The organism is Shewanella algicola (assembly GCF_014648035.1).
Lineage (GTDB): Bacteria > Pseudomonadota > Gammaproteobacteria > Enterobacterales > Shewanellaceae > Shewanella > Shewanella algicola.
On sequence record NZ_BMQI01000012.1, the window covers coordinates 57,672 to 103,055 of the forward strand.

At 42.6% G+C, this 45,384-nt stretch carries 45 protein-coding genes and 2 pseudogenes (1 of these 47 cut by a window edge); 23 read left to right on the top strand and 24 right to left on the bottom strand.

From position 1 onward, the window contains the following. Positions 1-54, bottom strand: partial view of a DUF3016 domain-containing protein gene (locus IEY42_RS07030; RefSeq protein WP_188924596.1) — the 5' portion only. The gene continues 471 nt to the left of window position 1, outside the view; 54 of the gene's 525 nt are visible here — the first part of the coding sequence; it begins with the start codon at positions 52-54; its stop codon lies beyond the left edge, outside the window. A gap of 208 nt (positions 55-262) precedes the next feature. Then, positions 263-772, bottom strand: coding sequence for a DUF4240 domain-containing protein (locus IEY42_RS07035; RefSeq protein WP_188924597.1), 510 nt, complete (start codon positions 770-772; stop codon positions 263-265). A 66-nt stretch (positions 773-838) separates the two neighbouring features. Here IEY42_RS07035 and IEY42_RS07040 point away from each other — a divergent pair, with 66 nt between their 5' ends. The 5 genes and pseudogenes from IEY42_RS07040 (at position 839) to IEY42_RS07060 (ending at position 3,950) form a co-directional block, all read left to right on the top strand. Beyond that, positions 839-1,243: a hypothetical protein gene (locus IEY42_RS07040; RefSeq protein ID WP_229779955.1), complete on the top strand. Its 405-nt coding sequence runs from the start codon at positions 839-841 to the stop codon at positions 1,241-1,243. Between the two features lie 43 nt (positions 1,244-1,286). Continuing rightward, positions 1,287-2,073, top strand: a pseudogene (locus IEY42_RS07045) (response regulator). 155 nt (positions 2,074-2,228) lie between these two features. Then, positions 2,229-2,501 carry a non-specific DNA-binding protein Hbs gene (hbs, locus tag IEY42_RS07050; RefSeq protein WP_011638950.1) on the top strand — a complete coding sequence of 91 codons (273 nt, stop codon included), beginning with the start codon at positions 2,229-2,231 and terminating at the stop codon, positions 2,499-2,501. A gap of 325 nt (positions 2,502-2,826) precedes the next feature. Further along, positions 2,827-3,513: a TorF family putative porin gene (locus IEY42_RS07055; protein WP_188924598.1), complete on the top strand. Its 687-nt coding sequence runs from the start codon at positions 2,827-2,829 to the stop codon at positions 3,511-3,513. Positions 3,514-3,773: 260 nt separating this feature from the next. Next, positions 3,774-3,950, top strand: a complete 177-nt coding sequence (locus IEY42_RS07060) for a PA3496 family putative envelope integrity protein (protein ID WP_188918281.1) — start codon at positions 3,774-3,776, stop codon at positions 3,948-3,950. A 50-nt stretch (positions 3,951-4,000) separates the two neighbouring features. Here IEY42_RS07060 and IEY42_RS07065 read toward each other — a convergent pair whose 3' ends face one another. Further along, complete coding sequence (locus tag IEY42_RS07065) at positions 4,001-4,978, bottom strand: PDC sensor domain-containing protein (RefSeq protein ID WP_188924599.1); 978 nt, start codon at positions 4,976-4,978, stop codon at positions 4,001-4,003. Between the two features lie 225 nt (positions 4,979-5,203). Here IEY42_RS07065 and IEY42_RS07070 point away from each other — a divergent pair, with 225 nt between their 5' ends. The 4 genes from IEY42_RS07070 to IEY42_RS07085 all read left to right on the top strand — a co-directional run bounded on the left by IEY42_RS07070 (position 5,204) and on the right by IEY42_RS07085 (position 9,686). Then, complete coding sequence (locus tag IEY42_RS07070; RefSeq protein ID WP_188924600.1) at positions 5,204-6,556, top strand: flavohemoglobin expression-modulating QEGLA motif protein; 1,353 nt, start codon at positions 5,204-5,206, stop codon at positions 6,554-6,556. Positions 6,557-6,641: 85 nt separating this feature from the next. Beyond that, positions 6,642-7,601, top strand: a complete 960-nt coding sequence (locus IEY42_RS07075) for an HlyD family secretion protein (RefSeq protein ID WP_188924601.1) — start codon at positions 6,642-6,644, stop codon at positions 7,599-7,601. Next, complete coding sequence (locus IEY42_RS07080; protein ID WP_188924602.1) at positions 7,598-8,572, top strand: ABC transporter ATP-binding protein; 975 nt, start codon at positions 7,598-7,600, stop codon at positions 8,570-8,572. Before IEY42_RS07075 ends, IEY42_RS07080 begins: the two co-directional genes overlap by 4 nt. Positions 8,573-8,576: 4 nt before the next feature. Then, positions 8,577-9,686: an ABC transporter permease gene (locus tag IEY42_RS07085; RefSeq protein ID WP_188924603.1), complete on the top strand. Its 1,110-nt coding sequence runs from the start codon at positions 8,577-8,579 to the stop codon at positions 9,684-9,686. A 68-nt stretch (positions 9,687-9,754) separates the two neighbouring features. Here IEY42_RS07085 and IEY42_RS07090 read toward each other — a convergent pair whose 3' ends face one another. The 11 genes from IEY42_RS07090 to metB form a co-directional block, all read right to left on the bottom strand. Continuing rightward, positions 9,755-10,153, bottom strand: a complete 399-nt coding sequence (locus tag IEY42_RS07090) for a hypothetical protein (RefSeq protein ID WP_188924604.1) — start codon at positions 10,151-10,153, stop codon at positions 9,755-9,757. 66 nt (positions 10,154-10,219) lie between these two features. Further along, a complete protein-coding gene (locus tag IEY42_RS07095; RefSeq protein ID WP_188924605.1) occupies positions 10,220-11,584 on the bottom strand; it encodes an alanine/glycine:cation symporter family protein in 1,365 nt (454 codons plus the stop codon). 219 nt (positions 11,585-11,803) lie between these two features. Continuing rightward, on the bottom strand, positions 11,804-12,340 hold the full coding sequence (locus IEY42_RS07100; protein ID WP_188924606.1) for an SRPBCC family protein: 537 nt from the start codon (positions 12,338-12,340) through the stop codon (positions 11,804-11,806). A 149-nt stretch (positions 12,341-12,489) separates the two neighbouring features. Further along, entirely contained in the window at positions 12,490-12,750 is a 261-nt protein-coding gene (locus IEY42_RS07105; RefSeq protein ID WP_188924607.1) for a cysteine-rich CWC family protein, read from the bottom strand. 222 nt (positions 12,751-12,972) lie between these two features. Beyond that, on the bottom strand, positions 12,973-14,094 hold the full coding sequence (locus IEY42_RS07110; RefSeq protein ID WP_188924608.1) for a c-type cytochrome: 1,122 nt from the start codon (positions 14,092-14,094) through the stop codon (positions 12,973-12,975). Between the two features lie 10 nt (positions 14,095-14,104). Beyond that, the gene (locus IEY42_RS07115) at positions 14,105-14,689 is read right to left on the bottom strand and encodes a c-type cytochrome (RefSeq protein ID WP_373292801.1); all 585 of its coding nucleotides are present in this window, start codon (positions 14,687-14,689) and stop codon (positions 14,105-14,107) included. Between the two features lie 285 nt (positions 14,690-14,974). Then, the gene (metF, locus tag IEY42_RS07120; protein WP_188924609.1) at positions 14,975-15,859 is read right to left on the bottom strand and encodes a methylenetetrahydrofolate reductase; all 885 of its coding nucleotides are present in this window, start codon (positions 15,857-15,859) and stop codon (positions 14,975-14,977) included. A gap of 303 nt (positions 15,860-16,162) precedes the next feature. Then, entirely contained in the window at positions 16,163-16,648 is a 486-nt protein-coding gene (locus IEY42_RS07125; RefSeq protein ID WP_188924610.1) for a VOC family protein, read from the bottom strand. A 129-nt stretch (positions 16,649-16,777) separates the two neighbouring features. Next, positions 16,778-17,368, bottom strand: coding sequence for a 3'-5' exonuclease (locus IEY42_RS07130; RefSeq protein ID WP_188924611.1), 591 nt, complete (start codon positions 17,366-17,368; stop codon positions 16,778-16,780). Between the two features lie 82 nt (positions 17,369-17,450). Continuing rightward, entirely contained in the window at positions 17,451-19,844 is a 2,394-nt protein-coding gene (locus IEY42_RS07135) for a bifunctional aspartate kinase/homoserine dehydrogenase II (RefSeq protein ID WP_188924612.1), read from the bottom strand. A gap of 103 nt (positions 19,845-19,947) precedes the next feature. Continuing rightward, on the bottom strand, positions 19,948-21,117 hold the full coding sequence (gene metB, locus IEY42_RS07140) for a cystathionine gamma-synthase (protein ID WP_188924613.1): 1,170 nt from the start codon (positions 21,115-21,117) through the stop codon (positions 19,948-19,950). A gap of 211 nt (positions 21,118-21,328) precedes the next feature. Here metB and metJ point away from each other — a divergent pair, with 211 nt between their 5' ends. The 5 genes from metJ to IEY42_RS07165 all read left to right on the top strand — a co-directional run bounded on the left by metJ (position 21,329) and on the right by IEY42_RS07165 (position 26,339). Beyond that, on the top strand, positions 21,329-21,643 hold the full coding sequence (metJ, locus tag IEY42_RS07145) for a met regulon transcriptional regulator MetJ (RefSeq protein WP_188918310.1): 315 nt from the start codon (positions 21,329-21,331) through the stop codon (positions 21,641-21,643). A 69-nt stretch (positions 21,644-21,712) separates the two neighbouring features. After that, positions 21,713-22,453 carry a sulfite exporter TauE/SafE family protein gene (locus IEY42_RS07150; RefSeq protein ID WP_188924614.1) on the top strand — a complete coding sequence of 247 codons (741 nt, stop codon included), beginning with the start codon at positions 21,713-21,715 and terminating at the stop codon, positions 22,451-22,453. 256 nt (positions 22,454-22,709) lie between these two features. Continuing rightward, a complete protein-coding gene (locus IEY42_RS07155; protein ID WP_188924615.1) occupies positions 22,710-23,039 on the top strand; it encodes a c-type cytochrome in 330 nt (109 codons plus the stop codon). A 148-nt stretch (positions 23,040-23,187) separates the two neighbouring features. Beyond that, positions 23,188-24,900 carry a DUF3373 domain-containing protein gene (locus tag IEY42_RS07160; RefSeq protein WP_188924616.1) on the top strand — a complete coding sequence of 571 codons (1,713 nt, stop codon included), beginning with the start codon at positions 23,188-23,190 and terminating at the stop codon, positions 24,898-24,900. A gap of 44 nt (positions 24,901-24,944) precedes the next feature. After that, complete coding sequence (locus tag IEY42_RS07165) at positions 24,945-26,339, top strand: tetrathionate reductase family octaheme c-type cytochrome (protein WP_188924617.1); 1,395 nt, start codon at positions 24,945-24,947, stop codon at positions 26,337-26,339. Between the two features lie 75 nt (positions 26,340-26,414). Here IEY42_RS07165 and IEY42_RS07170 read toward each other — a convergent pair whose 3' ends face one another. From IEY42_RS07170 to IEY42_RS07180, 3 genes are all read right to left on the bottom strand, one after another. Next, positions 26,415-27,389: a pseudouridine synthase gene (locus IEY42_RS07170; protein WP_188924618.1), complete on the bottom strand. Its 975-nt coding sequence runs from the start codon at positions 27,387-27,389 to the stop codon at positions 26,415-26,417. A 75-nt stretch (positions 27,390-27,464) separates the two neighbouring features. Then, positions 27,465-28,043 carry an LON peptidase substrate-binding domain-containing protein gene (locus IEY42_RS07175; protein ID WP_188918323.1) on the bottom strand — a complete coding sequence of 193 codons (579 nt, stop codon included), beginning with the start codon at positions 28,041-28,043 and terminating at the stop codon, positions 27,465-27,467. 217 nt (positions 28,044-28,260) lie between these two features. Then, positions 28,261-29,316 carry an alpha/beta hydrolase gene (locus IEY42_RS07180; RefSeq protein WP_188924619.1) on the bottom strand — a complete coding sequence of 352 codons (1,056 nt, stop codon included), beginning with the start codon at positions 29,314-29,316 and terminating at the stop codon, positions 28,261-28,263. A gap of 104 nt (positions 29,317-29,420) precedes the next feature. Here IEY42_RS07180 and IEY42_RS07185 point away from each other — a divergent pair, with 104 nt between their 5' ends. Together IEY42_RS07185 and IEY42_RS07190 are read left to right on the top strand one after the other, a co-directional pair. Next, positions 29,421-29,882: a NanQ anomerase/TabA/YiaL family protein gene (locus IEY42_RS07185; protein ID WP_188924620.1), complete on the top strand. Its 462-nt coding sequence runs from the start codon at positions 29,421-29,423 to the stop codon at positions 29,880-29,882. A gap of 332 nt (positions 29,883-30,214) precedes the next feature. Next, entirely contained in the window at positions 30,215-31,138 is a 924-nt protein-coding gene (locus tag IEY42_RS07190) for a manganese-dependent inorganic pyrophosphatase (protein WP_188924621.1), read from the top strand. Between the two features lie 147 nt (positions 31,139-31,285). Here IEY42_RS07190 and IEY42_RS07195 read toward each other — a convergent pair whose 3' ends face one another. Continuing rightward, complete coding sequence (locus IEY42_RS07195) at positions 31,286-32,563, bottom strand: glycerophosphodiester phosphodiesterase family protein (protein WP_188924622.1); 1,278 nt, start codon at positions 32,561-32,563, stop codon at positions 31,286-31,288. Between the two features lie 143 nt (positions 32,564-32,706). Between IEY42_RS07195 and IEY42_RS07200 the strand changes: the two genes are divergently transcribed. The 3 genes from IEY42_RS07200 (at position 32,707) to IEY42_RS07210 (ending at position 36,317) form a co-directional block, all read left to right on the top strand. Further along, a complete protein-coding gene (locus IEY42_RS07200; RefSeq protein ID WP_308424983.1) occupies positions 32,707-33,366 on the top strand; it encodes a DsbA family protein in 660 nt (219 codons plus the stop codon). A gap of 112 nt (positions 33,367-33,478) precedes the next feature. Next, positions 33,479-34,156: a monofunctional biosynthetic peptidoglycan transglycosylase gene (gene mtgA / locus IEY42_RS07205; RefSeq protein ID WP_188924623.1), complete on the top strand. Its 678-nt coding sequence runs from the start codon at positions 33,479-33,481 to the stop codon at positions 34,154-34,156. A 226-nt stretch (positions 34,157-34,382) separates the two neighbouring features. Continuing rightward, positions 34,383-36,317, top strand: coding sequence for a B12-binding domain-containing radical SAM protein (locus tag IEY42_RS07210; RefSeq protein ID WP_188924624.1), 1,935 nt, complete (start codon positions 34,383-34,385; stop codon positions 36,315-36,317). A 464-nt stretch (positions 36,318-36,781) separates the two neighbouring features. Here the strand turns inward: IEY42_RS07210 and IEY42_RS07215 are convergent, their stop codons facing one another. Next, entirely contained in the window at positions 36,782-36,985 is a 204-nt protein-coding gene (locus IEY42_RS07215) for a hypothetical protein (protein ID WP_188924625.1), read from the bottom strand. A 255-nt stretch (positions 36,986-37,240) separates the two neighbouring features. Here IEY42_RS07215 and IEY42_RS07220 point away from each other — a divergent pair, with 255 nt between their 5' ends. Beyond that, positions 37,241-38,164 carry an Abi family protein gene (locus IEY42_RS07220; protein ID WP_229779958.1) on the top strand — a complete coding sequence of 308 codons (924 nt, stop codon included), beginning with the start codon at positions 37,241-37,243 and terminating at the stop codon, positions 38,162-38,164. Positions 38,165-38,396: 232 nt separating this feature from the next. On the opposite strand, the gene IEY42_RS07225 is transcribed toward IEY42_RS07220, so the two are convergent. Further along, complete coding sequence (locus tag IEY42_RS07225; protein WP_188924640.1) at positions 38,397-39,155, bottom strand: DUF4437 domain-containing protein; 759 nt, start codon at positions 39,153-39,155, stop codon at positions 38,397-38,399. Between the two features lie 331 nt (positions 39,156-39,486). On the opposite strand from IEY42_RS07225, the gene IEY42_RS07230 reads away from it, so the two are divergent. Next, positions 39,487-40,440 (top strand): LysR family transcriptional regulator, encoded by a 954-nt coding sequence (locus IEY42_RS07230; RefSeq protein ID WP_188924626.1) that lies wholly within the window; start codon positions 39,487-39,489, stop codon positions 40,438-40,440. A 109-nt stretch (positions 40,441-40,549) separates the two neighbouring features. Beyond that, positions 40,550-40,984, top strand: coding sequence for a dCMP deaminase family protein (locus IEY42_RS07235; RefSeq protein ID WP_188924627.1), 435 nt, complete (start codon positions 40,550-40,552; stop codon positions 40,982-40,984). 258 nt (positions 40,985-41,242) lie between these two features. Here the strand turns inward: IEY42_RS07235 and IEY42_RS07240 are convergent, their stop codons facing one another. Continuing rightward, the gene (locus IEY42_RS07240; protein ID WP_188924628.1) at positions 41,243-42,118 is read right to left on the bottom strand and encodes a LysR family transcriptional regulator; all 876 of its coding nucleotides are present in this window, start codon (positions 42,116-42,118) and stop codon (positions 41,243-41,245) included. A gap of 115 nt (positions 42,119-42,233) precedes the next feature. Between IEY42_RS07240 and IEY42_RS07245 the strand changes: the two genes are divergently transcribed. Next, a complete protein-coding gene (locus IEY42_RS07245) occupies positions 42,234-42,620 on the top strand; it encodes a nuclear transport factor 2 family protein (protein ID WP_188924629.1) in 387 nt (128 codons plus the stop codon). 117 nt (positions 42,621-42,737) lie between these two features. On the opposite strand, the pseudogene IEY42_RS07250 reads toward IEY42_RS07245, so the two are convergent. The 3 genes and pseudogenes from IEY42_RS07250 to cydB all read right to left on the bottom strand — a co-directional run bounded on the left by IEY42_RS07250 (position 42,738) and on the right by cydB (position 45,172). Next, positions 42,738-43,899 (bottom strand): annotated as a pseudogene (locus IEY42_RS07250) (IS256 family transposase). A 115-nt stretch (positions 43,900-44,014) separates the two neighbouring features. Next, positions 44,015-44,143: a DUF2474 domain-containing protein gene (locus IEY42_RS07255; RefSeq protein ID WP_188924630.1), complete on the bottom strand. Its 129-nt coding sequence runs from the start codon at positions 44,141-44,143 to the stop codon at positions 44,015-44,017. A gap of 21 nt (positions 44,144-44,164) precedes the next feature. Beyond that, a complete protein-coding gene (gene cydB / locus IEY42_RS07260) occupies positions 44,165-45,172 on the bottom strand; it encodes a cytochrome d ubiquinol oxidase subunit II (RefSeq protein WP_188924631.1) in 1,008 nt (335 codons plus the stop codon). Positions 45,173-45,384: the final 212 nt, after the last annotated feature.

Sequence of the window (45,384 nt, forward strand, 5' to 3'; positions counted from 1 at the left end):
CAACGCCACCTGACAGGTTAATGCCGAAGCAAGCAATAAGTATTTTACGTTCATAATAAACCTCCAAAGGCCCATCAGTCATACACCATTAACAGGCTACACTCTCTGCTAACGCTGTTAATCAATGAGATTAGACAATATTGTGGGTGAGCTATCAGCAATCATTAATGCCTAATCCCCCACTTTTGCATCTTGATGTATTGACTTTAGCGCGACCAAGCTGAACCACGGCTTAACAACTCAATACTAATAAACGCTGTTCTTAAAAAGGAAAGCGTGCACTCAGTAATGGATAGGTTTGGCGCATCAATTTTGGCTTAGTACTGAACTTTTTACCCACGGGGGTATTTTGCCCAGACGGTACAAAGGGTAATTCATGACCGGTGCGATCTTCGTAAATTTGCCCGGCGATAAGATCATAATCTTCAACAAAGGGATAAGCGTAGTCATCTACTAACGGCCAATGCGCCAACTCACCTAAACAGTCAGGGTTAGCCACCACTTTGTCGTACCATTGTTGGCCTAACGACAATAAAAAACATCTAAACTCAGCAAAGCCATAATCCGAATCGCACCCAGTAATAATGTAGGCTGCGCCCCAAACCGACCACAAATAGCTACGACGTAATTGTTGCCCCATCATTTTATCAAACGCTTTAAGTGACTCATCATCTAAAGGTTGTAATTTTTTGCGTAATTGCTGCGCCATGTCATCAGAAGATAAGCCTGGTTGTTCGCGTGTTACCAGTGCCCAAAAATCGGTTTCTGTCATCAAAATATACCCACCTAGCGTGTTTGTGCGATATTCTACCTGAAATTTTCTACCCAGATGATCAATATGAACCAGATTGCACAGTCCACTATGCCATTACGAGTAAAAGCCTTGGTATGCTTGTACATGTTACTCACTCTTATCGCCTTGTGGCGCATGACCACCTTTTACGCCTTTGACTTGCTCACGTTAGGCGTATTGCCGCTGTTATTTGGTATTCTTACCCGCGCAGCTTGGACCAAAGTAGTGCTTTTTGTTTATCTTGGTTTGCAAACTATTGGCCTCGCCGCCGTGAGCACTGCCGCTATTATTGCTTATCAAATTACACCTGATGACGTCAATTTAGTGTTCCAAGGTTACAACATTCCGTTAATTCCACTATGGTTAGTATTGGCCTCATTAATTGGCTTTCAATGGTGGGTGGGGCTGTCTAAGGTCATGACGCAATATTTAAGCTCAAGATCAGCTTAAGTAACCAAAATAACAATCAAAATGTCAAAACGGAAAACAATCTATGTCAAGTTTGTCACTTAATGATCTGTCGATATTATTGCTAGAACCGTCTGATACACAAAGAAAAATCATTATGTCCCACTTGCAAAAAGAAGGAGTAAGCAGCATCCAAACTGCAACAAGTATCGATGAAGCAAAAGCGATAATTTTACGCCATAAACCGGACTTGATAGCCAGCGCACTCCACTTTGCCGATGGCGAAGCGTTTGATTTATTGCAATATATCAATAGCACTCCAGCACTCAATGACATTCAATTTATGTTGGTATCAAGCGAATGCCGCCGTGAACAATTAGAGATTTATAGGCAATCTGGTGTCGTGGCTATTTTACCGAAACCCTTTAATGCAGAGCATTTAGTCACCGCGCTTCATTCAACCATTGATTTGTTGAGTCACGACGAGCTCGATTTAAGCCATTTTGATGTGCACAATATTAGAGTACTGGTGGTAGACGACAGTCGCATGGCGCGTAACATCATTAAACGAACCATTGCGAATTTAGGCATGCAATTGATTACCGAAGCAGAAGACGGTGCCCAAGCCATTAAACTGATGCAAGACACAATGTTTGATTTGGTACAACATGCCCTCTGTTGATGGTTTAGCGCTGACCCAATATATTCGCAACCAAAGCCAGCAATCACACATACCTATCCTGATGGTGTCATCAGAAGCGAACGACACACACTTAAGTAATGTGTTTAGTGCTGGCGTCAATGCCCTTTGCGATAAGCCATTTGAGCCACAATTGGTCAAGAAAATCCTTTACCAATTGCTCGAAGAGTAAATACGCTTACTTTTACGGCATTATTTAGGCTTATTTTGGCCTAAAACCACTACAGATACTGAATTTATAGGATAAAGTGCTTTTAAACCGCCATAGCTTGTGGCATGTTAATGATGTTTTAAAAAACACTTCTATGGAAAGCAGAGAATATCAATATGAACAAAAGTGAATTAATTGCAAAAATCGCTGAAAATGCTGAACTAACTAAAGCTGAAGCTGGCCGCGCACTAAAATCTTTCGAAGAAGCGGTAACTGAAGCCATGAAAAATGGTGATAAAATTTCTATCGTTGGTTTTGGTTCATTTGAAACCACTCAACGTGCAGCTCGTACTGGCCGTAACCCACAAACTGGCAAAGAAATTCAAATCGCAGCAGCGACAGTGCCTAAGTTTAAAGCCGGTAAAACATTAAAAGACAGCGTTAATTAATTTTCGCTTATGTTCTTTGACGAAAACCTCCTTCTGGAGGTTTTTTTATGCGTAAAATTTAACGAATACCAAAAACTATTTAAGTTTATGGCTTAATGTTTAGTCATAAGCACAGATCCATAATTGCACAAAAAAAGTGCAGCAGTGCATCATTAAGCCGCAAGCAGTTTGCAACAAAATGTAGCATCCAACACTAAGCCGCTGATTAGTATGAAATAACAAAAGTGGCATGCGATTCGCTAATTTATCTTCAGACAAACCGACATTGAGTATGTTTAAACCATAAATAAATGACTCAGTGACAATAAAACATTAAGGGATGAAGATGAAAAAATCACTATATCAAGCAATTGCATTATCAACAGGTTTACTATTGAGCGGCAGCGCCCTTGCTGAAGTCACTGGCAATATTGGCGCTTCGTCAAACTACTTATGGCGCGGTACCACTCAAACCAGTAACGAAGCGGCAATTCAAGGTGGTCTTGACTACGCACACGATTCAGGTTTTTATGCAGGTACTTGGGCGTCTAATGTCGATTTTGGTGATGAAACAAGCTACGAGCTAGACTTCTATGGTGGTTACGGTGGTAACTTCACTGAAGATTTAACTTACGATGTAAGCTACCTTTACTACGCTTACCCAGATGCAGAAGCCAGCATTGATTTTGGTGAAATTGCAATTGTACTTGGTTGGAAATGGTTAGACGTAGGTTACTCTCAAGTGGTTAATGCCGACTCAGATGTGTCTGGCGCATCTGACGAAAAAGATTGGAGTTACCTCCAAGCTAACGCAAGCTTCCCATTAACAGAAAAGCTTAGCCTTGCTTTACACTACGGTTATTCACAAGGTGATGTAGTAGAAGATTTATTTGGTGACACTTACGCTGACTACAACGTCACATTAAGCGCAGAAACAGACATGGGTACCGTGTCGTTTATGGCTTCAGATACTGACTTACCAGACAGCGATGTTAAAATTGTACTAGGCTACTCTTACGGCTTTACGCTTTAAGGCTATCGCACTCTTTTTAGTACAAAAAATGCCACAGCTTAACTCTGTGGCATTTTTGTATCTGTAGGAAAATTAGATCCATAACACAATTTTTGTTTAACTCTGTAGCAAGAAAAATATTTGCTGCTAAGCTCAAATTGAAAGGTAAAAATAGCTGTCCATATCAGACAAAAAATTTTACTTTTCTATTGGTATTTTTTTAGTTAGAAAGTGCTCATTGAATTTGTTTTCGTTTTCCCATTCAACTTGAGGGTTTCGTTATGGCTAATCTTACAGATCGAGTGCCAGATGATACAGAAATTGACGCGATGACAACGCCTAGAGGTGCTAAGTCAGCGGAGTCATTACAGCATAAGCGTCAAATCAAACGCAGATTAGAGGATTTCCTCGAACAAGCGCAATTACGCAAAGCAATAGGTGATGACGACTTTTTCTAATACAAAGGGATAAACAATTGTTTATCCCTTTTTAATTTATCTTAATACCGTTACAGGATATTTTTTTCTGCTTTTCCGCCGTGCTTGTTTGCCTGAGTTTGCGTTAATAGCAATTCAGCTTTTGCGCCAAGGTAAACATAAATGCCCAACCCTACCAACAATCCCACAACGGCAAGCATCATTAATATGGCGGGCTCAATATATTGTTTTTCACCTAATGATGCCTTAAACATGGTCAGCAGCGCCTCAATCGAAATCGCAATCAAAATCGTCGAGATAAAACGAGTGATCGTCCTGCGAGTCGAGCGATGTCTAAAAATATCTTTATGCATTAGCACTTCTTCTTCCAAAATGGTCTTACCCAAGTCAAAAATAGCCAGCGCCAAGGTTAAAAAAATGATAATCCCAAAAGGCTGCAAAGGATCATGACGAGCAGATGCCTGACTAAAAAGATCATAAATATCCAAGGTCACCGTCCACATCAGTACACTCACCAACACAAACAAACATAAAACAATGGCGGCATAGATGCCCTTAAAAAAAGGCGACATTTTGCGTCTTGTACTATCGCCCATCATAAATTCAATTAACCGAGTCAGGTTAACATCAATCACCACAATGCCGGTTTCCCCCTCCGATGACTTAAGAATTTGAGACGCCGACAAACACAAACCGCCACCCGCATTAGACAAATATGGCCGCGTAATGTGTGCCGTATTCGCTTCAGAAAGCTGAGTAAAATACGGCCGTTGACTCCGATCGGCCTGCTTGCCGTTATTTAACAGCTTAACTTGTTGGTTAACGACACTGATATTGGGACTAACTTGAATACCTTGCTCATCGAGCAAATAAATAAGTTCAACAAACGGATAGCTTACCGCCATATCTTCAAATACTTTGGCTGATACCGGTTTATCAAATAAATTAACGTCACCCACACCCACTAAAATCGACTCCAATAGTTCGTGCACTAGGTTTTCATATTCATGATAGCGTTCTATCACGCTCAAATAGCTCATTGCTGCCATATGCTTTCCTTTTAATCGACACGACAATTAAACAAAGCAGTTTTAGTGCCAAAATAATAAATATTTATTTTCAGTAACTTAACTTAAATTTATAGCCATTTTTACGCCCCAAATATCCAACTTGCACCAAACTGGGGCTAAGTGGCATGCGTTTATTTCATTGCTGTTTTGTGAGTAACCTCTGCTAATATAAGTAAAACATCATGGTTCAGGTTTTCTAAGACAATGTCTGATTCTTTATTGCGTTATCAGCAAGATATTCGTCGTTTTTCTGATGAATTAATTCGCATCCAAGCACCGATTAAAATTTTAGATTCGATAAAATGGCCTAAGCAAATCGAAGATGATTTTCTAGCAAAACAAACTAAACAACTGCCTAATATCAGTAATGATTTTTATCAAACTATTCCTTTATCATTCAACGCTGCACAAACTCAAACCGACTTACAGGGGTTAAAAAGTGCCATTGAACGTGGTCTAGGTAAACGTGACAAGCTCGGTAAGATTTTATTAGCCAATATCGATCAGTATCGAATCGTGATCGACATGCTGCACAACCGTGGCAACCCTACTTTTGGCAAACTGAGCCAAGAGCTATACGGCAGTGCCAGCCATAAATTGCATGGCGATCGTCATACGCTTCGCCAGTTGGGCGATCGTTTAAGCCATATTTTTTCATTACCCGCAGCGCGTCATATGAGCCAACGCCACCCTAAAATTGTCAGCGCACCAGAAGCGGTAGAGATATTAAGCGAACGCTTGATTAAGTATTTTCATCACGATGAAATCCACGTTAAATTAAGCGACGGTATTGCCTCAGACGCTGCTGTAGGTGGCGATACCGTTAAACTCAACACCCGAGCCATGTTCAGTGAGTCTGATTTAAATGTCTATGAAGTCCACGAAGGTTGGGTGCATGTGGGCACAACGCTCAATGGTCGCGCTCAACCTCACGCCACATGGTTAAGTGTGGGCTCACCAAGGGTAACCGCATCGCAAGAAGGCTTAGCGGTATTAATGGAAATGCTCACGTTAAGCTCTAATCCAGGGCGTGCTCGTCGTATTAGCGATAGGGTTTCTGCGGTTGATATGGCCGAACAAGGTGCCGACTTTATTGAAGTCTATCGCTACTTTAGAAACCTTAATTTAAGTTCAAAAGACAGTTATCGAGTCACTCAACGTGTATTTCGTGGTGGCATGGTTGGCGGCGGCAGCTTTTTTACTAAAGATATCTCCTATGTGCGCGGTTATGTTGAAAACATTAACTTTATCCGCAGTGCTATCAGCAGCGGCTTGCCTGAACTCATCCCTATGTTATTTTTAGGTAAATTGGCCATTGAAGACATTCCTGTGTTGTACCAGGCCTATCAAGAAGGGGTGATTGCTCAACCAAAGTATTTACCCCCCATGTTTGCCGATATTAGTGGTCTTTATGCCTGGTTTGGCTTTGCTTCTGGCATAGGTAACATTGACCTAAAAGGAGTTCAACGTTATTTTGCCAACCAATTTAAGCATGTGACCCCAACCTCTGCTGTCGACTTATTTGAAGACTCAGAATTTGATAACAACTTCGAATAACTGACATTGCTAAGTGTGGCATTGGTCACACTTAGCATAGTAAACAAGTGCAATAGTGTTTGTACGTCTATGTTTGAGACCCACCATGAAGCATTTAATCCGTTCCGCATTTCTCTGCAGTTTTATCCTCATGAGTGGTTGCACACCCGCGACCCCAGACCAAGCGTTGGGCACCTTAGAGCGCGACCGGGTTTTATTACGCTCAACTGCGGCTGAAATCATTACCGCTCAACCCATTAGAAAAGGCATGCAAGTCAATGCAGGTGATTTACTTGTACAATTTGATACCCATAAACAAGCGGCGCGCCTTGCGGTAATGCAAGCTGATGTCGTTAAAGCCGAAGCTTACCTGCTTAAACTCACCAATGGTGAACGCCCAGAAGATATTGCCAGTGCCAACTCGGCGCTAAAAAGTGCTAACGCAGCAAAAATTGAAGCGCAAAAGTCGTATCAACGTAGTGCCAGTTTGCTTACTAAACGTTTAGTGAGTGAAGCAGAACTCGACCGCGCGTTAGCGCTTCGCGATCAAGCCAATGCCGAATATGACGCCGCCAACGATTTACTCACAAAAATGGTGAAAGGCGTTCGCCAAGAAGATATTTTTCAAGCTCAAGCCGCACTAGATGCCGCTAATGCTAATTTACGTTATGAGCAACAGGTGTATAGCGACCTTAGCATCCGTGCAACCCGTGCTGGCAAGCTAGATAACTTACCTTATAACGTTGGGGAACGCGTACCACTTAGTGCTGTGGTTGCGGTGATCCAGGCTGACGAAACGCCTTATGCCAGAGTGTATATTCCCGAGCCTTATGCCGCAAAATTACAAATAGGCCAAACGCTTAAGGTGAGTGTTGATGGTATCGACACTCTCTTTGACGGCACATTACGCTGGTTCAGCAGTGAACCTGCTTTTACGCCCTACTATGCACTTAACCAAGCTGATCGCTCAAGGTTAGCCTTTTTAGCCGAGTTCACACTAGACAGTTCGGCCAATATGTTACCGACTGGCATACCTGCTCAAGTGATATTACCGGAGCAACAATGAGCGCGTTAAGCGACCCGCAATGGGTTATTCAAGCACAAAGAATTAGCAAACAATTTGGCGATTTTACGGCGGTAAACCAAATCGACCTTAATGTCCCTAAAGGCCATATATACGGTTTTTTAGGCCCAAATGGTTGTGGTAAATCCACCACAATACGAATGTTAACAGGGCTGCTTACCCCAACAACCGGCGACATTAATGTGTTGGGATTAACTATCCCTAAACAAGCTGAAGCATTGCGTCAGCACATTGGTTATATGACTCAAAAGTTTTCGTTGTATGACGACTTAACCGTTAAAGAAAACCTGCAATTTATTGCGCGCATTTACGGCATGAAACGCGACCTATCACGTGCCCGAATCGATCAACTGCAAAGTACCTATAAACTCAGCCAATACCAACATCAACTCACCGCCACCCTCAGTGGCGGACAACGCCAACGGCTTGCCCTTGCCTGTGCCTGTTTAAACCAGCCCAAATTATTGTTTTTAGACGAACCCACCTCAGCCGTTGATCCACAAAATCGCCGCGACTTTTGGGAACAATTATTCGACTTATCAGAACAAGGTACCAGCATTTTAGTGTCTACCCATTATATGGATGAAGCCGAGCGTTGCCATAAAATCGCCATTATGGAAAAAGGCACAATCAAAGCAGATGACACACCTAAAGCATTAATGGATAACATCAATGCTCATGTTATTGAAATTAACGCATCAGAGTTAAGGCCGCTAAAACAGGCATTAATTACCCACGCTGAAGTGAGTTCAGCAGCGCAATTAGGCCATCGTTTACGGGTGTTAATTGATAAACAAATTGCCGATCCTATTGCCTGGGTGTTACAACAGTGTCAGCAATATCAACGCGAAATCAATCCGCAAGATATTGCGATTGTGAGTGCCAATCTTGAAGATGTGTTTGTAAGCCATACCGGCAAAATGAGCACACCGCCCGCGACCTCTAAGGCGTAACGCTATGATGCACTCAATTAGTAACAGTTTAATGCGCGTATACGCCATCACCACCAAAGAAATCAAACAGCTCAGCCGCGACCGAATTACCTTTGCGATGGTGATTATGATCCCGTTGATCCAACTACTGCTATTTGGTTATGCCATTAATACCGATGTACGCCAAATACCCGTGGCCATTGTGGACCAAAGCGACTCAGCCGCAGGCCGCTGGATAGTTGAAGCGGTAAAAGTCACTCAGGTTGTCGATGTTACAATGCACTTAACCACTGCCAAACAAGCCCAGGAGGCAATTCGACGCGGCGACATAAAAGCGGCCTTAATTTTACCGCCTACATTAACGCAAAAAATTGCCCATAATGAACCAATTGGTCAATGGGTTGTTGATGGTTCAGACACCATGATTGCAGGGGCAATCAAACAACTGCAAAACCTGTCGCTTAATGATGTACTGCCAGAGCCAACCAGCAGCCAGTCATTATTTGAAGTCAGCTTGTTTTATAATCCAGAGCAGCGATCGGCAGTGAATATTGTGCCGGGACTCATCGCCGTAATCCTTACCATGACAATGGTGTTATTTACTTCGTCCGCCATTGTGCGAGAACGCGAGCGCGGCAACCTTGAATTACTCATTACTACGCCGATTAAATCCCTAGAACTGATGATCGGTAAAATTCTGCCGTACATCGTTATCGGTTTAGTGCAAATGGTCATTATTTTGGGTTTGGGTCATGTTATTTTTGCTGTGCCCATTGATGGCACCATTAGTCATTTGCTCATAGCAACTTTACTGTTTATTACCGCGAGTCTCACCTTAGGTTTAATTATTTCGACCATTGCCCAAACCCAACTTCAAGCCATGCAAATGACCATTTTTATCTTACTGCCTACGATATTACTGTCAGGATTTATCACTCCTTTAGAAGCCATGCCAAACGCCGCGCAGTGGATAGCAGAAATGTTACCCGGCACTCACTTTATGCGAGTCATTAGAGCCATTGTGTTGAAAGGTGCGACCTTAATGGAGCTTATTGACGATATTATCTGGCTTATTGGATTTACGTTGATAGGACTTGGGGTGGCCGCCAAACGCTTTAATAAACGCTTAGATTAACCTCCTAATATGTTGATGTGTAGGAGGTTAACAAAGTAAAACGATGAGTGGATTTAGGAAGGGACTAATTAAAAATCTCTATTAATAGAATAAGCTTCGCCGTTACATTCTATATAAATGTTACAAGATAAATCTGAAAGGCGGCCGCATTGCTTCACCACAATGCCATTACCGCCACGCTGCAAAACTTTTAATTTGAGCGTTTTAACCATCGATGACAAACTGGGTAAATAATCTAACTTCGCTGGGTCTAATGAGTTTTCACAATAAGATGTTGTCACATCACCTAAAAATTGAGCTCTCAATCGTGACAACTCTTCTAAAGTATATGTGTCCACTTTACCCGCTTTAACACTGTCTAATGCCACTTCGCCGGCATTGGTTTTTATAGATAAATTGGCGCAACCAGATACCAGTAAAATCGCTAAAACGGATGTGCCTAGCGCGGTTAAAAATCCTTTATTCATGTTAAATCCTTTTAAAAAAAAGCATGCTCATCACCATAATGAACATGCTTAAACTGAGTGCTTACATTAGCTTTGTGCTTTTAATGTCCGCTGCTTAATAAAGTACTCACGGGTTAAACCAAATACCACAGGGCTAAGTAATACCAGCGCGATTAAGTTTGGAATAGCCATCATTGCATTCAAGGTATCGGCCAATAACCAAATAAACTCTAACGAACTCACTGCGCCAATAGGCACAACTAAGGTAAACACAAGACGAAATGGTTTAATGGCTTTATCGCCAAATAGATACTGAATACATTTTTCACTGTAAAAGCTCCAACCTAATATCGTGGTAAACGCAAATACAGCCAAAGCGATAGCAACAATGTAGTTACCCATGGGCAGTGCATGCGAAAAGGCAAACGATGTTAATGCCGCGCCGTTTTCGCCTGAGGTCCAAGAGCCGGTAACCACAATGGCTAAACCGGTAATAGAACATACAATTAAAGTATCAATGAATGTACCTAGCATTGCCACCAGGCCCTGCTTAACTGGGTTATTAGTTTGCGCTGCCGCGTGAGCAATAGGTGCACTGCCTAAACCCGCTTCATTTGAAAACACACCACGTGCCACACCAAAACGAATTGCAGCCCATACAGCAGCCCCCGCAAAACCACCTTGAGCAGCAACAGGGTTAAAGGCACTTTCAACAATTAACATAAACGCTGCTGGCACATCAGCGGCATATACCACTAATACCGATATACCGGCAGTGATATAAAATACCGTCATTAATGGCACCAGTTTGCCAGCAACTTCAGCAATACGCTTAATGCCGCCCATCAATACCGCGCCCACAAGCACCATTAACACCACGCCAGTGACCCAACTCGGTATATCAAAATTGCTGCTCATAGCATCGGCTACAGAGTTAGCCTGTACCGTATTACCAATACCAAAACCGGCAATTGATCCAAAAATCGCAAAGGCAGTACCTAACCAGGCCCACTTGCTGCCTAAGCCATTTTTAATGTAATACATTGGTCCGCCAACATGGTTACCATTGGCATCAGTTTCACGATATTTTACTGCTAATACCGCCTCTGAAAACTTGGTCGCCATACCTACAAGAGCGGTACACCACATCCAAAAAAGTGCACCAGGGCCACCAATAAAGATAGCCGTTGCAACCCCGGCAATATTACCCGTACCAATGGTGGCTGATAACGATGTCATCAATGCATTGAAGGGGCTCACATCGCCTTTTTCATTATCGTCATCGACCTGACGGCCCGACCATAATAATTTAAACCCTCTACCTAATTTTAAAATCGGCATTAATTTGAGGCCAATAGATAGGAATAACCCTACGCCTAAAATCATCACCAGCATGGGGACACCCCAAACAATGCTGTTGACTGTATTAATAAAACTTGTGATTGCTTCCATGTAAAACCTCATAATGAGTAAAGACGTCAGTCGAAAGTTATTTTTTATTAGTATTATTGTTTTATTAGCTATTGTTTTATTAGCTATTGTTTTTATGGTTTCAACGGCCCAAACCCGTCACCATTATGATGTAATTTTTTAGGTTACCCCGATTACGTCAACCAAGGCAACCCAAGACAAGATACGATGAATCATCTTCATAATAAATTGCGTTTTCAGTTATTCTTTTTCGAGTATCACTTTTAAGGTGTCTAACCCTTGCTGTAAATCAGCTCCAATCATGGTTTCAAAATCAACAAATAAAAACATGAGGTTCATTGGGTAATTTAAATGGCCTGTAAATCCCCAATCCACTTTGGTTTGATTAGTCTGTAATGCCTCGGTTGTCATAAAAGCAGGCTCTGTTGCTTCAAATGGCGCAATAAAACGTAATTCAAAATCGACACGCTTACCTTCATCAATGGCAATAATCTCTTGCTCACCAACGCCCACATCAGGGTTTTCACTGGCCCAAGCAGACACAAAACCAACAGTAGCGTCGGTACCACGATAGGTTTTAACCATATCTGGGTCCATTTGTGCCCATTTACTGAAATTATCCTGGTTTTTAAGCTGTTTCACATAGTCAAACACCTCAGAGACAGGTTTATTGATGGTGACAGAACGAGTGACCGAATAATCAGATTGAATAAAGAGCGCGGCAACAAATGGGATTGCGATGATAACAGCAAGTCCTAGGAGAATTTTTTTTAACATTATTATTATCCTCAGCGATACAAAGCGTTACCTAAGTATACTAACTAACAGCACGCTAACAATAAAAATTAACATTGTACTAACAAAAATACCATTATGCCGAGCGAGCTACTCGCCCCTAACGTAAATACCGTGTCACTAACGGTTAATCAATGGTCACCAGGCCGGTATTGTTGCACGGCATTAATGGTCATTGCAGCCAAGATTTTTTCAATGCATTGTTGGCAGATGCATTGGTTATCAGGCAAATCAGCCATAAGATTTGCTGTATTGAGTTGTCTAATGACAGATGGCTTGTCCAACGTTTGTTTGGCACACCAACACGCATTGATGTCTAACCCTTGCGAAATGGCACAAGCATTAGGGTGTTGGCACAATGGACATTGTTGTGCTGAGGTGAGTAATGTCATAGGTCGGCCTTATAGAAATGTCGTAAATATGAGTCAATATCGTCAAGATTTATACGCTCATGAAGAGATGAGGGAACAAAGATAAGATTCACATTTAGTGCATATGGAGTTTTTATCATATTGATTAAGCAAAATATTGTTAAATCAAAATAACGTTAAAAAATGCCCATCAAGCTTAAACTTAATGGGCAACATTTATCGTTTATTTTTATGGAGAAAATATCACTGCTTAACACTCTTTTTCAGTGGAAAAACCGGATAAGACTCAGAACCTAAAATAGGGTTCCCCGCAACGGACTGGCCATAATAGCCTTGATGTTGATGATAAGTAGCTTGTGTTTTGCTGACATCACCTTTAAAACGAGGATCTTGCGGACGATCAAACGAATTAACATAAGCCGCTACATCCCAAGCTTGTTGAACTGTTAGCTGGATACTTTTACCCAAAGGCATATTTTCATAGATAAAGTCAGTCGCTGTATTCACTCTGTGCATTCCTGCCCCCCAATTAAAGCTTTGTGGCCCCCATAGTGGGGGGAGTGCAGCAATACCGGCAATCATTTGTCCTTGGCCATCTTCACCATGACACACTTGGCAATGCGCTTGATACACTGTCATACCGCGAACGGGTGAATAGGCTAATTCTGGTTGTGGGGTTTTAGGAAAACCACGCCCAGGTAGCTGGCTTAGTGCTGTGACATCTAAATGCTCACTGATAGCCTTAGGCATAGGGAAATCGTCCCGCTTAGCACCTTTAACTAACTCAACATCAGACAATTCAGGCACTGGACCTGCAACATTATATTTCGCCATTAATCCACTCATCCCCAACCAGTATGAATAAGCAGATATTGCCACTAATTCAGGTGAACCAGATGCGGGTGCTTTGCCGTTCATCGAATAGCTAAAGCAGCCTTGAATCCTCTCTTGGAAAGAATTAACTTTATCGTTTTTCTTGCGATAAGCAGGATAAGCAAAATAAGCGGCCCAAAGTGGCGATGCATTGGCTTTTATTCCGGCATTCATATGGCAATTAACACAGTTAAGCTCATTACCAACATACTTATCCCTAAGTTGTTGAGTATTTACAAACAGTTTATACCCCAAACGCACCTTGTCGCCAAACGCCCCTGTAGGAATATCGGCTAATGGTGCCGGTTGTAAATATTCATCAGTCGCTTTTTTCTCAACCGCAGGTAATGCAGCTTGACGATCTGGTAATGTCGTTAAAGGATCTGATGATGTTGCAGTCGAAGCATTAGGCGCAAGTTCAGTTAATAATTCATTGGCTTGCAAAGGCAAACTCAATAGGACACCCATGCACAATATCGATAATAATTTCATAGCGATGTCCTTATTTTATATTGGCAAAAAATTCAGATAAACCGTCAATTTCTGCAGCCGTTAATTTCACCGCGATATTGCCCATCATATTATCTACGTCACCTTTACGAGTCCCGTTTTGCCATGATAGTAATTGCGTTTTAAGATAACTGACCTCTTGACCAGCTAAACGAGGAAACTGACCGCCGCCCACTCCGGATGGACCATGGCAACTCGTACAGGCAGGAATGACTCGCGACCAATCACCTTGAAAAGCGAGTGCTTCAAAAGGATCACTAATGGCAACCTTATCGCCACGGAATTGTAGCGGAATATCAGCAACAGCTTGTTGACTAAAATATTCTGATACCAGGGCAATATTATCTCCTTGCACCGTAGCTGCCATCGCTAACATCGTTGGGTTTTGGCGTTTACCCGTCTGGAATAACGTGAGTTGATTGTTAATATACTCGGCTGATAATCCTGCTAAACGCGGACCAACAACTCCCATTCCCTGGCCTTGAGCACCATGGCAAGATGTACACAGTTGCGCAGCCGCTGGAATAACCTGTTGTGAAGAAGTCTCTGAAGCATTGACATGCATAACATTGCACATTGGTAGGCTAAGCAAAATGCCGAACAGATAAAAGGATGTTTTCATCATCACACCTCTTTATTGAATAATTATTGTTCAGCCACCATAAACCTAAAATGTAAAAAAAAGAATACTATAAAGGTCGAATATTAAAACAAAAACACCATTAATAATGCATTAATGGTGTTAGGGACAATGACTTATTTGAGTTGTTTATAACAACTCAGTCGCCAATTTAATTTGAGATGTCTGTATAAAAATAAAATGTAAATATCCAGTGCGAGGCCATTGGCATTAAACCATTTTTTACTTTGGGCGCACACCTAGCGTGTGGCAAATGGCATAAGTTAATTCGGCGCGGTTAAGGGTGTAAAAGTGGAAATCTTTAACGCCTTCACGTGCCAATACTTTCACCATATCAATGGCCACGTTAGCACCCACTAATTGGCGGGTGCCTGGGTCATCATCTAAGCCATCAAACTGACGGTGTAACCAATTTGGAATCGCCACATTGGTCATGTCTGCAAAACGTTTAGTCTGCTTAAAGTTGGTCACAGGTAAGATACCTGGGATAATCTCAACATCAATACCAGCGGTAACGCAGCGATCGCGAAAACGTAAATATGATTCAACATCAAAGAAAAACTGCGTAATGGCGCGGTTAGCACCAGCATCAATTTTTTTCTTTAGATTTATCAGGTCAGCTTGAGCATTACGCGCATCAGGGTGCACTTCTGGATATGCCGCAACTGAAATATCAAAGTCAGCAACAGAGCGAAGCAAACTCACTAAATCATTAGCAAAACGCGCAGGTTTTGGGCTGCCATCAGGTAAGTCACCACGCAGTGCAACAATGTCTCTAATGCCTGAATTCCAATATTGTTTTGCTAGCTCAATTAACTCTTCATCGCTGGCATCAACTAAAGTTAAATGCGGCGCAGCAAGCAAGTTAGTTTCCTTTTGAATACGCTCAATCACACCATGAGTACGATCTCGCACTCCTGAATTGGCACCATAAGTTACCGAGACAAATTTAGGATTTAACGGCTCCAAACGACGAATAGAGTTCCACAAAATCTCTTCCATTGCAGGGGTTGAAGGCGGAAAAAACTCAAAAGACACATTAATATCATTCAGCTCAGACAAGCTCTGATTTAACGACTGGGCATGTTGCGCATGATGAAAAGCCATAATGTATTCCTTCAACTTCTGTAAAACTTCGGAGTCTATACCAAACGGTTAACTTCATTATATTAACCCATTCATTTAGCCGTTTGGACGTCTATATGTCCATATACTAGTTTAACTGCATCTTAAGTCAAGCTAAAAAAACAGCAATAGAGCAAATTAACTTAGCGCAGAGTGTTACGGCTAAAAGGTCTTTTAAAAATGGCAACAGTATTTAAGGTTATCGATCGGCCAATCGAATGTTGCAACACAAACAAAAAAGCGACCCTGAGATCGCTTATCAATGATGCTGTTAACGTATTTCGATTATTCGTAATCACTCGCGTAGGTTTCTTCATAAGTATGCGAGTAAAGTTCAAACAAATTACCAAAAGGGTCTTCTAAATAAACCATTTTTGCTGGCTTACTATCATCTTCTGGGTGATAACGCATAATATCCATACGCATTTTACCGCCATATTGCTCTGTTCGCGCAATAGCCCCTTCAAAGTCATCGGTTTGCAAACAAAAATGGAATATACCCAGACGAGTAAAATCTACCTCGTGACGCTCTTGACGATCGACCATTTCAAACATCTCAACACCAATACCGTCAGTTGTCACTAAGTGTGCAATATTAAAACCTTTAACACCTTCACCAAATACCGCAACACACATTCTACCAATGGCAGTCTTACGCTCTTCTTGCACCTTAGTGTTACCCATTACCACTCGCAAACCCAATGCTTTGGTATAAAACTCAACCGCTTTATCCATCTCGCCAACCATCAAACCTACGTGATTCATTTTCATAACTTACTCCAAAAAAACTATTAATTGATACGTCATTTGTTTCGATGGAGTTATATTACGGCGAACGAAACATAAAATATTAAGGAGGATAAAACCTTTCGAGTAGTAGCAGGAGCTATGTTTGTAAAGTTATTGTTGGCTCTGTCTTTCTATTTCGAGCTCGATGAGTAATGCAGTATGAGCATCATTTGCCGCATATTTTTTCTGATGGTCATGAAGAGGAAATATTGACCAATTGGATTGTTGTGCACTCTTAGATAGTCGTTGATTAAACAACATTGCAACTGCCACTCGAGCGCCAACACGTTGCTTAACACGGGCAAAACGCATCACTTTCGACGAAAGCTCTTCGGTATTGGCTAACCTAATACCAAATTTTCTCAAGAGTATTTTTCTGTCTTCTTTTAATCCAAAGCCCACCTTTTTTATCGTAGGGTCCGACAAGACTTCACTAATGTCAGTGAAGTATTCATAAAACTGAGTTGGAAATAAAAACACTTTGGACAGTGTAGCGATTTGAATTAAATGAGGTCCATCACTGACCTCACCTTTTATAAAACAGGGTTTGCTCTCGGTATCAAAGCCTAAACAGGAATGCTTTTTTAACTCTGCGATGGCACTAATAGCATCTGCTTTGTTTGTAACAACAATAATATTCTCAAGCGCAATGCCGTCATAAATAGGTAATTCTCGAATTTGCTCCTTTGTTGGCCTTTCCATTCAATATCCTTTTAATACAACGCAGCACTATGTAATAGAAGACGAAAAAAAAGACCATTCAACATGGTCTTTTTAATCAATATTATTCTTGCAGTAAGTCTTTACAAATATGTACTAGGTCCGACTGAACCGCTGCTGCGGTGACCTCACGTCCAGCGCCTGGTCCGCGGATAATCAACGGGTTACCTTGATAAAACGCACTGCGAATGACAAACACATTATCGCCTGGCGTTAAATTGGCATAAGGATGATTATTATCAACCCATTGTAAGCCGACTTCGGCTTGCAGTTTACCCTCAACTTTGTCTAACGAGGCAACGTAACGCAGCACTTTGTCTTGCTCTGCTGCGGCAGTAAATTGCTGCAATAAATCCTCATCTAATTCACTGATACGCGCTAAAAAGTCATTTAACGGCAATTCTGCTAACGCTTTAGGCACCAATGAATTAAGCGTAATGTCGTCTAACTCAACGGCGAGGCCAATTTCACGGGCTAAAATAAGCAACTTACGTTGCATGTCACGTCCAGATAAATCATCACGAGGATCGGGTTCTGTAATCCCTAAACCACGTGCCTCAAGCACTAATTCAGAAAACGGTTTATTGCCATCGTAGTTTTCAAATAACCAACATAAGGTGCCAGAAAAAATCCCGCCCACAGCTTCAATGGTGTCGCCGCTGTTACGTAAATCGTTTAATGCATGTTGAATTGGCAAGCCTGCACCGCAACTGGCGTTATAGCGCCAAAATAATCGACGGTTACTGAGCTGTTGCTTTAATTCTCGGTAAAATGGCAATGGGCCAGAGCCTGCTAATTTATTGGCGCTCACCACATGAATACCGCGGGCAAATAACTCAGGGTACTGCAAGGTTAAGCTGGCACTGGCACTAATATCTAAAGCCACTATTTCATCGCAAGCTAACTGGGCTAATTGTTCAAATAACTGATCGTAATCCCAAGTAGTGGCTTGTGATTGATAATCTTGCTGCCAGTTATTGAGGTCAATACCCTCGTTGGCAATCAAGGCTTTTTGCGAGCCGACCACCCCAATAAGCTCAACTGATGCTTCTAATTCACGGTCAAGTGTTAGGCTTGCACGTTTAAATAAATCTATCCATGCTTCGCCAATATTACCCGCCCCTAATAACAACACGCCAATGCGCATTCTTGGACCAGCACAACGACGATGCACTTTTTGCGTTAACAAACTGACTTGAGCTTGTGGCACTAATGTCACTAAGCTAAGTGAGTCTTGATAAACCGGTTTAGCATCGCGGCTTAATAACCGTGCAAAACTGCGTCTAAAATGATGCGCATCAGCACTGACTAACGCGACTAAACCCAAATCAGATTGTATGGTTAACTCTTCGATTGCCCATTCTTCTCGATATTGATTTAACACCGCTTGAACCTGCTTTTGGCTTTCCAGGGTAAAGGCTAACTCAACTTTATGCTGAGCAAGCTCCCAAAATGCCAATGGGGTTAAACCTGCCGCGTGTAATACCTCAAGTAAAGGCGCAATGTTGCTGTTCATTTTAAAGCTAAATAGCAGCACTTCATTTAAGTTGGTCACTACCGGTGCACTGGCAGATGAGCTCAAAGGCGCAATTAACGTAAAGTCGGTGTGTGATGCATAACTTGAACGCACCGCTAAACTGACCTCGGTATTAAACAAAGGCTGTAAAGTACGAGAGTGCAAAACAGGTGAGCCTAAGCGAGCGAGGCGATCTGCTTCAGCTAAAGACATGCTTTTAAGTAACTTGGCGTCATTGATTTTATTAGGGTCGGCGTTAAATACACCTTCAACATCGGTCCAAATCGTCACGCGTTCAATGTTGGCTAAGCTAGCAATTAAGGTTGCACTAAAGTCAGAACCATTGCGGCCTAATAATAAGGTATCACCATGGCGGTTAGCGCAAATAAACCCTGTTATCACTAAACGCTCTTGTGGATGCAACGTCAGTAAAGCTTGCACTTTATCGCGTGACTGTTGCACTAAAATATTCGGTACTGCGCCTTCATCGGCAACTAAAATTGAGCAAGCATCAACATGAGATGCTGCTACGCCCGTTTCACGCAATAGCGCCGCCATTAAGCGTGCAGACCAACGCTCGCCAAAACTCACAACTTGGTTTAATTGATATTCGTTGTGGTGTTCTAACGACAACAAACTGACTAATTGCGCGCGGTCAGTAGACAAACGCTCACGTAAATCACGCGCTTGCTCGTTTGACAATAATTGCTCAATCAGGGTTTGCTGGTAACTAATCAATACTTGCAGATCTTCCTGCCAAAGTTGGCCGCTGTCACGCAGACTAAGTAATTTATATAAGAAGTTAGTGGTTTTACCGGCAGCCGACACCACCACAAGATCATCACTGTTACCGTGGGTCAATAAAATATGGGCAACACGGCGATAGCAATCAGCATCCGCTAAACTAGAACCACCAAACTTATGTAAATGACCTCGCGCCATTACGCACTCCTTAAACAACTACGACTTTTTGCGGCTGCTATTTTACTTTATTTAACGAAAACTACAGCTAACATAAACGTAAATTAAGCTAATTAAACCCAGATTAAGATGATTTAATGGCTGCTACTGCGGCTAAACCTGCTTTAATATCAGTAACTAAATCTTCAGCATCTTCAATACCGACAGATAATCTCAATAAAGTGTCTTTAATACCAGCCTCTTGGCGTGCTTTAGCATCCATTGCTCTGTGGGTCATGGTGGCCGGAACGGCGACTAAACTTTCCACTCCGCCTAAACTTTCAGCAACACTGAATAAAGACAAGGCTTGTAAAAATGCCACAACTTCAGCCTCGCCGCCTTTTAACTCAAAACTTAACATAGCGCCAAAGCCTTGTTGTTGTTTTGCCGCGATTTCGTGACCTGGATGGTCTTTTAAACCTGGGTAATAGACTTTGGCCACTAGGTCGCTAGTGTTAAGTAATTCAACGATTTTTTGTGCATTGCGTTGATGCTCACGGATGCGTACAGCCAGGGTGCGTAAACCACGCAAGGTTAAATAGCTGTCAAATGCCGAGCCCGTTAGCCCGAGGGTGTTAGACCACCAATGTAATAGTTCGCCTAATTCTGGGTCTTTAGCCACCACCGCACCACCTACCACATCACTATGGCCGTTAATGTATTTGGTGGTTGAATGAATCACGATATCAGCACCTAACAATAAAGGTTGCTGTAAAATTGGCGATAAAAAGGTGTTATCAACCGCCACTAACGCACCGACAGCACGACAAGCACGGCTCACGGCTTCAATATCAACCACGCGCAATAACGGATTAGAGGGTGTCTCTAACCAAACCATTTTGGGCTTTTGCGCAATGGCTTTTTCAAATGCCTCTGTATCAGTTTGATCGACAACCAATAATTTAAATTGGCCTTTTTTGGCTAAATTGGTAAATAAACGATAACTGCCGCCATAACAATCATGCGGTACAACCAATAAATCATCTGGCCCAAGTAAGCTGGTCGCCAATGTAATGGCTGCCATACCCGTGCATGTCACCACACCCGTTGCACCTTGTTCTAGCTGAGCCAGCGCGTCACCTAAAATGTTACGTGTAGGATTACCCGAGCGGCTATAGTCAAATTCACGCGGGTTTTTATGGCCGTCAAATGAATAGTTGGTCGATAAATAAATCGGTGGTACCACTGCCCCGTGTTGTGTGTCTGATTCAATACCTTGGCGAACGGCCAATGTGGCGCTTTGATGCTTAGTCATAATGACTCCTAAAAAATTTCACAAACACACAAAGAGATGTCTAGACGTCCAAATTTACCTAAGACACTGGCATTCGTCAACCAATATCAGCCGTTTAGACGTCTACACATAAAGAAATCTATTTGCATTCATCACTAAATAGTAGCAATAATTTGACTAGAGATTGTAAGGGGTTAAAATCTGCCCCGTATTTATCGTTAAGGGTAAGTTAATGACTGAGTGGAATGGCGAATATATTAGCCCATATGCCGAGCATGGCAAAAAAAATGAACAAGTAAAAAAGATTACGGTTTCTATCCCTTTAAAAGTATTAAAAGTATTAACCGATGAGCGAACTCGTCGTCAGATAAACAATCTGCGACATGCAACTAACAGTGAACTGCTATGCGAAGCTTTTTTGCATGCATATACAGGACAACCATTACCTAATGACGGCGACTTATCAAAAGATGAGCCTGACAGCATTCCAAGTGAAGCGAAAAAGTTAATGGATGAAATGGGTATCGAGTGGGAAGACATGGAATAACTCACTGGCTTAATCAATAGACTTTGAAACGACCCTTTTAAGAAGTCGTGATGTTTTTATAGAGAACTTATGATGTCATTTATCGAACCATCTACTTTGATACTGGCATCAGTTATCGTGTTTTTTGGCGCGCTAACCCAAAGCTTAATTGGTTTTGGGTTAGCCGTTGTTGCCAGCCCCCTTCTGTATATCGTTAGCCCCCAACTTGTACCTGTTCCTATTGTGGTGATGGGTTTTGTTATTTCAGCCATGACATTGTTTAGAGAACGCGGTCATCTGCAATTTAATGGTTTGCAATATGCCTTACTCGGGCGGATCCCTGGTGGTTTTGTGGGTGCGGGGTTATTAGTGTTTGCCCCGCAAGCCGTACTTGGATTGATAATTGCGGCGATTGTATATATTGCAGTTATCCTCAGCGTCTACAAAATTACTGCTCCCATCAACCGCATCAGCTTATTTATTGCCGGAATATTTTCCGGTATTTTTGGTAATATCGCTGCCATTGGTGGCCCGCCAATGGCCATTTTACTCGCCGGACAAGATGTCAATCAATTTAGAGCGGCGTTGTCAGCCTTCTTTTTAATTAGTTCACTGATTGCTTTAGCTATTTTGGCTATTTTCGGCTTGGTTGAACCACAACACCTATGGTTATCACTGATGCTAATCCCGTCGATTGTTGGCGGCTACCTTGTGTCAGGTTTGTTAATTAATCATATTGATAAAGATAAAACCCGCATTATCACTTTAGTGTTATGCAGCGTGAGCGCAACAGTTCTAGTGATAAAATCGCTGATGGCATTAATAAGCTAACCCAAATTCATCTCTTTTTACATTTCAAAAAATAGACTCTATCCGGCCTATCAAGCTTTCAGGCCGATTTGCAATAGATCTGAGTCACACAAGTTCATTAGATTTTTTTCAATTAACTTTTTTTCAATTAGATTTTTCTCATAGATATGATCTACTTCAAGTTAACACTACCTACTTTTAGGTAACATCATTTACAGCAAAGACATAACTCCAAATTGCTAAAGCACTACCTATAAAAAGCCCATAGAGGATAAACATGATGAAGACATATACAAAAGTTGGTATCGCAATCGCCATCGCATTATCTTTCGGTAGCCAGGCCATGGCAGCCGATGGTGGTAACCCGAAAAAAGGTAAACACCTATATAAAAAAGAATGTAAAGCCTGCCACAGTGCCGATAGTGAAGGCCCTGAACTGACTCCAATGGCAAAAACCATGAGCCAATGGGATCGTTTCTTCTCTCGTGACAAGCACAAAGCCAAACCTGCCGTTTTTGAGGCGCTATCAGAACAAGAATTGAAAGACATTCAACAATTTTTGTATGACCACGCAGCCGACTCAGACCAACCAGCCACCTGCGGCTAAGTCAGTCATGCTGATCGACGTTTCTGAGTAAACGCCAGCATCAGCCAATAATCAATGTAAAAAAACCATGGGGCTTAGCCTCAGGGGATCTGACAACAAAAATTTGCCAAATTGATGAAATTTTTGGCAAATCTGGGGGAGAAAAACCATGAGAACACTTATCTCAATTCTCGTTGCCAACGCACTCTTTATGAGTGGTGCGAGTTTAGCTGCAGATAGCGATGTCCAAAAAATTGCCGAGTTAGAAAAACAGCTTGCCGAAATTACAGATGATTTAGATTACTTAAACTCACGAGTAGATAAAACCGAACGTCATAGTGCATTAGACCGAATCGAAATTACCGGTGACTTTAGAACCAAAATGCATTCATTGCATTATCAAAACGTCACCTGGAACCCAGCAATGAACGTTAACTTTAGCGACTTTGCCAGCAAAGCAATGGCCGGAGACTTTGGTGACCCAAGCAGCGCAAGCTCGCCTTTAGGGCAAATGATGGCTGCAAACCCTGACTTAGCCACTGCATTTCAAAGCGGCATGCTTCAAGGCGTAATGCCAATGGTGCTCGCACCAAAAACGCAACAAGATATCGATAATGATATTTTTTATACCACTCGCCTTCGCTTAAACATCAACGCAAAAGTATGGGACAACGTCAGCTTTGCAGGACGCTTAACCATGTTTAAAAGCTGGGGAGACTCTACCGGCGTTAAAGTTTTTGACTCTTGGAACTCGTTCACCATGGACGGTACCAGCAGCGGCAGCACCAGTGGTGACGAACTCAAAGTTGAGCGCGCCTACTTTAACTGGAAAGACATCAACGGCAGCGGCGCCTACCTTTCGATCGGTCGTCGTCCATCAACCTACGGCCCACCAAGCCATTACCGTGAAAACGAACTCCGCGGCGGCACCCCATCAGGCCACTTAGTTAACTTTAACTTCGACGGTGCAACTTTAGGTTACAACCTAAGCGACATCACAGGTATTGAAGGCCAAACCGTTCGCTTTTGTTACGGTCAAGGCTTTGAATCACAATACGGTAACGGTGAATTATTTGGCGATATCGTCACCAAGGACACTCACCTAGGTGGATTTAACATCGACGTATTGAACGACGGTAACCACTTTGTGCAATTAACGTTATTTGGTGCTAAAGATGTCAATGATGGGTTTACCGGCACCATGGCATTCCCATCACAATTGGCAGGTATTTTTGCCCCAACCATGTACCAGGATATGCAAAAGTTTGACAACTTTAACTTTGTCACCAGAGTTCAACCTAGTGATGTGATTGGTGACATGTATTTAGGCGGTTTAGGTTATGCCTATGAATCTGATGAAGACATGAAGTTTTTTGCTTCTTTAGGTTGGACCCGTGCAGAACCAAGCGGTAATGCAGGTATGTTTGGTGGCATGTTAAGCGATGCAGTATTTGAAGCCGAGCTTAACAGCACAGGCACTGAAATCATGATGGTTGCAGCAGAGACAACCGACACCGATACCAAAGACGGTTACGGCGTATATGTTGGGATGCAAATTCCAGCACCCTACGGCAAGTTTGGCCTTGAATATAACTATGGTTCTAAATACTGGAGCCCGTTCACTCAAGCACAAGATGATCCAATCGGCAGTAAGTTAGCCACTCGCGGCCATGTTGTCGAGGCGTACTACATCTTTGATATTAACCCAAGAATGTTCATCAAGTTAGCCGGTTTATATTACGACTATGAATACACAGGCAGCGGCTCACCAGTGGGTGCCCCGCAAAAAGTAGATGACGTAATGGCTGGCACTGCATACTCAATGCTGCCCGTAATCGACACCGCCTACGACCTTAATGCTTCATTGACTATTAACTTCTAAACTTGGTCCCCCTGAGTGCAAACTCAGGGGTAAGGACACCGATAATGAGAATATTAACCTCAATGGCGGTATTACTGTTGTTAAGCAGTAGCGCACAAGCCGCCTTTAATCACAAAGAAGTGTTGCAAGGGCCATTTGAAAATGGCCCAGAAGTCACCACTCAATGCTTAACCTGCCATAAAGAACACGCTGAAGACTTTATGAAATCATCCCACTGGACATGGGAGCTAGAACAAGAATTACCCGGCCGTACCGTTAAGCGTGGTAAAAAGAACAGTATTAATAACTTTTGTGTGTCGATATCGGGTAACGAGCCACGCTGTACCAGTTGTCATGCAGGCTACGGCTGGAAAGACTCAAACTTTGACTTTAGCGACATGACCAAAGTGGACTGCCTAGTGTGCCACGACACCACAGGGACATATGTTAAAGATCCAGGTGGCGCGGGTGAAGTATTTGGAAAGGTCAACTTGCTCAGAGTGGCACAAAATGTTGGCAGCCCTGTACGCGACAACTGCGGCAGTTGCCACTTTTACGGCGGCGGCGGTGATGCGGTTAAACATGGCGACTTAGACTCGTCAATGTCTTATCCAGATCGTGAAACCGATGTACACATGGACACCGACGGCAATGACTTTCAGTGCCAAGATTGTCACGTGACCGAAAAGCATCAAATTAGTGGTAATGCCATGGGTGTATCACCAGGAGGCGAAACCAAAATTGGTTGTGTAAATTGTCATGATGGCGCGCCGCATCAAAACAAAAAACTCAACACCCATACCGCCACAGTGGCATGTCAAACGTGTCATATCCCATCATTTGCTAAAGTTGAACCGACCAAAATACATTGGGACTGGTCAGCAGCAGGTCAAGATCTTGAAGACACTATTGATGAAAATGGCAAGCACACCTTTAACAAAAAGAAAGGCAGCTTTGTATGGCAAAAAGATGTTCCACCACAATACGCCTGGTTTAATGGCAGTGCTGACGCCTACATGGCAGGCGATAAAATTGACCCAAGTAAAACGGTAAAACTAGCTTACCCATTAGGCGATATTAACGACCCTAAAGCCAAGATTTATCCTTTTAAAGTGCACACTGGTAAGCAAATTTACGACTCTGAGTTGAATATTTTACTGACACCAAAAACTTACGGTGAAGGTGGATATTGGGATAAATTTGACTGGGACCTAGCCGCCAGATTAGGGATGGAAGCCAACCCAACTATGGTAGAAAAAGGCCTTAAATACAGTGGAAAACATGGCTTTGTTGCGACTGAAATGTGGTGGCGTATCAACCATATGGTTACGCCAAAAGACAAAGCATTACAATGTAATGACTGTCATAACAAAGGCGAGCGCCTAGACTGGAAAGCCCTAGGTTACGATGGCGACCCCATGAAAAATCGCAAAGGGGTGAAACACGCTACAGCAGAGTAACTGATAAAATAGCAATTATTAGAAACCAAACCGCCATCGACTTATAGATGGCGGTTTTTTGTACATACACAACTTTTAACTCATGGCCAGTAAATCTAATCCCTGGCACTCAACATCTTGTTCAATACCTGATATCGGATCGCAAAACCGCAAACGTTTAGCCAATAACTGTAATGGTTTATCATAATTATCAGGGCCTTTAGGCTGTAAAACCGGATAAAAACGGTCATGTAATATCGGCATACCTAAACTTTGCATATGCACACGCAATTGGTGAGTTTTACCGGTAATAGGGCTTAATTCAAACAAGCCGACACCATTATTTACCGCCACTAGACTGATCTCAGAATGACTATTTGCCTCGCCCTCTACCACTTGCATGGTAAAGCTAGGATTGGCCGCCACAATACGATTTTTAACAGTCCAATGTAGCGGTAACTCACAGGTGTTGTTGGCTAATTGTGCTAATAAATCTGGGGTAACCTTGGCGATAGCTTGATAGTCTTTAGTAATCTTGTCGTCTAAAAACAGCTGGTGATAGGCATGACGAGTGTGCGGGTTTAGTGTCATTAACATCACCCCAGCAGTATCTTTATCAAGCCGATGGGCGGGCGCAACGGTATCGATTTGTGTGGCAATGCGTAATCGATGCACAAGGCATTCGTTAACGAAATTACCGCCAGGGGTCACCGGCAAAAAATGCGGTTTGTAGACAATAATCGTGTCATTGTCTTGATGGAGTATCTGCTCATTAAACGGCACTTTGGTTTCAGCCTGCACCTCACGATAGTAATACACGCGCGCGGTGGCTTGGTAAGCGGTATCAGCGTTAATCAGTTCGCCGTTTTGCCAATGCACTTTGCCATCGTTAATCCGTTGCTGCCAAACACTTGCATCGATTTGCTTAAAATGATCAACCAAAAACGCCAATACAGTCGGGTATGACTTACCTACTAATTCGCTGTCTCGGGGTAGCACAATATAAGAAGGCTGCGCCGCAATGGCAGAGGTGGTATGTGAGGCAAGGTTGTTTGCGGTTAAATTTGGCATAAAATAGGCTATACATAAAACATAGAGAAAGGTTAATCACGCTATGTTATCAGTGTATCGCCCATGATGCACAGCTTACACATCGACATGGGACTTAAGCAGCTGCAACACAAAATCCATAGTTTTATGGCAATTGGGTTGTTCAACGAGCACTAACTTATCGCGATTATACATAGGTAACACTTCAAGCCAGCGCTGGCTTACCCACGTGGCATCTTCTAAATGCACCTGCGAATACAGGTCAAGTAAGTCAGGATTCACCTGATAAAACTGCTCTAGCGCCGCGCTGATAATCTCAAACTCGCCCGCTATCGGTTCTTGAATCCAATTTTGGCAAGGTAATGCTCGGGCAATCCAGCTACCGTCACGTTGTTGTGCTGCCGATAAGATTTTAACCCGTTGCGAACCTTCAATGACGATACTTAAGGTGTTGTCGGCCAATTGATTAAAATCGATGATGTTACAACGCGTTGCTGTTATGTAGCACGGCAAATCACTGCCCGCTTTTTGTGCGGCAAAGGCTAGTTGGTAATGGCCTTTCAACACTTCAGCGATCATGCGCAGCTCGCAAGGTGACGCGATACGAATTTCGAGTCTGCCACCCGGCAATAACACTGCATCTTGAATTAATAACGCCATTTCTTGTGTTTTCATAACCGCCTCCCACACCAAAGGTGAAGTTACTGAACCAAAATCAAAGCCAGTATAATCAAGTGTAGCAGTGGTCAATTTTTCAACAACATAAGCACTGTAAATAATGCTTACTAACGACATCGACCACGATTATTTACTACTTTATGACTTAATAAGACCCGATTTAGTACGGTTATATTTCATACAAACCACAAAAATGAACATATTTTGATCAACGCTATAGACGCTCAATGCGATCCATAATGTTGCCTTTTACGACAATCTCAGCAAATTCATCAGCTAATATTTGGCTTTGTTGCACGCTTTTTTGCCAATAAGCAATGCGCGTATCGTTATCAAGGTGTTTAAAGTCTTCCCTGTCTGGAATTTTAGCAAACGGTAAACTGGCAATAAATTGCTTACTCGGTGCCAAAATCAGTCCATTGTGGTAGTTCGCCTTGGCTTTACGCCACAATAATGACTTATCAAACCAACCCGGACTCATGTATGGATAAAAATGTGGGTATAAACTTAAACCTGTTGCTGCTGGCAGCGGCATATCAAAATGGTAATCAGTAATCCCCCCATCGTAATAATGACCTTTAGGCGATCCTTGCAGATCTTTAACGGGATCGAGCAATAAAGGGATCGATCCCGTGGCTAATAATCCATGACGTATATTATTTTCAGTCAGCTCAACCTGTTTTGTCGGTAAGTCTTTTAAGCGTCGAAACGGTGATGCGTCGTCTTTATGACTTAAAATCACTCGCTCAAAATGCCAGCCTAAGCTTTTGCGGTTAACAATATTACTCACCGCCGCCATCGACAAGCCCACCATTAAGCCAAATTTGGCATGAATGCGGTTTAAATGACGAGCACGACACGCCACCATATGATGACGAATGAGTGGGTTAGCAAGAATATCTGCGCCTTGTTGCTCACCCAAAATACCGTCAACAATGTTAAGCACTTGCGCGCTCACTTGCTCACGATTTGGCTTTTGCTCGTAACGCTGATGAATATAAAAATGTTCAAAGCGTTCATAGGCGGCTAACGGGTTTTGTTGTGCCATACAGGCTAAACGCCAAGCGCCAGATGAGGCTCCCATGGTATAAAGTGGGTCTTGGCGCTCTTTAAAAAATTCACTGAATAAGTACTTATCCAACCCTGCTACAGCTATCCATTTGGGCCCACCAGATGCAGCAAACAATTGTGTAAATAATGATTGTTCTAAGCCATTCGCTTCTATTTGTTCATAAGCGGTTGGTCCAGCAAGTAAACGTAATGCAGGCAATATACAATCCTTCTTAATTTGTAATGCTGATATCTCTTTAAAACTGTAAGCTTTTGCGTTATCGAGCTATCATGTTTTTATCGTTTATATCTTACGGAATTTTTATGATTGTCGATACCTTAGCAAATCGTCACCTTTATACTCAGCTTAACCCTCGTTTAGCCACAGCACTTGCTCACCTTGCAGAAACTGATTTTAGCCAGCTCGAAATGGGGAACTACCCGCTAGAGGGCAAAGATATTTTTGTTATCGTAAATGACTATCAAACAGTGCCTAAGCATACTGCACCCTTTGAAGTACATCAGCAATACATTGATGTGCAATATGTAGTGAGTGGTGAAGAAGAATTTGGCTACTTACCTTTGGCAGATCAAACACCTTCTAAGGCATATTTTGCAGACCATGATTATGCCAATTACGATTATGAGTCTAATAAACAAGACGCGGCGTTTATTCCGTTAAAAGCCGGCATGTTTGCACTATTTTTCCCGGGAGACATTCACATGCCGGGCACTAGCGATACTCCGCAACAAGTGCGTAAAGTAGTCATTAAAGTCAAAGTGTAGTGGTGTGTGGCTATTTTTTACTTGCTAAACAGTGAGTCAATATCTGGTCTGACTCCTTTTTAATTAAAACTCTGCTACACTGAATTTTAACGATGTGAGCAAGATTAACATTTCACTAACTTCTTTTGACTGAAGGATTTTAGCGGCATAAAGTGTTATCAAAATAATATCGAATAAGCACAAATACCCTGAGTAACATTAAAGAAGGCCCCGAGACTCTCCGCTTGGGGCTTTTTTTATGGTTTTTATCAAATTACCACAAGTGGTATTTTTTAATGCGATGACCTTTAATCCTTGTTAAAATCAGCGCAACTTTATAGGAGAGTCTTTCAATGGCAATGTATGTAGTGGGTCACAAGATCCCTGATTCAGATTCAATTTGTGGTGCTATCGCATTAGCATATTTAAAAAACCAAATCGGCGAGCCAGCTATCGCAGCCCGTTTAGGTGAATTATCACCAGAAACCGCCTTTATTTTAGAAAAGTTTGGTTTTGAAGCGCCAGAATACAAAACCAGTTATGCTGGCGAAGATGTGTATATTGTCGACCACTCAGAAATCACCCAAGCACCAGACGATATTGCTCAAGCCACTATCGTCGGTATTGTTGATCACCATAAATTGGGCGACTTAACCACTTCTACTCCGCTAGAATGTTGGATCCGTCCAGTAGGTTGTAGTAACACCGTCATTAAAATGATGTACGATTTTTACCAGGTAGAAATCCCAGCTAACATCGCAGGCATCATGATGTGCGCGATTTTAAGCGACACGGTTATTTTCAAATCACCAACGTGTACCACTGCTGATATTCGTTGCGTTGAAGCCTTAGCTGAAATCGCCGGTATTGAAGATTATAAAGAAGTCGGCATGGACATGTTTAAAGTTAAATCTGCCGTTGATGGAACGCCAGCGCGTGACCTTGTAATGCGTGATTTTAAAGACTTCAACATGAACGGTAACCTAGTGGGTATTGGTCAATTAGAAGTCATCGACTTATCAGTATTTGACGACATTAAAGCTGACTTAGAAGCTGATATCGCCAAACTAAAAGTCGAAGGTAACCGTCACAGCGTATTATTGCTGCTTACCGACATCATGAAAGAAGGTTCAGAGATGTTAGTGGTTTCTGACTCAGCCGATTTAACCGAACGTGCTTATGGCAAGCCAACGGTTGATGGCCGCGTATGGTTAGATGGCGTGCTAAGCCGTAAAAAACAGGTTGTGCCTGCACTGCAAGACGCATTTGCAAAATAAATCGTCATAGCCTTGTAAAAAAAGCTGAATCCATTGATACAAGGTGCCAACAAAATTGGCACCTTGTTTAGCTTTAATCAGCAAGCTAAATCTGCTTAATACCAAACCGCAAGCTAAGCCGGTTTTATAAAAGGCCATCGAGTGTCATTACATGCCCATGCAATTTGCGTAATAAGTGACCGTTGCAGGCCAATCTGAAAATATCCCGATAACCCCAACATCTTTGGCTAACACATCAACCAACTCATAAGTGTCACCTTCATTATCAATCGCATCTGCAATACTTTGATAATACCAACCACCGTTACCTTCGCTAAGTAAGCCAGAGCGTTCAAGCGACCAAGCAATCATCTTAAGTCCTGCGGCATTAGCTGCATTGGCGTATTCAGACGGTACAATGGCGTTATTGTCATCTAAGGTGACTAACATCCACAACGGCGGTGCAATAATCTTCACGCCATCGGCAACCAGCGCGTCCATACTCGGAGTCCAAGTCGCACTGTTTTGTGGGTCAAAACCTGCCATGTCATAGCGATCGTCTAAGTATACGGATTGCTCAGCAAATTCTGGTGCATTGGCTATCCAATACTTCACATCATCTAAATTAAATGATTGCGGGAAAACCTGTGATGCATCAACACCTGCGGCGCTATATTCATCAAGCATTTTTTGCGCATAATCTTGTTGGCTAAAGCCATCAAACGGCATACTTACGTTGGCAGATTTAAGCTCTGGGGTCATTTTTACGCCAGCCGATTTAAATAATTCGATACTTTCAGCATGAGTCATTAAAGTGCCAGTACCTGCATAGAGCTCTGTGCGCCAACTTGGGGTGCCATCCATAAACTCGGCGACCGTGGTCGCTTTAGGATTAAAGCCATCCATCTTGCCATTTAAGGTTTTAAATTCTGCAAGGCTGATGTCGCTAGTACAACAGGTCGCGGTTGCACTGACACCGTTTGCAGCGTCGGCAGGTGTAAATGGCACAGAGCACTTATTGGCAAGTTCCGGTATCGCTAAAATATTAGTGGTGGTGGCTAAGTCGCATTGTGAATGACGGCACACGAGGGCTTTGTCGTTGGTAAAGGTCACATCGCACTCAACAATACCCGCGCCAGAATCAATAGCTGCTTGATACGCTTCTTTAGTGTGCTCAGGAAACTGCATTGAGGCACCACGGTGACCAATAGAAAAGTCGCTACGGTAAAATGGGCCAGACTCGCATTGCGCTAATTGGGTTTTCAGCTCGCTGTCTTGCATTTGATCAATTAAAAACAGCGGTCTCGTGCCCACTTGTGCGCTGACACTTTTATCAACATTCTTTGTCGATGAGTTATCGCTGTCGTTGCTGTTACACGCTGTTAAACAGATTACACTGCTCAATATTGCCAACGCGCTCAATGCCGTCTTGTTGTTCCTTGTCATTTCATCACTCCTTTACTGTACTCGTTAATCTAACGTTACTGACGATGTGTTGCATCACTTAAATCTAGCCACTTATTTGCATGGCATAGATGGTTGAGATGGCTTAGTCTATTGATTAGATGTTAATGAATTAATGAAGTTATATGACAATTAAAATGACTGAGGTCACCATGGCTAAAGCAACACTGTATTATGTTCACGATCCTATGTGTAGCTGGTGCTGGGGTTATCGCCCTACATGGGACATGCTGCAACAACAACTGCAACGAGAGTTTGCTGAGCAACTTGATGTTACTTACCTAGTTGGCGGCCTAGCACCTGACTCAGCTGAACCAATGCCTGAGTCGATGCAGCAAATGCTTGAGCAAACTTGGCGTAATATCAACGAAAAACTATCTACTGAATTTAATCACGATTTTTGGCGCAACAGTAAGCCACGACGCTCAACCTACCCCGCTTGCCGTGCAACTCTGGTCGCGCGCCAGTACGGTCAAGAGCAAGCCATGGTGAATGCCATACAACATGCTTATTATCTGCACGCCCAGAATCCGTCAGATGTTGAGGTATTATCGACATTAGCAGGGTCATTAGCCATTAATGCCGAGCAATTTAAGCTGCAATTATTAAGTGAGCAAACTGAACAACAACTGCAAAAAGAGATTCATTTTGCTCGCCAATTACCCATCCAGGGGTTTCCCTCTTTGGTGCTCGTCGCTAACAACCATGCTTATCCCATAAAGCTTGATTATCAACAATGGCAAACCAGTTTGGCTGACATTAAAGCCGTGTTGGCTAAGGTTTAAGTGATGCTAGGGGGGGGTAGGGTCCAGACTTGTGCGGGCATTTCGCTTTAATCAACGGTATTCTATACTCTTTCGCGTTGAACACGATGTGATATCTAACATGAGGCAATGAATGGCAAATCGTAAGCGCGGTTTTTTCGGATGGACCTGGTACGTAACGTGGCGTTTTTTAGCGTTATTGACACTACTGTTACTGTTGCTCAGGTTTGTCACGCCGCCGACAACGTCATTTATGCTGCAAAGCGACTATCCTGTGTCGCAACATTGGGTCAGTATTGATGAACTACCAGCGCACATTCCACTTGCCATGGTGGCCTCAGAAGATCAGCTTTTCCCTGAGCACTTTGGCGTCGACTTTAGCGCTATCAGTAAAGCCCTACAGCAATACGATGATGGTCAGGGCCTGCGTGGTGCCAGTACGATTACTCAACAAACCGCAAAAAATCTCTTATTGTGGCCAGGACAAAGCTTTGTCCGTAAAGGATTAGAAGCCATGCTTGCGGTAGGGCTTGAGATCATTTGGGGTAAAAAACGTATTTTAGAAGTGTACGTAAACGTGGCTGAATTTGGTAAAGGTATTTATGGCGTAGAAGCCGCTAGCCAGCATTATTTTAATAAACCCGCCAAATACCTTAGCAGCAAAGAAGCGGCAAAACTGGCGGTATTATTGCCAAGCCCGCGTAATCGTAACCCAAACCATTTAACGCCATATCTTAGCCAACGCGTCGTATGGGTTGAGCGGCAAATGAAACAATTAGGTAGCGCTTATTTAACCCCTATTCTTAAATAGCCTGAACTTAAGCAACCAGCTCTTAAAAATATAAAGAGAGCAATATATTGCTCATTATTTTGGTCTTCGCCATTAACTGCGCAATATCTTGAGCAAAAGTCACTAATTTGCCGAGTCTGTAGCACTACTGACCATTCAAGATGAAAGCCTTAATTAAAAGGATTTGAGCCATTTTTACTGGTAGAATGCAGCCTTATTTCTATTGGCTTTACGATAAAGGCAGGCTATGACCGTTCTTCTGATGACCCCTCCAATGACCCAACTTAATACGCCGTATCCAGCAACGGCGTATTTAACCGGTTTTTTACGTTCACGAGGCTATGAAGCGGTACAGCGAGATCCTGCCATTGAGTTGTTTCTTGAAATGATGACCGCGCCTGCGCTGGAGGTGATCCGTCAACATGTAGAAGAAAACTTCGAGCACTTTGAAGACGATGAGCTGCCCGATGCGGTGTTTGATTTTTTAGCTGAATTTGACCGTTATCATCTCACCGTTGAGCCAGCTATTCGCTTTTTACAAGGCAAAGATCCCAGCCTAGCCATGCGCATTAACACCCGTCGTTTTTTGCCCGAAGGCCCAGCCTTTGAAGCCATCGCGCAAATGGAAGCCGTGTCGGGCGACGTACTGCAAGCTGCCTTTGGTAACCTTGGCGTGCAAGATAAAGCTAAATACCTCGCCACCTTATTTATTAACGATCTGTCGAACGTGATCACCCAAGGGGTTGACCCGTACTTTGAAGTCAGCCGTTATGGCGAGCGCTTAGCCGCAGCCAACCCCACCTTTGACAATCTATACGACACCTTAGTGGGCGAACCGAGCTTCAGCTCAGACATTTTAGAACAGCTCGTTGAGCAATATTTAGAGGAAACCCAGCCTAGCGTAGTGGCATTAACTGTGCCGTTTCCAGGCAATATGCTTGGCGCCTTGCGTATTGCGCAAACCTGTAAAGCCATTAACCCTGAGCTGCCTATCGTTATGGGTGGCGGCTTTGTTAATACCGAGCTTAGGGCATTAAAAGACCCGCGCATATTCGAATTTGTCGACTTTATTTGTCTCGACGACGGTGAACGCCCACTGATTACTTTACTTGAATATTTTGAAGGCAAGCGCGAAGTCGATGAGCTTGTGCGTACTTACTTTCTGGCAGAAGATGAAAACGGTGAACCTTACGTTCATCTTAATCAAAATACTGAGCTACATGACATTCCCCAATCTGAGGTCGGCGCACCAATTTACGATGGCCTGCCATTAACCGAATACCTGTCCTTATGCGAAATGCTTAATCCAATGCATCGCATTTGGAGTGACGGCCGCTGGAATAAATTAACCATCGCCCATGGGTGCTACTGGCGTAAGTGCAGCTTTTGCGATGTCAGTTTAGATTATATCGACCGCTACGATACCGCAGGCGCAGATGTTCTGGTCGACCGCATCGAGGCGCTCATCGCCGAAACAGGCCAAACTGGTTTTCATTTTGTCGATGAAGCGTTACCGCCAAAAACCTTATTCGCATTCGCCAAACGATTGATTGAACGTAACGTGGTGATCAGTTGGTGGGGCAATATTCGTTTTGAGCGCACCTTTAGCCCCGCACGTTGCCAGCTATTGGCAGACTCAGGCTGTATCGCAGTCAGCGGCGGCCTTGAAGTTGCGTCAGACAGATTATTAAAGCTGATGAAAAAAGGCGTCAGTGTTGAGCGCGTCGCCCAAGTTACCAAAGCATTTAGCGACGCGGGCATTTTGGTACACGCATATTTGATGTATGGCTTCCCGACTCAAACCGAGCAAGAAACCGTTGATGCACTAGAAATGGTGCGCCAGTTGATGCAACAAGGTTGTTTCCAATCGGCCTACTGGCACCGTTTTGTTGCTACAATTCACAGTCCTGTTGGCTTAAACCCTGAACAATTTGGCATCACACTTGGCGATCGCCCTGAGATTATGTTCGCTGAAAATGATGTTGATTTCACCGACCCAACCGGTACCGATCACGACATGCTCGGCGAAGGATTACGTAAAGCACTTTACAACTATATGCACGGCATCGGCTTCGACCAACCCATGAGCTTTTGGTTTGACCAACGAGTGTCTCGCACCACAATGAAAAAAGACATGATTTCAAAAGCGATTAGCAATTTTATTTTGAGCCAAGAAGAGTAAATACAAAGGCTGTCTGATGTGAAAGGATTCACAAATTCCGCGATGGTACGCTTAAGTTTACCGTCGTTCCCTGATGTAGCATTACTCAGACTCCATCATTCCGGCAATGCTAAGATCCCGGTTCAAAGACGTTACCGGGAGGAATCCAGCTCTACGCAGTCATCCTCGAATGCTTTTATCGGGGATCCAGGTGTTTGCTCTACGGCAACATCAAAGTAGAACCGTATAAGTTAACTTTACTGGCGAACCATGACATTCACTCACCGACACGCACACTTCTTTTGAAATAAAAGTCCCTGTAGCTCGGCCGCCCCGTCCATGGGGCAGAAGGTCGTCTCGCAAATCATCATGATTCAGCTTTTCGGCATTATCTTAATCGGCAAAAACTACAAAACTCAGTCAAAAACTAACAATGGGTGGCACGATTAAGTTCAAAAAATTAACAATGGGTGGCACGATTAAGTTCAACAAGTCTTACGCTCTAACTTAAATAGTGCTTCTTTTTCTAGCTTCTCTACAACTTCACGATCAGGCATACCTTCACTAAAAACTAATGGTAGTAATACTTCCGCTTTGAAGACTTGATAGTTATTACCACCATCTTTTCTTGCATGAAGTAAAGCTATTGCCCCAATTACAGTTGCTCCAATAGAAACAACTAAAGACAAAGACGATTTTAGCTCATCAGGAGCTTCCTCCGCTTCCTCTTTGAGGCTTACTCGAAAGCTATCTGCTACAGAAAGAGGGCTAATGATGATTAGGGATGATGACTTGCCAAACGCTTATTCTCGTCATTTACATTTGTGTGCGAAATGCTTTGCAACTATTACACGACTCACTATAATGGACGGTAACAACACCCCTCCCGCTACCCGTAAGATCAGCGCCCTGCGAGGGGTTACTCATTTCTGGGAGTCGAGAAAATGACATCCCAAGCTAAAATACCATTTACCAAGCACCCCACGACTTTTGCAGAACAAGTTCAGATACTTCTTTCCCACGGAATAATTATTCCCGATCCAGTCAAAGCTGAATTTTATCTATCTCAGCTCAATTACTATCGTTTAGCAGCTTACTGCTTGCCCTTCGAAATAAACCATGCGACTCACCAAGTTGCTCTAGGTACAACATTTGACGATGTGCTAAATCTCTATATTTTTGATAGAGAGCTACGCTTACTATTACTCGATGCAATAGAGCGCATTGAAGTATCTTTGCGAACAAAAATGGCATATCACTTAAGCCATGGTTATAACACTGCACACCCACATCTTGATCAAACAATATTCAAAAATAAAACCAGATATCAAGCGGGGCTCAAGAACTTACAAAGTGAAGTAACCAAAAGTAATGAAGATTTTATCCGTCATCTGACAGCCAAATACCAAGAAGTATCGCCTCCAATTTGGGCAGTGGTCGAGCTGATGACAATGGGGCAACTATCAAAGTGGTATTCAAATATTGCAAAACGCGCTGATCGTCAGGCTATCAGTGTCAACTGGGGGCTAAATGAACAAGTCACGACATCATTTTGTGAACACTTATCACTTGTTCGCAATATTGCAGCCCATCATGCCAGATTGTGGAACCGTAAAATCACCAAAAAAATGACGTTGCCAACCAAGGGGCCTGCTAAGTTGTTAGCGAGTATATCGAATCTACCAGATCAAGATCCAAACTTAAGAAAACTCTATAACACCTTAACGATGACCCTGTATTTAATGAATGTAATTGCTCCCAATAATCAATTGAAAGTACGGCTAAAAAACTTAATTGCAAGACATGGCATCGATACGTTAAAAATGGGACTCCCACAAAATTGGGAAAAGCGGCCATTATGGCTTTGATGTAAAACGGAAAAAGTAATTGACATCATTATAAAAGTTTAGGGATTCAATTAGGACTGACTACATGAACTTTAGTAAAAATTCACAATGGCGATATGCTTGAGACACATCAGTTACTGCAGGCCATAAGTACAACACACGAGTAGAGCTACCCCAACCAAAACCACTATCGCGCGATAATAAAAAACCTAATCATCTCTGTATTCGTGATGATTAGGCCATTGATAAAAAGCTATTTTACGCTAAACTGCCCTGTCGACTTTACATACAACACAACTTCAGATTTGGCATTAATTACATGTTTGCCTTGTGCATCAGAGCTAAAAAAGCTGCTTGGGGTTAATGCTGTTAGCGTTTTTTGATTGTCCCATTGATAGGTTGCACTGCCTTTTACTACCACTGCTTTAAGTGGGTTTTGGCTTTCAATACTGCCTTTAAAACCTGCGGGGAGTTTAACAAAACTGCCATTGGTGGCGTCTGGTTTACCCCAAAGGTAACTGATTTGAGCGTTGCCAGATTTTAACCAGGTTGCATCATCTACATTTAACCAAAACAAGTTGTTTTCAGAAATGTTAATTGGACGTTCGCCATTATCAAACGCCTGGTCTGCAGGTTTAACCAAATACGGGCCGCTGTCGATTTCGAGGTAAATAAGGTTGTCTTGCGCATTGGCAGAAGTGATATGGTTTTCACCCGCTGGCTGAATCCAAAATGAACCGCTTGGCATCCACATATTATCGGCGCTTGGGTCATCGTTATGCATTAAGCCTTCAATCACGATACCGCGGTAAGTGATGTTATGAATATGAGGCGGTGATGAAAAGCCTTTTTGGAATTTCACAAGCATTCCGGTCGCGACATCTTTAGTTCGGTCACCCCAAAGATCTGCCGCTTTCGGGCTGGCGTCACCGCGTGCAGGGTTAAGCATGCCCCAATCAATGTTGTCAGTAGAAATAACTGTGTGGTCATTTGCCATCACGGGTAAAGTCATTGCACCTAAAAGGCCTGCAATAGCGGTCATTGTTAATCTATTCATGAGTTAATTCCGTCATCTTCAAAGAAAAAGTGGTCTTGCTTTCATCGATGCAATAAACAAAATTCGTTTCTAGAGCCTTTTATATATCGATATATCAAGGTTAGTACGTATCCACATCGGTGTGATGGTGTACATATTAATCAATCATATTTATTCGATAAATGGGGTAATCTTTAATATACTTTCGCGAAAACGTGGATAATAAGATAGTGTTTAATATTAAAATTGAGTCGCAAAACGGATGATCGTTAAGCTGGTTCTGGGATAACAAACAATAGGAAAATGCATGAAGATTGCTGATTTACGGGTTCTGCTCAAAATCGCAGAACTTAAATCTATCACCGCTGCTGCAAATCAACTCGATATCAGCTCTTCTGCTGCGAGCATTGCGTTAAAGCGTATTGAAAAAGAAGTCGGGGCGCAGTTATTTGTGCGCACCACTCGGCAATTACGCTTGTCTTCTGAGGGCGAGCGATACCTTCCGTTATGTCAGCAAGCACTGGATTTATTGCAACAAGGCCAACTCGTTATTAACGACGAACGCCAATCTATCAATGGCGAAGTGCGCATGGCGATGTCGTCTGAAATGGGCCGCAACCTCATGCGCGAATTACTGAATGATGTGTTAGCACAACATCCAGATGTGAGCTTACGCCTGCATGTTAGCGATACCCAAGTTGATTTCTATCGTGATGGTGTTGATGTAGCGCTGCGAGCAATGATTGCAGGCGTGGCTGACGAGTCAAATTTTTATGGCTTTAAAATCTGTAACATCCCCCATTTTTTATGCGCTTCGCCTCAGTACCTCGCCAAACACGGCACACCAACTAATCCAAGCGAACTGATGAAACACAATGCGTTACTTTATAAGTTGTATAAAGTGACCCATGACAGCTGGTTGCTACTTCATGGCAACGAAGAGCATAAAATTAAGATGACCAGTAATCGGGCATGTAACGATGGCGATCTGGTGCGCCGCTGGTGTGTTGACGGTGTTGGGATCGCAAAAAAATCAGCGATTGATGTCGCGCAAGACATGCTGGCCGGCCGACTGCAAAGAGTAATGCCTGGCTACCAAATCCCAGTGACTGAATTATGGTTAGTATTACCAAGCCGGCAGATGATCACACCTGCCATCCGTTTGATCCGCGATGAGCTAAAACAAAAAATCAGTGAGTTGAGAGTACAACTCATTGAAAATAAAACGCTAGCTGAACATGAATGGCCAACAGATGAATAAAAGTAATACGCATCAGATTGAAGGTTGATTTATCACTGTTCTGGATAGAGAATAGCGCCTAGTTGAAGTAATCGTTAATTGATAAATAACGCATAGGAACGGCATTAACATGATGACAAAATGGGCGATACGTTTTTTACAAATGGCCGAACTCGTAGCATCTTGGAGTAAAGATCCCTCCACCCAAGTTGGCGCAGTAATTACCGAGAACAATCGCATCGTATCCTTAGGCTTTAATGGTTATCCTCACGGAATATCTGACAGCGCCGAAACTGATAACCGCGAAATGAAACTGCTCAAAACACTTCATGCTGAAGAAAACGCCATATTGCATGCCAAACGCGATCTCAGTAGTTGTGAAATTTGGGTGACTCACTTCCCCTGCCCTAACTGCGCTGCCAAGATTATCCAAACTGGATTGCGCGCTGTACATAGTCCGCAACCCAACGACGATTTCCTGTCGCGCTGGGGTGAGAAGATTAAAGTCAGCGAAGATATGTTTAAACAAGCCGGCGTTAAAGTCGATTGGATGCAGGTAGATTAACCAAACCGAATTAGCATATTGGCAGAGTAAGTCGGCAACGGCTTAAGTCAATTAGAATATTAGCTCTCTCGGTGTTCTTTATGCTTATAGCCTGCGGCAACAAACGTCGTGGCGCTTCATATGCACCTATTCTAGAAACAAGAATAGATCGCAAGGTTTCACCCTGCTCGGACCCAAAGAGGGAAACGGTAAAATTTAGCAATAGGTGACACGGTAATCCGGTTGAAACCTCTGTTTGGTATTAATTTACTTTGCCCACTACCGAGGTGTCATTGCGGTAGTCAATTCTTTAGTGATTGCATCAAAGCACACTTTCACATTTAATGGCATTCGATTCCCAAACGAATGTAGACCATAAATGGTATTCATCAACAATGTTTTCCCTTTAAACACCTCCACTAAATCACCCTCAAGCTTATCAAGATAAAAGTCCGGTACTATCCCGACGCCACTGCCAAATTGAATTAATGCCAAGCAAGTATGAAATGAGTTAGCAATACAATGTGCCTGAGTATGGTAATGCCATCGCTCGTTTGTATCTGTTACAAACTCATGTGTAATGGCTTTGTTTTGCCAAGTATTTGCCACATAAGGCAATGCCTGCCACTCATGTTGTTCAACGAGTGCTTTTGTGCCTACCAGCACATCCCTAAACTCACCAATACGTTTTTGTTTTAAATTACTGTCTTGAGATCGCCCTACCCGTATCGCTAAATCAATGTCTTCTGACATTAAGTCTAAATGCTGATCATGACTAATAAGTTCAGGCTTTAATAAAGGGTATTGCAAGAGCAACTTTCCAATAGCTGAAGTCACTAGGGTTTCCATTAAGGCGTTAGGCGCTGTGATGCGCACTCGTCCTTGCGGGATCACTTTAGTTTGTTCCGTATCTAACCATGCATCATCCGCTATTTGATTAAGCATTTTACAGTGTTGATAAAACTGTTGTCCTGCATCTGTTAGGGCTTGCTTACGGGTTGTCCGCTTGAGTAACACAATGCCAAGGTCAGTTTCTAACGACTTCAGGTGCTGGCTCACCACTGATTTAGAGACCGCCAAAACCTCTGCCGCCGCGGTAATTGAACCCGCCTCTACAATATGCGCAAACACCGACATCTGCCGTAATCGAATCATAACTATTGTTCTATTTTATTAAACAGTGTTTATAAATATAGCTGTTTTTCTAATTTAATTATATGGCTATTATCCATTTCAATCACGACACAAACAACTTAGTAAGGATCTTCTCATGACAAATTTTACAACGACAGACAACACGACTTTAGCCGCCTGTAAAAAAGGTATTTTAGCTTGGCAAATTGCATTCAATAACCAAGATGCCAAAGGCTGTGCTGCCCAGTATCAAGAAGATTGCATCATGACGGCTATTCCATTTGGTGTATTTGAAGGCCGTAAAGCCATTGAAGCTTTCTGGCAAGGCATTATTGATCAAGGTTTTAAAGATGTGGATTACACACAAGTAAAATGGGAAGCAGAAAGTGATAATAGTTATGTTCTAACGTCAAAATGGACGATGAATAAAGCCTTTGGTGTTGTGCACCGCGAACTTTGGGTTGTAGAGGCTGACGGACACGCCCGCCTGGCTAGTGATGAGTTTGAAGTACTGGGTGAATAAAGTATGCCACCCTGCTTTTGAACAAATTGGAATGGCCATGCTAATTCTAGGCGTGCTTCGCTAGACGCTTAGTTTACTTCTAATAAGAAGGTGTAACAGATTCTGTGTAACTGCAATTTAGTTAATATGCTTCACAATTCTGTCTTCGAACTCAATAATAAATCGACTCATCGCAGTACGCCAGTTTCGAATGGGCATAGTCCATTTTTTACTGGCTTCTTTTATAGCAAGGTAAACCATTTTCTTGGCTGAGTCATCATTAGGGAATACCTTACGTTTTTTCAACGCTCGTCTAATCACACTGTTTAATGACTCAATGGCATTGGTTGTGTAGATAGCCTTACGAATATCTTGAGGGTAGTTAAAAAAACGTATTTAAGTTAAGCCAATGATTATGCCATGACTTGCTGATTTGGAGGTATTGCTCACCCCAGGTATCGTTGAAACGGTCTAATTCGAGTAACGCTTCCTCCTCCGTTGCTAATTGATAGATGCTTTTAAGGTCCGCAGTTACGGCCTTGTAGTCTTTCCACGATACAGAGTTGGACATGAGTATCTGGGTAAAGGTATTTATCGCGTCAGGGAAACCTTTTAATCCATCTACGCAAGCGATGAGAATATCCTCAACGTCTCGTTGTTGCAGTTCAGTGAGGACACCTAACCAAAATTTAGCCCCTTCATTTTCTGCTATCCACAGCCCCATTAACTCTTTATGGCCTTCTAGGTTGATACCCAGATTTGTTGATAACGCGCTTATCCTGACGGATTTTTATGACGATACAATCAAGGTAAACAATTGGATAAATGGCATCTAAAGGCCGGCTTTGCCACTCAATAACCTGCTCGAGAGCGGCTTTGGTGACACGAGAAACTAACGTGGGTGATATCTCTGCGCCATACCACTCATCAAAGACTTGAACGATATCACGAGTGCTCATACCTTGAGCGTAGAGCCACAATATTTTCTCGTCCATAGAGGTAAATCTAAACTGGTGCTTTTTAACTAACTGAGGTTCAAACTGCCTTTACTGTCTCGCGGCGTATCAAGCTCAAATTGGCCATCTTCGGTTTGAATGCGCTTGCTGGTTTTACCGTTATGGCTATTAACAGAAGTGGATTTGTGGTGTTTCTCATAACCCAGATGTTCATCCATTTCGGCATTAAGAGCGGCCTCGACCGTTATCTTTTTGAGCATCTGACTAAATTGATTTAAGTCTTCTGGTGTTTTAATGCTTTTAGCTGCTTCTTTAGCAAAAGTTTCAATATCTTTTTTGTTGATAAGTGTCTGCCTATCTTAAACTCTCAATAGAGTACGTTTTGATAAGCAGTTACACAAAATTAGTTACAGTCTCTCTAATTAAAGTTTCTATTATTCTGATTTTGTTATGGATTACTTAAGATTTAAATCCAGCCGCAGTCATCAATAATTTAAATCCCATAGATACTATACCTAACGAAAGTACACTTATAACCCAGATACTTATAAGCCATAACCATTTCTGGAGTGTGCCATTAAGTTTCATTTTAACCTCCCTAATGGTTAATTAGTGGTAAGCCTCGCCTTCTTTTACTTTTCCGGCGAAGACGTAATAACTCCAAAATGTATATGCAAGGATCATAGGAATAATGATCAACGCACCATAAAGCATGAAACTGAGGCTTTCTTTGGGGGCTGCAGCTTGCCATATTGAGATGTTAGGAGGAATGATGTTAGGCCATAGGCTAATCCCAAGACCTGCAAAACCAAGAAAAACAATCATTAATGCCATTAAAAACGGGGATGTTTCTTTTTGCTTTTTGACTGAATCAAATGTTTTCCAGCACAAAACAGCCGTCAGTAAGGGCACCGGAGCTAATAGGAATAAATTGGGTAGCGTAAACCAACGTTCGGCAATGGATACGCTAGTCAGTGGTGTCCATGCACTCACGACAATTATAGCCACAATAAGTAAGCTGAGAATTTTAGGCACTAAAGTAAATATGGTCTGTTGCAGATCACCTTCAGTTTTCGTTAGCAACCAAGTGCTACCAAGTAATGCATATGCTGCCAACAGACCAAAGCCACAAAATAATGGGAATGGAGCGATCCAATCTAACTGGCCACCTGTATATATACGACCTTCAACAGTAAATCCCTGAACCACAGCACCAACGACAACACCTTGACAATAGGTGGTAATAATTGAGCCTGCCATGAATGCACGATCCCAGAATTTAAGGTGACTAGGTAGTGCTTTAAAGCGAAACTCAAAGGCAACACCCCGAAAAATTAGTGCCACTAACATCAGTGTAATTGGAATGGTTAACGCTTCAAGAATTATCGAGTAAGCCAGAGGGAAGGCGCCAAATAGCGCAGCACCACCAAGTACTATCCACGTTTCATTACCATCCCAAACCGGGGCAACACTATTAACCATGACATCTTTTTGTGAACTGCTTTTAACAAAAGGCATTATAATTCCTATGCCTAAATCAAAACCATCCATGAAAATGTACATCAAGGTAGCAAAGATGATGATACCAAACCAAACAACCGAAAGATCTAATTCCATAAAAATTACCTCAAGTCATGCCGTAAATTTAAAGTCGACCAGAAATTGTCGAAATTTCATGGGAACCAGTGTTGTGAGCATCATCTAGCTGAGGCCCCTGTTTCATTTGGCGCATCATGTAGAAGTAGCCAAACCCAAAGACGAGACTGTTGTACTGGTCAAGCCAAACTGGACACTTTTAATTGAGAATTTTCAAACTCTACAGGTGACAG

Coding starts and splice junctions, on each gene's coding strand:
- IEY42_RS07190 (WP_188924621.1), top strand. CDS start 30,215: ATGGCAATGTATGTAGTGGGTCACAAGATCCCTGATTCAGATTCAATT.
- IEY42_RS07220 (WP_229779958.1), top strand. CDS start 37,241: ATGACATCCCAAGCTAAAATACCATTTACCAAGCACCCCACGACTTTT.
- IEY42_RS07110 (WP_188924608.1), bottom strand. CDS start 14,094: ATGAAATTATTATCGATATTGTGCATGGGTGTCCTATTGAGTTTGCCT.
- IEY42_RS07035 (WP_188924597.1), bottom strand. CDS start 772: ATGACAGAAACCGATTTTTGGGCACTGGTAACACGCGAACAACCAGGC.
- IEY42_RS07040 (WP_229779955.1), top strand. CDS start 839: ATGAACCAGATTGCACAGTCCACTATGCCATTACGAGTAAAAGCCTTG.
- IEY42_RS07115 (WP_373292801.1), bottom strand. CDS start 14,689: ATGTGCAATGTTATGCATGTCAATGCTTCAGAGACTTCTTCACAACAG.
- IEY42_RS07080 (WP_188924602.1), top strand. CDS start 7,598: ATGAGCGCGTTAAGCGACCCGCAATGGGTTATTCAAGCACAAAGAATT.
- IEY42_RS07155 (WP_188924615.1), top strand. CDS start 22,710: ATGATGAAGACATATACAAAAGTTGGTATCGCAATCGCCATCGCATTA.
- IEY42_RS07105 (WP_188924607.1), bottom strand. CDS start 12,750: ATGACATTACTCACCTCAGCACAACAATGTCCATTGTGCCAACACCCT.
- IEY42_RS07195 (WP_188924622.1), bottom strand. CDS start 32,563: ATGACAAGGAACAACAAGACGGCATTGAGCGCGTTGGCAATATTGAGC.
- IEY42_RS07245 (WP_188924629.1), top strand. CDS start 42,234: ATGACAAATTTTACAACGACAGACAACACGACTTTAGCCGCCTGTAAA.
- metB (WP_188924613.1), bottom strand. CDS start 21,117: ATGACTAAGCATCAAAGCGCCACATTGGCCGTTCGCCAAGGTATTGAA.
- IEY42_RS07130 (WP_188924611.1), bottom strand. CDS start 17,368: ATGGAAAGGCCAACAAAGGAGCAAATTCGAGAATTACCTATTTATGAC.
- IEY42_RS07090 (WP_188924604.1), bottom strand. CDS start 10,153: ATGAATAAAGGATTTTTAACCGCGCTAGGCACATCCGTTTTAGCGATT.
- metJ (WP_188918310.1), top strand. CDS start 21,329: ATGACTGAGTGGAATGGCGAATATATTAGCCCATATGCCGAGCATGGC.
- IEY42_RS07160 (WP_188924616.1), top strand. CDS start 23,188: ATGAGAACACTTATCTCAATTCTCGTTGCCAACGCACTCTTTATGAGT.
- metF (WP_188924609.1), bottom strand. CDS start 15,859: ATGGCTTTTCATCATGCGCAACATGCCCAGTCGTTAAATCAGAGCTTG.
- IEY42_RS07210 (WP_188924624.1), top strand. CDS start 34,383: ATGACCGTTCTTCTGATGACCCCTCCAATGACCCAACTTAATACGCCG.
- IEY42_RS07255 (WP_188924630.1), bottom strand. CDS start 44,143: ATGAAACTTAATGGCACACTCCAGAAATGGTTATGGCTTATAAGTATC.
- IEY42_RS07065 (WP_188924599.1), bottom strand. CDS start 4,978: ATGGCAGCAATGAGCTATTTGAGCGTGATAGAACGCTATCATGAATAT.
- mtgA (WP_188924623.1), top strand. CDS start 33,479: ATGGCAAATCGTAAGCGCGGTTTTTTCGGATGGACCTGGTACGTAACG.
- IEY42_RS07100 (WP_188924606.1), bottom strand. CDS start 12,340: ATGTTAAAAAAAATTCTCCTAGGACTTGCTGTTATCATCGCAATCCCA.
- IEY42_RS07175 (WP_188918323.1), bottom strand. CDS start 28,043: ATGAAAACACAAGAAATGGCGTTATTAATTCAAGATGCAGTGTTATTG.
- IEY42_RS07170 (WP_188924618.1), bottom strand. CDS start 27,389: ATGCCAAATTTAACCGCAAACAACCTTGCCTCACATACCACCTCTGCC.
- IEY42_RS07200 (WP_308424983.1), top strand. CDS start 32,707: ATGACAATTAAAATGACTGAGGTCACCATGGCTAAAGCAACACTGTAT.
- IEY42_RS07060 (WP_188918281.1), top strand. CDS start 3,774: ATGGCTAATCTTACAGATCGAGTGCCAGATGATACAGAAATTGACGCG.
- IEY42_RS07075 (WP_188924601.1), top strand. CDS start 6,642: ATGAAGCATTTAATCCGTTCCGCATTTCTCTGCAGTTTTATCCTCATG.
- IEY42_RS07135 (WP_188924612.1), bottom strand. CDS start 19,844: ATGGCGCGAGGTCATTTACATAAGTTTGGTGGTTCTAGTTTAGCGGAT.
- IEY42_RS07150 (WP_188924614.1), top strand. CDS start 21,713: ATGATGTCATTTATCGAACCATCTACTTTGATACTGGCATCAGTTATC.
- cydB (WP_188924631.1), bottom strand. CDS start 45,172: ATGGAATTAGATCTTTCGGTTGTTTGGTTTGGTATCATCATCTTTGCT.
- IEY42_RS07230 (WP_188924626.1), top strand. CDS start 39,487: ATGAAGATTGCTGATTTACGGGTTCTGCTCAAAATCGCAGAACTTAAA.
- IEY42_RS07225 (WP_188924640.1), bottom strand. CDS start 39,155: ATGACTTTACCCGTGATGGCAAATGACCACACAGTTATTTCTACTGAC.
- IEY42_RS07085 (WP_188924603.1), top strand. CDS start 8,577: ATGATGCACTCAATTAGTAACAGTTTAATGCGCGTATACGCCATCACC.
- IEY42_RS07070 (WP_188924600.1), top strand. CDS start 5,204: ATGTCTGATTCTTTATTGCGTTATCAGCAAGATATTCGTCGTTTTTCT.
- IEY42_RS07235 (WP_188924627.1), top strand. CDS start 40,550: ATGATGACAAAATGGGCGATACGTTTTTTACAAATGGCCGAACTCGTA.
- IEY42_RS07165 (WP_188924617.1), top strand. CDS start 24,945: ATGAGAATATTAACCTCAATGGCGGTATTACTGTTGTTAAGCAGTAGC.
- IEY42_RS07125 (WP_188924610.1), bottom strand. CDS start 16,648: ATGAAAATGAATCACGTAGGTTTGATGGTTGGCGAGATGGATAAAGCG.
- IEY42_RS07055 (WP_188924598.1), top strand. CDS start 2,827: ATGAAAAAATCACTATATCAAGCAATTGCATTATCAACAGGTTTACTA.
- IEY42_RS07240 (WP_188924628.1), bottom strand. CDS start 42,118: ATGATTCGATTACGGCAGATGTCGGTGTTTGCGCATATTGTAGAGGCG.
- IEY42_RS07185 (WP_188924620.1), top strand. CDS start 29,421: ATGATTGTCGATACCTTAGCAAATCGTCACCTTTATACTCAGCTTAAC.
- hbs (WP_011638950.1), top strand. CDS start 2,229: ATGAACAAAAGTGAATTAATTGCAAAAATCGCTGAAAATGCTGAACTA.
- IEY42_RS07095 (WP_188924605.1), bottom strand. CDS start 11,584: ATGGAAGCAATCACAAGTTTTATTAATACAGTCAACAGCATTGTTTGG.